This window comes from Micromonospora sp. DT44 (assembly GCF_049841635.1).
In the GTDB taxonomy this organism is placed as follows: domain Bacteria; phylum Actinomycetota; class Actinomycetes; order Mycobacteriales; family Micromonosporaceae; genus Micromonospora.
The window spans coordinates 1-56,472 of record NZ_JBNCKS010000034.1; the positions used below are offsets into that span (position 1 = coordinate 1).

Annotated in this window: 52 protein-coding genes, 1 tRNA gene and 3 pseudogenes; 33 read left to right on the plus strand and 23 right to left on the minus strand. The window is 69.9% G+C overall.

The window, feature by feature from the left end; genetic code table 11:
• Positions 1-491 precede the first annotated feature (491 nt).
• Genes gntF through ACLQ25_RS19905 form a run of 3 tightly spaced genes read right to left on the minus strand, consistent with a single transcriptional unit; the run spans position 492 to position 4,294 of the window.
• Positions 492-1,310: a guanitoxin biosynthesis pre-guanitoxin forming N-methyltransferase GntF gene (gene gntF, locus ACLQ25_RS19895; protein ID WP_425732316.1), complete on the minus strand. Its 819-nt coding sequence runs from the start codon at positions 1,308-1,310 to the stop codon at positions 492-494.
• On the minus strand, positions 1,300-2,979 hold the full coding sequence (locus tag ACLQ25_RS19900) for a pyridoxal phosphate-dependent decarboxylase family protein (RefSeq protein WP_425732368.1): 1,680 nt from the start codon (positions 2,977-2,979) through the stop codon (positions 1,300-1,302). Before ACLQ25_RS19900 ends, gntF begins: the two co-directional genes overlap by 11 nt.
• Positions 2,897-4,294 carry a flavin monoamine oxidase family protein gene (locus ACLQ25_RS19905; protein WP_425732317.1) on the minus strand — a complete coding sequence of 466 codons (1,398 nt, stop codon included), beginning with the start codon at positions 4,292-4,294 and terminating at the stop codon, positions 2,897-2,899. Before ACLQ25_RS19905 ends, ACLQ25_RS19900 begins: the two co-directional genes overlap by 83 nt.
• Before the next feature lie 926 nt (positions 4,295-5,220).
• Between ACLQ25_RS19905 and ACLQ25_RS19910 the strand changes: the two are divergent.
• Positions 5,221-5,784: pseudogene (locus ACLQ25_RS19910) on the plus strand (IS1380 family transposase); the annotation flags it as partial.
• Between the two features lie 88 nt (positions 5,785-5,872).
• Here ACLQ25_RS19910 and ACLQ25_RS19915 read toward each other — a convergent pair.
• From ACLQ25_RS19915 to ACLQ25_RS19935, 5 genes and pseudogenes are all read right to left on the minus strand, one after another.
• Positions 5,873-6,031 (minus strand): annotated as a pseudogene (locus ACLQ25_RS19915) (hypothetical protein); the annotation flags it as partial.
• Between the two features lie 5 nt (positions 6,032-6,036).
• Positions 6,037-6,960, minus strand: a complete 924-nt coding sequence (locus ACLQ25_RS19920; RefSeq protein ID WP_425732318.1) for an IS256 family transposase — start codon at positions 6,958-6,960, stop codon at positions 6,037-6,039.
• A 79-nt stretch (positions 6,961-7,039) separates the two neighbouring features.
• A complete protein-coding gene (locus tag ACLQ25_RS19925; RefSeq protein WP_425732319.1) occupies positions 7,040-7,528 on the minus strand; it encodes a lytic polysaccharide monooxygenase in 489 nt (162 codons plus the stop codon).
• Positions 7,529-7,673: 145 nt separating this feature from the next.
• The gene (locus tag ACLQ25_RS19930) at positions 7,674-8,252 is read right to left on the minus strand and encodes a hypothetical protein (protein WP_425732320.1); all 579 of its coding nucleotides are present in this window, start codon (positions 8,250-8,252) and stop codon (positions 7,674-7,676) included.
• 316 nt (positions 8,253-8,568) lie between these two features.
• On the minus strand, positions 8,569-8,703 hold the full coding sequence (locus tag ACLQ25_RS19935; protein WP_425732321.1) for a hypothetical protein: 135 nt from the start codon (positions 8,701-8,703) through the stop codon (positions 8,569-8,571).
• A 184-nt stretch (positions 8,704-8,887) separates the two neighbouring features.
• Between ACLQ25_RS19935 and ACLQ25_RS19940 the strand changes: the two genes are divergently transcribed.
• Positions 8,888-9,901, plus strand: coding sequence for a hypothetical protein (locus ACLQ25_RS19940; protein WP_425732322.1), 1,014 nt, complete (start codon positions 8,888-8,890; stop codon positions 9,899-9,901).
• Between the two features lie 52 nt (positions 9,902-9,953).
• On the opposite strand, the gene ACLQ25_RS19945 is transcribed toward ACLQ25_RS19940, so the two are convergent.
• Positions 9,954-10,802 (minus strand): DUF4352 domain-containing protein, encoded by an 849-nt coding sequence (locus ACLQ25_RS19945; protein WP_425732323.1) that lies wholly within the window; start codon positions 10,800-10,802, stop codon positions 9,954-9,956.
• A gap of 137 nt (positions 10,803-10,939) precedes the next feature.
• The gene (locus tag ACLQ25_RS19950; protein ID WP_425732324.1) at positions 10,940-11,605 is read right to left on the minus strand and encodes a 4'-phosphopantetheinyl transferase family protein; all 666 of its coding nucleotides are present in this window, start codon (positions 11,603-11,605) and stop codon (positions 10,940-10,942) included.
• A 183-nt stretch (positions 11,606-11,788) separates the two neighbouring features.
• Here ACLQ25_RS19950 and ACLQ25_RS19955 point away from each other — a divergent pair, with 183 nt between their 5' ends.
• On the plus strand, positions 11,789-12,058 hold the full coding sequence (locus tag ACLQ25_RS19955) for a hypothetical protein (protein ID WP_396801046.1): 270 nt from the start codon (positions 11,789-11,791) through the stop codon (positions 12,056-12,058).
• Between the two features lie 52 nt (positions 12,059-12,110).
• On the opposite strand, the gene ACLQ25_RS19960 is transcribed toward ACLQ25_RS19955, so the two are convergent.
• The 3 genes from ACLQ25_RS19960 to ACLQ25_RS19970 all read right to left on the minus strand — a co-directional run bounded on the left by ACLQ25_RS19960 (position 12,111) and on the right by ACLQ25_RS19970 (position 16,132).
• Positions 12,111-12,893 carry a peptidase gene (locus ACLQ25_RS19960; RefSeq protein WP_425732325.1) on the minus strand — a complete coding sequence of 261 codons (783 nt, stop codon included), beginning with the start codon at positions 12,891-12,893 and terminating at the stop codon, positions 12,111-12,113.
• Positions 12,893-14,206: a VWA domain-containing protein gene (locus ACLQ25_RS19965; RefSeq protein ID WP_425732326.1), complete on the minus strand. Its 1,314-nt coding sequence runs from the start codon at positions 14,204-14,206 to the stop codon at positions 12,893-12,895. Before ACLQ25_RS19965 ends, ACLQ25_RS19960 begins: the two co-directional genes overlap by 1 nt.
• Positions 14,207-14,578: 372 nt before the next feature.
• Positions 14,579-16,132 (minus strand): dolichyl-phosphate-mannose--protein mannosyltransferase, encoded by a 1,554-nt coding sequence (locus tag ACLQ25_RS19970; protein ID WP_425732369.1) that lies wholly within the window; start codon positions 16,130-16,132, stop codon positions 14,579-14,581.
• Positions 16,133-16,387: 255 nt separating this feature from the next.
• On the opposite strand from ACLQ25_RS19970, the gene rsmI reads away from it, so the two are divergent.
• Entirely contained in the window at positions 16,388-17,227 is an 840-nt protein-coding gene (rsmI, locus tag ACLQ25_RS19975; protein WP_425732370.1) for a 16S rRNA (cytidine(1402)-2'-O)-methyltransferase, read from the plus strand.
• 14 nt (positions 17,228-17,241) lie between these two features.
• Here rsmI and ACLQ25_RS19980 read toward each other — a convergent pair whose 3' ends face one another.
• A complete protein-coding gene (locus ACLQ25_RS19980) occupies positions 17,242-18,453 on the minus strand; it encodes a hypothetical protein (protein WP_425732327.1) in 1,212 nt (403 codons plus the stop codon).
• A gap of 158 nt (positions 18,454-18,611) precedes the next feature.
• Between ACLQ25_RS19980 and metG the strand changes: the two genes are divergently transcribed.
• The gene (gene metG, locus ACLQ25_RS19985; RefSeq protein ID WP_425732328.1) at positions 18,612-20,414 is read left to right on the plus strand and encodes a methionine--tRNA ligase; all 1,803 of its coding nucleotides are present in this window, start codon (positions 18,612-18,614) and stop codon (positions 20,412-20,414) included.
• Positions 20,415-20,457: 43 nt separating this feature from the next.
• Here the strand turns inward: metG and ACLQ25_RS19990 are convergent, their stop codons facing one another.
• Positions 20,458-21,705: a hypothetical protein gene (locus ACLQ25_RS19990; protein ID WP_425732329.1), complete on the minus strand. Its 1,248-nt coding sequence runs from the start codon at positions 21,703-21,705 to the stop codon at positions 20,458-20,460.
• 76 nt (positions 21,706-21,781) lie between these two features.
• Here ACLQ25_RS19990 and ACLQ25_RS19995 point away from each other — a divergent pair, with 76 nt between their 5' ends.
• From ACLQ25_RS19995 to ACLQ25_RS20025, 7 genes are all read left to right on the plus strand, one after another.
• Positions 21,782-22,681 (plus strand): TatD family hydrolase, encoded by a 900-nt coding sequence (locus ACLQ25_RS19995; RefSeq protein WP_425732330.1) that lies wholly within the window; start codon positions 21,782-21,784, stop codon positions 22,679-22,681.
• Positions 22,675-23,544, plus strand: a complete 870-nt coding sequence (gene rsmA, locus ACLQ25_RS20000) for a 16S rRNA (adenine(1518)-N(6)/adenine(1519)-N(6))-dimethyltransferase RsmA (protein WP_425732331.1) — start codon at positions 22,675-22,677, stop codon at positions 23,542-23,544. Before ACLQ25_RS19995 ends, rsmA begins: the two co-directional genes overlap by 7 nt.
• A gap of 32 nt (positions 23,545-23,576) precedes the next feature.
• Positions 23,577-24,161, plus strand: a complete 585-nt coding sequence (locus ACLQ25_RS20005; protein WP_425732332.1) for a Uma2 family endonuclease — start codon at positions 23,577-23,579, stop codon at positions 24,159-24,161.
• Positions 24,158-25,108 carry a 4-(cytidine 5'-diphospho)-2-C-methyl-D-erythritol kinase gene (locus ACLQ25_RS20010; RefSeq protein ID WP_425732333.1) on the plus strand — a complete coding sequence of 317 codons (951 nt, stop codon included), beginning with the start codon at positions 24,158-24,160 and terminating at the stop codon, positions 25,106-25,108. Before ACLQ25_RS20005 ends, ACLQ25_RS20010 begins: the two co-directional genes overlap by 4 nt.
• A gap of 107 nt (positions 25,109-25,215) precedes the next feature.
• Complete coding sequence (locus ACLQ25_RS20015; RefSeq protein WP_425732334.1) at positions 25,216-27,021, plus strand: ABC-F family ATP-binding cassette domain-containing protein; 1,806 nt, start codon at positions 25,216-25,218, stop codon at positions 27,019-27,021.
• Positions 27,022-27,123: 102 nt separating this feature from the next.
• Positions 27,124-27,579 carry a DUF4383 domain-containing protein gene (locus ACLQ25_RS20020; protein ID WP_425732335.1) on the plus strand — a complete coding sequence of 152 codons (456 nt, stop codon included), beginning with the start codon at positions 27,124-27,126 and terminating at the stop codon, positions 27,577-27,579.
• Between the two features lie 217 nt (positions 27,580-27,796).
• Positions 27,797-28,273, plus strand: coding sequence for a DUF4383 domain-containing protein (locus ACLQ25_RS20025; RefSeq protein ID WP_396801032.1), 477 nt, complete (start codon positions 27,797-27,799; stop codon positions 28,271-28,273).
• An 8-nt stretch (positions 28,274-28,281) separates the two neighbouring features.
• Here ACLQ25_RS20025 and ACLQ25_RS20030 read toward each other — a convergent pair whose 3' ends face one another.
• Both ACLQ25_RS20030 and ACLQ25_RS20035 read right to left on the minus strand, forming a co-directional pair.
• Complete coding sequence (locus ACLQ25_RS20030) at positions 28,282-28,968, minus strand: TetR family transcriptional regulator (RefSeq protein WP_425732336.1); 687 nt, start codon at positions 28,966-28,968, stop codon at positions 28,282-28,284.
• A 223-nt stretch (positions 28,969-29,191) separates the two neighbouring features.
• On the minus strand, positions 29,192-30,157 hold the full coding sequence (locus ACLQ25_RS20035) for an acyl-CoA desaturase (protein WP_425732337.1): 966 nt from the start codon (positions 30,155-30,157) through the stop codon (positions 29,192-29,194).
• A gap of 422 nt (positions 30,158-30,579) precedes the next feature.
• Here ACLQ25_RS20035 and ACLQ25_RS20040 point away from each other — a divergent pair.
• From ACLQ25_RS20040 to ACLQ25_RS20075, 8 genes are all read left to right on the plus strand, one after another.
• Positions 30,580-30,651 (plus strand) — tRNA-Gln (locus ACLQ25_RS20040).
• A 110-nt stretch (positions 30,652-30,761) separates the two neighbouring features.
• A complete protein-coding gene (gene glmU, locus ACLQ25_RS20045) occupies positions 30,762-32,348 on the plus strand; it encodes a bifunctional UDP-N-acetylglucosamine diphosphorylase/glucosamine-1-phosphate N-acetyltransferase GlmU (RefSeq protein ID WP_425732338.1) in 1,587 nt (528 codons plus the stop codon).
• 57 nt (positions 32,349-32,405) lie between these two features.
• Positions 32,406-33,386: a ribose-phosphate diphosphokinase gene (locus ACLQ25_RS20050; RefSeq protein WP_007455396.1), complete on the plus strand. Its 981-nt coding sequence runs from the start codon at positions 32,406-32,408 to the stop codon at positions 33,384-33,386.
• Positions 33,387-33,697: 311 nt separating this feature from the next.
• The gene (locus ACLQ25_RS20055; protein WP_396801028.1) at positions 33,698-34,396 is read left to right on the plus strand and encodes a 50S ribosomal protein L25/general stress protein Ctc; all 699 of its coding nucleotides are present in this window, start codon (positions 33,698-33,700) and stop codon (positions 34,394-34,396) included.
• Between the two features lie 90 nt (positions 34,397-34,486).
• Positions 34,487-35,077 carry an aminoacyl-tRNA hydrolase gene (gene pth, locus ACLQ25_RS20060; protein WP_425732339.1) on the plus strand — a complete coding sequence of 197 codons (591 nt, stop codon included), beginning with the start codon at positions 34,487-34,489 and terminating at the stop codon, positions 35,075-35,077.
• 135 nt (positions 35,078-35,212) lie between these two features.
• On the plus strand, positions 35,213-36,043 hold the full coding sequence (locus ACLQ25_RS20065; protein ID WP_355048961.1) for an inositol monophosphatase family protein: 831 nt from the start codon (positions 35,213-35,215) through the stop codon (positions 36,041-36,043).
• A 65-nt stretch (positions 36,044-36,108) separates the two neighbouring features.
• A complete protein-coding gene (cysD, locus tag ACLQ25_RS20070; RefSeq protein ID WP_425732340.1) occupies positions 36,109-37,020 on the plus strand; it encodes a sulfate adenylyltransferase subunit CysD in 912 nt (303 codons plus the stop codon).
• A complete protein-coding gene (locus ACLQ25_RS20075) occupies positions 37,020-38,333 on the plus strand; it encodes a sulfate adenylyltransferase subunit 1 (RefSeq protein WP_425732341.1) in 1,314 nt (437 codons plus the stop codon). Before cysD ends, ACLQ25_RS20075 begins: the two co-directional genes overlap by 1 nt.
• Before the next feature lie 259 nt (positions 38,334-38,592).
• Here ACLQ25_RS20075 and galK read toward each other — a convergent pair whose 3' ends face one another.
• Both galK and galE read right to left on the minus strand, forming a co-directional pair.
• Complete coding sequence (gene galK / locus ACLQ25_RS20080; RefSeq protein WP_425732342.1) at positions 38,593-39,762, minus strand: galactokinase; 1,170 nt, start codon at positions 39,760-39,762, stop codon at positions 38,593-38,595.
• Positions 39,763-39,816: 54 nt separating this feature from the next.
• Positions 39,817-40,746 (minus strand): UDP-glucose 4-epimerase GalE, encoded by a 930-nt coding sequence (gene galE, locus ACLQ25_RS20085; protein ID WP_425732371.1) that lies wholly within the window; start codon positions 40,744-40,746, stop codon positions 39,817-39,819.
• 224 nt (positions 40,747-40,970) lie between these two features.
• On the opposite strand from galE, the pseudogene ACLQ25_RS20090 reads away from it, so the two are divergent.
• From ACLQ25_RS20090 to ACLQ25_RS20115, 6 genes and pseudogenes are all read left to right on the plus strand, one after another.
• Positions 40,971-42,017 (plus strand): annotated as a pseudogene (locus ACLQ25_RS20090) (hemolysin family protein); the annotation flags it as partial.
• A gap of 117 nt (positions 42,018-42,134) precedes the next feature.
• On the plus strand, positions 42,135-43,160 hold the full coding sequence (gene trpS / locus ACLQ25_RS20095; protein ID WP_425732343.1) for a tryptophan--tRNA ligase: 1,026 nt from the start codon (positions 42,135-42,137) through the stop codon (positions 43,158-43,160).
• Between the two features lie 26 nt (positions 43,161-43,186).
• A complete protein-coding gene (locus tag ACLQ25_RS20100) occupies positions 43,187-43,756 on the plus strand; it encodes a 2'-5' RNA ligase family protein (RefSeq protein WP_425732372.1) in 570 nt (189 codons plus the stop codon).
• A gap of 79 nt (positions 43,757-43,835) precedes the next feature.
• On the plus strand, positions 43,836-44,759 hold the full coding sequence (locus ACLQ25_RS20105; RefSeq protein ID WP_425732344.1) for a YhjD/YihY/BrkB family envelope integrity protein: 924 nt from the start codon (positions 43,836-43,838) through the stop codon (positions 44,757-44,759).
• Between the two features lie 8 nt (positions 44,760-44,767).
• Positions 44,768-45,145 (plus strand): GntR family transcriptional regulator, encoded by a 378-nt coding sequence (locus ACLQ25_RS20110; RefSeq protein ID WP_425732345.1) that lies wholly within the window; start codon positions 44,768-44,770, stop codon positions 45,143-45,145.
• Positions 45,146-45,231: 86 nt separating this feature from the next.
• Entirely contained in the window at positions 45,232-45,669 is a 438-nt protein-coding gene (locus ACLQ25_RS20115; protein WP_425732346.1) for a hypothetical protein, read from the plus strand.
• 270 nt (positions 45,670-45,939) lie between these two features.
• On the opposite strand, the gene ACLQ25_RS20120 is transcribed toward ACLQ25_RS20115, so the two are convergent.
• Together ACLQ25_RS20120 and ACLQ25_RS20125 are read right to left on the minus strand one after the other, a co-directional pair.
• A complete protein-coding gene (locus ACLQ25_RS20120; RefSeq protein WP_425732378.1) occupies positions 45,940-46,110 on the minus strand; it encodes a hypothetical protein in 171 nt (56 codons plus the stop codon).
• Complete coding sequence (locus tag ACLQ25_RS20125) at positions 46,107-47,171, minus strand: LacI family DNA-binding transcriptional regulator (RefSeq protein ID WP_425732347.1); 1,065 nt, start codon at positions 47,169-47,171, stop codon at positions 46,107-46,109. The genes ACLQ25_RS20120 and ACLQ25_RS20125 overlap by 4 nt, the downstream gene beginning before the upstream one ends.
• 140 nt (positions 47,172-47,311) lie before the next feature.
• Between ACLQ25_RS20125 and ACLQ25_RS20130 the strand changes: the two genes are divergently transcribed.
• The 5 genes from ACLQ25_RS20130 to ACLQ25_RS20150 all read left to right on the plus strand — a co-directional run bounded on the left by ACLQ25_RS20130 (position 47,312) and on the right by ACLQ25_RS20150 (position 53,502).
• Positions 47,312-47,659: a hypothetical protein gene (locus ACLQ25_RS20130; protein WP_425732348.1), complete on the plus strand. Its 348-nt coding sequence runs from the start codon at positions 47,312-47,314 to the stop codon at positions 47,657-47,659.
• Positions 47,660-47,937: 278 nt separating this feature from the next.
• Positions 47,938-49,005 carry a BMP family lipoprotein gene (locus ACLQ25_RS20135; protein WP_425732373.1) on the plus strand — a complete coding sequence of 356 codons (1,068 nt, stop codon included), beginning with the start codon at positions 47,938-47,940 and terminating at the stop codon, positions 49,003-49,005.
• A 247-nt stretch (positions 49,006-49,252) separates the two neighbouring features.
• A complete protein-coding gene (locus tag ACLQ25_RS20140) occupies positions 49,253-50,872 on the plus strand; it encodes an ABC transporter ATP-binding protein (RefSeq protein WP_425732374.1) in 1,620 nt (539 codons plus the stop codon).
• Complete coding sequence (locus ACLQ25_RS20145; RefSeq protein WP_425732349.1) at positions 50,869-52,221, plus strand: ABC transporter permease; 1,353 nt, start codon at positions 50,869-50,871, stop codon at positions 52,219-52,221. The genes ACLQ25_RS20140 and ACLQ25_RS20145 overlap by 4 nt, the downstream gene beginning before the upstream one ends.
• Before the next feature lie 3 nt (positions 52,222-52,224).
• Positions 52,225-53,502, plus strand: a complete 1,278-nt coding sequence (locus tag ACLQ25_RS20150) for an ABC transporter permease (protein WP_425732350.1) — start codon at positions 52,225-52,227, stop codon at positions 53,500-53,502.
• 200 nt (positions 53,503-53,702) lie between these two features.
• Here the strand turns inward: ACLQ25_RS20150 and ACLQ25_RS20155 are convergent, their stop codons facing one another.
• Both ACLQ25_RS20155 and ACLQ25_RS20160 read right to left on the minus strand, forming a co-directional pair.
• Positions 53,703-53,897, minus strand: a complete 195-nt coding sequence (locus ACLQ25_RS20155; protein WP_425732375.1) for a DUF397 domain-containing protein — start codon at positions 53,895-53,897, stop codon at positions 53,703-53,705.
• The gene (locus tag ACLQ25_RS20160; protein ID WP_425732351.1) at positions 53,894-54,703 is read right to left on the minus strand and encodes a helix-turn-helix domain-containing protein; all 810 of its coding nucleotides are present in this window, start codon (positions 54,701-54,703) and stop codon (positions 53,894-53,896) included. Before ACLQ25_RS20160 ends, ACLQ25_RS20155 begins: the two co-directional genes overlap by 4 nt.
• Before the next feature lie 247 nt (positions 54,704-54,950).
• Here ACLQ25_RS20160 and ACLQ25_RS20165 point away from each other — a divergent pair, with 247 nt between their 5' ends.
• Together ACLQ25_RS20165 and ACLQ25_RS20170 are read left to right on the plus strand one after the other, a co-directional pair.
• Positions 54,951-55,286: a hypothetical protein gene (locus ACLQ25_RS20165; RefSeq protein ID WP_425732352.1), complete on the plus strand. Its 336-nt coding sequence runs from the start codon at positions 54,951-54,953 to the stop codon at positions 55,284-55,286.
• 376 nt (positions 55,287-55,662) lie between these two features.
• Positions 55,663-56,367 carry a cytidine deaminase gene (locus tag ACLQ25_RS20170; RefSeq protein WP_425732353.1) on the plus strand — a complete coding sequence of 235 codons (705 nt, stop codon included), beginning with the start codon at positions 55,663-55,665 and terminating at the stop codon, positions 56,365-56,367.
• Positions 56,368-56,472 lie beyond the last annotated feature (105 nt).

Genomic DNA, 56,472 nt, shown 5'->3' on the forward strand with positions numbered 1-56,472 from the left:
GTGTCCCTATCAGCGGTCCGCCGACGCCACCCGACCCGGCGACAACACCCCCCGGATCATCCGAACGACAGGGGCAGCAAGTCATACCGGGCCGGGCGACCGAGGGTCCCCGACTGGGGACGATCAAAAAGGTAACGGGGGAAACCGGCGGCCTTGAGGATCCCGCGGATCCTCGACCTCCGCCAGCGCGGCGAACAACCCCTGTTTGGCTGCATTGGAGATGGTGGTCAGGCACGGCAAGGGCCGGGCGCGCGCCGCGGCAGCACGATATCGGTCAGTTCTGTTGACATCAACGGGCGCGGTCCTGCCTCGGTCACGATTGTCTCCCGCAACACCAAAACCACCAATAGGCCGCGAGCGTCCTACATGGACTCACCTCCGGAGCAGGACCACCCAAAACCCCACCTCAGGAACCCCTCAACTGACTGCGTAAAGCTCTGCCTGCCGACTGTGAGAATCGAAGCCTGCGGCACCTCCAGCCAGCGCGCAAATTAGATTCCGTCCCGCGCGGCGGAGACCATGATTATCGCGTCGTAGCCGTGCGCTTTCATGTCGGTGTTGCCTGCCACTTCGACGACCGTGTCAGCGCGGTCAAAGCCCATTGCTTCCAGCGCTCTGCGCACGTCTACATCAGTCAGCCGAACCTGATACAGGTCTTCGCCTCCATCGAGGGTGCCGTTGATCGTGTAGTGGTCCGTGTCGTACAAGAACGACGCGAAGAAGTTTCCACGTGGGGAGAGTAAGCTGACGGCCCGTGCCATCACCTTCTCCCACGTCTCCATGCTGTCCGAAGCCGAGTCGAGGCAGAAGAATGCGGTGACCACACCGTACTTCCGATCGTTTGGCGGTGGCGACGCGTCCAAGAGGTCGAGATGTTGCACCGAGACAATCTTCTCGCGAAGTGCTTCCTCTCGCGCCGTCACGCTCTCGTTGCTGGCGTCCCGCCCCTCCACTTCCAGTGCGAGACGAGTGAAATCGCTCCAGTTATGCGCAGCGGGGTGCTTATTTTGCCAACGCAGAACCGCTTCTCGGTTGTCGGGCAAAAAGTCAGAAAGAACTATTTCCGACACGTGCGGCACGGCTTGCAACGCTCTCGATACACATGGGCCGCATCCGAGCTCCAGCATAGCTGGCATTCCCTGAACTTTGAGGTACTCTCGCGCCAAGAACTCTGCGAGCTGGACTTCGTCCTGCACGATCTCGGTGTAGAACGTGCTCAGGTAGCGGTCGGAGAATCCTGCATCAACAAGCTTCCCGTAATCCGTGCCGGTTGTTCCGTGTTCGGGGTGATGTATCATCTCAGATCCCATCGGTGTCGCTCGCAACAGTGAGGGAGGCTTCGACTCTGGCTCCCATTTCGTTAATTTCGTCGATCACTGACCACAGATCTTCTTCCCGTAAGAGCGGGTTGAGTAGAGTTAGTTTCATACAAACCCTTCCCCGGATGCGTGTGGTCGCGATCATCGCCCGACCATCGCGCATCAGTCGCTGGTGTATCTGCCGGTTCACGTCGTCGCTGAGCTGCTCAGCGGCTGTCCTGTACCTGAAGACAAGGCACCCCAGCTCAGGCTTGTGGAGCAGCTCCAGTCGGTTATTAGCATCGATCATGACTCGGCCCCGCTGCGCGAGATGAAGAACGCGCCCGATCATCTCATCGATGCGTTGCCTACCTAAGGTTCTCAATGTCAGCCAGACCTTCAGGGCATCGAATCTCCTGGTGGTCAGCAGGGATTTGTCAACAAGATCCGGGATGCCGGTGGCTTTGTTCTCCAGGGGATTGAGATAATCCGCGCGATGTGTCGTCAAGCCGAATCGCGATGAATCCGCCAGTAGCAAGAGGCCGCAACTTGCCGGTTGCCAGAGCATCTTATGAAAGTCGATACTGACAGAATCGGCGAGATCGACGCCTTCGAGCCGGCTGCGAAACCTCTCCGAAAATGCCAGACCGCCACCGTAAGCGGCGTCTACGTGTAGCCAGATTCCCTCTTGCGCGGCAATTTGAGCGCATTCCATCAAATCATCGATCGCTCCGAAGTCTGTCGTTCCAGCCGTCGCTACCAGTGCAATCGGGATATCCCCTTCGCGCCTTAATCTATTGAGTGTCTTTCTGAGTGCAGCCGTCACGATACGATGATCGTCATCGACATCCACTCGGACGACAGCGTTGGTGCCCAAGCCCAGTTGGGCCGCCGCTTTTTCGATCGAAAAATGGGCGGCCTCTGAGCACACGATCCGAAATCTGTGAGCATCTGGCGGCAGTCCGAGGCGCTTGGCCGGCCAGTCAAGGTTCAGGTCGAGCCAGTGGTCGCGTGCGAGAAGCAGTGCGGCGTAGTTGGAATGAGTGCCACCAGGCGTGAAAGTGCCGTCGGCGGATTCAGGTAGGCCAAACTCTCGACAAATCTGGTCGATGAGCGCCTGTTCGATAATGGTCGCGGCTGGCGATGTTTCGAATACGTCCAGAGATTGATTTAATGCGCTGATAAGAATTTCTGCAAGTAGTGCAGGAATTGCCGGTGGAGCGAGGAGGTGTCCAATAGTTCTGGGATGCGAGAGTGATACTGAGTTACGGATCAGAATTTCGAGATCCTCTGTGATCCGCTCAGCGTCGGTGCCGGCGGAAGGGAACGCATCGATGGTAGCGAAGACGGCAGCGAGTTGCTCCGGTGACAAGCCACTGTAGGGATCCTTCGGTGCGTGCTGCGTCACCACTCTCAGTACGGTCGCCGCCGCGGTAAGGTGCCCATCCAAAGTCGACCCGTTCAAGAAGAATTTGTCGAAATCGTTAGCTTCCTTGCTGTCGGTGAAATGGCTTTTCCGCTGATCCCGGGAGCCGCCAACGTCAGTCGCGCCGTCAGCGGCGTCATCTGCGGATTCGCTTATTGCGCGTTGAGTCATGCTAGCGATCGCCTCCGGAATGCGGGGCCGCTTGGCGGGCCAATATTCGGCGAGCGACCGAAAGGCCGCTCTCAATTGCTCCATCGATGAAGCCGTTCCAACCGTTGGCAACGTCCGATCCGGCGAGGAAAAGGCCACCGTCTGGCTGCTGTAGTCCATGCAGGTACCTAGACATCAGCTCCGGACCGGGCATCGACCAGGTACCCATACTTCTGGAGTCCCTGACCCAATCGTGGGCCCGATGGTCGATGACCTCGGCATCCGGCATAAGGCGACGAACGCCGTCAGAAACACTTTCTGCACTCGCCAGGTCTACGGAGTCGGAATCTGATCCGAATGCAAAGAAGATCGTATCTTCCCCGAGCAGATACTCCGACTGCAGCCACGTGAACGGCAGTGAAGTGGCTCCAGCGCCGAAGTACTCATGGCGCCCTTTGATCTTAACCCAGGCCTTCACGCCGTGTGATGGCTGTCCCGCCTGTATCGCGGCGGACTTCAATGAGGAGAGTTCAGGAAGAAACTTGATACCCGACATGGTGTTCAACGGGATGGCGCATATTACGTTGCCCGCCACAAAGGACTCGCCATCAAGCGTCGATACCTCGATCGATTTGCCTGCCTGCGATACCGACGATACCGCCTTGCCGAGGCGAATGTCCGCTCCAGTCATTTGCGCGTCAAGAGCGAGCGCATCGATGAGGCTTTTCGTCCCAGATTTGATCTTGTACCTATCGACGCAATCCCAGAGGAGTTCGGGCGTGCCACCGGACAAGGCGTACCACCGAAGTACAGCAAGTAGTCCGACCTCCTCAAGGTGCGCGCTGCAACAGGTGGCGAGCGCCGCTTCGGTCAGAACCGCGGTATCAGGGTCGAGGTCAAGGCTGTCGAGCCGATCACGAACTGTCATCGACTCGACTCCCGACACATCTATTCGGAGCGGGTCGTGCGGTCGGGCGAGTAGACCGTAAGCGTCAGCGCAGACCCTCCGCACGCCATCATTGATGCGATCGACGGCGTCGTCGACGGCACCGGTTCTGAACTCGTCGCCAACCACCCAGCCCACCTGTGGAACGATGTCCGAGGCGTGTCGCTGATCCGTTAGGTCGATGCCGGCAAACACGCGCGAACGTGGGCCCTCGTCGGCGGCGACTCCGCTCTCCGCCAAGGTCAGTCCGTACCGGGTGATCTCGGTCCACACATGAGGCTGGTGCCAGTGGACCCACGCGCCGCCCAGTTCAACCTGCTTGCCTGAGAACTCCTTCGTCCACGTTCGGCCGCCCAGTCGGTCGCGCGCCTCCAAGACCAATGTCTGAAGCCCAGAGTTTTGCAGCTCACGCGCAGCGGTCAAACCGGCGAACCCGCCACCAATCACGATGACGTCAGTTGCAGAAGAGGACATTACTCTCCCTTCCAATAGTCCTGGATCGAGCCAAATGATCGATACGACCTGCCGTCATCCCCGCTTGGCGCGAATTGCGCCCGGCCGGTCGGGTGCCCTGATGCGCGCATCCGCGGCATCTGGTCTGTCCGTTACGGAACTCGAAACGGGTGGTCACCCGTGTAGATGCGAGTGGGTCTACACGGATTCGTGCCACTGTGGAGAACGGTTTGTGGCACCGTGCTCATTGGCGGGCGGCTACCAACGGGGCCTTGGACTGTCATCCGTGCTCCTTCAGCCAGTGGCAGCATCGAATTCACTAAATGCAGTTTAAGGGCGCGGTCGGTGACCTTGAATTTGACGACGTCGGTGTCATGTGGGCGGAGATGTTCCAGCCTGCGTGCGGACCCGTGGGTCCGCTGCGGACTTCTTGGGTGATGTCACGGGATCGGCCTCGTTCAGTTACTCAACGGGTTTTCGTCGCCCGACGCCCTCTTGTCTGGCGTCTGTCGGGCCATGTCGGTTCGCGTCGTGTCTTCTGATGTACATCGTGGTTCCGACGTCAGTGCAAAGTGGCACTCCAGACCGGGCCGAGCAGCTACGTCTGCGGCTGATCGAGGTCGGCGAGCGGTTGTTGGTAGGTATAGTCCGGCGTTTGGATCATTGGGTCAAGGGCGAGTTTTGTGAGCGCTGCCCGCTCATCGACGGGGCCATTGACCTTGCCCCTTCAGTAAGGGCTGTCCTCGGACCGGGCTGACAGCTAAGAAGTGCCTTCTGATCTCGGGGTATAGGGCTGTGGAGAGTCCCAAGCTCCTGTCCTGGAAGGCACTTGCTGGGTGAAGGTTGCCGCAACGGGTCCGAAGATCGTTGTGATCGGCGGCGGGCGGGGCGTAGTGGAGCACGTCGGTGCCTGGCTGCTCGCTGATCTGGCCGACGGCACCCAGTGGACCGGCGAAGCCCTGGCCGGCCTGCTGCACGAAGGCCGAGCCGGGTCGAGCACTACCGCCAACCACATCACCGTCCTGGACCGGGCCTCGCGCTGATCCCCGACGTCGTTCGGCAGGGCTTCCCGATCCTTCTGCGTGCCGGTTCGGCCGGCAGTAGCCACGGCTTCGTCGCCCACATTCGGACTCTGCGCCAGCAGCAGCACCTGGACATCCGGTTCTGCGTCGGCGCTTCGATCACCGAACCGGTCCGGACCGCGATCCAGGCCCGCCACCGGCTGGCTCCCCGCCGTCGACCCCCGGGGTGACCGACGCCAAAACGCCGAGGTCCGCGAAATCACTGCCCTGTGCGACGCCGCCTGCTGGCCCGAGGAGAACGGCTTCCTGGTCCGCAGCGAACGCTCGCACCCCCGGCGCTCAACTGACCATGTTTGACATCGTCGGGGGTGGCGGCACCAGGTCGTCCCCACCGACAGCCCACCGGGCGACGGCAGCATTCAACACCTTGAGGTCCGCCACCGCGCTCACGTCCACGTCGAGGACCGCATCCGCTGTGGCGAGGGCACGGTCGGTGTCGTTTTGGTTGGTGTCGACGGTGACCAGGCGGGCTTTGGCCAGGAGTTCCAGGCCCGTGTAGCGGCGTTCCTCGGTCCATTCATCGGTCTGCTCGGGCAGGACCGCGCCGACGAGGCGGATGATCGCCGCCGGTTCGGGAAGAGCCCGAAGACGTCGGTGCGGCGGATCTCCCATTGTTCAGGCGTTCGTGCGGGTTGTTCGACCAGATCTGACGCCAGATCTCGCGCGGGAAGCCGGTGAAGGCTAGGAGGTCGTCGTGGGCGGTGTCGAGGTGCTCAGCCGCGGTCGGAACTTCGCCTCGATCGTTGCGACGACCCGCCGGAACAGAGCGGCGTCGGCGTCGGCGTCGGCGTCGGGCCGGTCGAAGATCGTGCGGACCAGGGTGGCGATCCACGGCTGCGCCGACTTCGGCACTTTCGTGAGCAGGCTGGGCAGGTAGTGAGTGCGGCATCGTTGCCAGGTGGTGCCGGGCAGGGCGGCGACGAGGCCGCTGTGGGCGTCGGAGATGACGAGCTGGACGCCGGACAGTCCGCGGGCGGTCAGCGACCGCAGGAACACCAGCCATCCAGCGCCGCCCCCGTCCGAGGCGACGTCGACGCCGCGGACTTCACGCTGGCCGTCGGCGTTGACCCCGACCACGATCAGGGCGTGGACGTTGACGGTCCGTCCGGCCTCGCGGACCTTCATCGTCGACGCGTCCATCACACGAACGTGTAGTGGGCGGCGTCCAGGGGCCGGTTGCGGAAGGCCATCGACCTGGGTGTCGAGGTGGGCGGCCATCTCCGATACCTGGGACTTAGACGGCTGCCGGATGCCGAGGGTCTCGACCAGCCTCTCCACCCGCCGCGTCGATACCCCGAGCAGATAGGACGTGGCCACCACCGAGAACAGGGCCTGCTCGGCCCGCCGCCGGTGGGTGAGCAGCCAGTCCGAAAAGTAGCTGCCGTGGCTGAGTTTCGGGATCGCCAGGTCGATCGTCCCGGCGCGGGTGTCCCACTCCCGAGGCCGGTAACCGTTGCGGGGGTTGACCCGCTCGTCGCTGCGCTGCCCGTAGCCCGCACCGCAGATGGCATCCGCCTCGGCGGATATCACCGCCTCCGCGAACGTTTGCAACACGTCCGGCGACGCGCCTGCGATCTGCTCGCGCAGCAGGTCAACAGGGTCCACCGCTCTCTGAAGCGGCCATCGCGTCCTCTCTTCCTTCTCTGACTTGGTCGTTTTGAGGGATCGACGCGATGACCCTCTCTCATCTACGCAACATGCCCATCACGCGCAAGTCGTACACCACTCCCGTGGACGCAACTGGTGTAGGGGTTCGAAGTCCCCTCAGCCCCACCAGCAGGGCAAGGGCGGTTCTCGGGTGGTTGAGCGAGTCGTTCCGGGAGAGGGCATTGCTGCACAGTTGCCCGTCCGGGGTGCGGGCCTGGAACTGGCCGCCGAGACCGTCGCGCAGCTGGCTCATCCAGTTCCACATGGTGTCGGGATTGGCCTGGAACGCCCGGTAGCACATCGGGTCCTGCTGCTGCATGGCCGGGTTCGTGTGCTGGTTGCCCCAGGTCTTCCAGCACTGGTAGGCGCGAGTCGCCGGGTTGATGACGGTGCCGTGTGCCTGGGCCGCGCCGACCGAGGGCAGTGCGCCCGCCACCATGGCGAACAGCAGGATCAGCGCCTGGAGGGACCGACGGACGGTTGACCGGGGTCGTCCGCCGGATTGATCGGAATTGGTTGAACGCACGGTTCATCCTCCGTTCTCGGGGGTGATCGGGATGGGAACGCTCCCAAACCCACTGTTACATCCATGTGTCTAAATATCAATGCTAATCTATATAAAATGGGATATGAGGTGGTCAGGGTGGACGCCGCCGATCGGAGGAACCTGGTCAGAGGCCGGCTGCGGCGTCGTACCGGCGACGCTGGTCGGCCATCTCCGACTGGGTCAACGCCTCCTTGAGCGCCAATTCCTCGTACTTGTCCGGGAACATCTGCCGAAGTCGGTCGACGAACATGACATCGGCGGTCGCCTCGACCACCTGGATGCCCGGAGGATTGGTCGACATGTCCATGATCACGGGACCGGCCAGCTTGACCGCCACGTCCCAGGGGCGCTTCTTCTCGGCGACGCCGCACAGGTGGAAGCCGTAGACCGTCCGCACGTCGGTCAGCGCGGCGGCGTCGGTCGGCTCGTACCCGTAGACGCGGACCCCGCAGATCACCGGCGGCTTACCCTCGGTGGCCGCCTGCTGGGCGCCGTGGCCGGCATGGTTGTGCTGCCCCGGGTCGGCCTGTTCGAGCGTCGTCCGCATCCGGGCGGTGATCTGGGCCTGCAGGTCCGCCGGCTTCGCGTCCTGGTCCGCCTGCCTGACCAGTACGACCGCGCCGGCCGACACCGCCAGCAGGATCACCGCCACCCACACCAGGCGGTTGCGATACCACCTGGCGGCATTCTCTGGGGAACTCATCATTGCCTCTCACCTCGTCGCCGGTCTCGGCGTCCTCGCGGACCGGACCGGACGCCCCGGCGGGCACGTCGGCCATCGGGGGCATCTGTCGGGGGCGCGTACGACGGGAACAGCGAGCGGTCCGTCGTCACGGAAATGACCCGGTTGTGCGACAGGCGAGCGTCTGCCCAATCGGCGCGCTGCCGGCACTGCGCTGCTCCCGCGCTGGCCAATTCCAGCGCGGTTGCCCCCGCGCTGTGGCGATACGAGCCATTCCAACACGTCTGGCACCACTCTGGCAACATCGACGTACGTCATTGCAAAATCGGCGCGGCGGTTAGGCGAACCGTTCGGTCGTCACGGTGATCAGCCCCTGCTGTCGCAGCAGGTTCGTGAGGTTCATCAGGGTCTCGCGTGCGGGCAGGACCAGGTGGTAGTCCAGCGCGCGGCCCGAACGTGGGTCGATGATCACGCGTCCGATCCTGAGGCCCCCGCGGATCCGGGGCAAGGGCCCTCCACCCGTCCATAGCAGACCGCGAGCCGGCAGGACCGATCACGTCGCTCATCGGACAGGCCGCAACCCCGGGGCGGCTTCAGGGGTGCATCTGGCATAGGTCGATGCCCGGAAACGCCGGGCTCCACACGGGGAGAAGAAGATGACGTACACCGCTCGACGCAGGTTGCTCGCCGGCACCGCCGCTGGACTGTTGACCGCCTCCCTCGGGGTCGCCCTGTCCTCGACGGCGACCGCCGCACCCGCGAGGACCACCGCCGGCGCCTGCACGATCAGCACGCTGCCCTACCCGACGGACACCTACCGGGCCGAGGCGGACGCCATCGACCCGTCGGGTCGCTTCGTCGTCGGGTCCGCCCTGCGGGTCCTCGACACCGGCAACCAGAACGTGCTGCTGTTCTGGGACGGGCAGCAGCTCACCGAGACCGAGATGCCCGGCCGCAACGGGGTCAACCCGGTCGACGTCAACGAAAGCGGCATCGTGATCGGCAACGGTTGGGCGGACGGCGGCATCAGCCAGCCGTGGACGTACCGCGACGGGAAGTTCGAGCAGTTGCCGCTGCTGCCGTCCACCGCCATCGTCGTCAGCGCCATCAACGCCGCCGGTGACATCGTCGGTTACGGCTCGGACATCGTGCCCGGCGAGTACGTCGGGCTGCGTTGGCCGGCCGCCCGTCCGGGCACGGTCGAGGTGCTCGACGCGCCGGTCAATGCCCAGCCGGTCGGGATCACGCGGAACGGGACCATCGTTGGTCAGGCGGGACCCTTCGGCGACTGGACCGGATGGGTCCGCCGCCCGAACGGCAAGGTCAAGCCGCTCGCGGTTGCCGGTGGTGGGTCGACGGTGGTCAACGCCGCCGGGGGCCGTTGGGCGATCGGCCAGGTTTGGCTCGGCGGTAACAACCCGGCGAAGGTCCGGTGGGACCTGCGCAACGGATCGCACACGATCCTCGACCCGGAGGCGGGGCTCGACGACGTGAACGCCAAGGGCGTCGTGGTGGGCGGTGCCCTGGTCACCCGTGGCGCCACCTCCCGGGTCCTGCCGGGCGGCGGTACCCGGATCAACATCGGCGCCCGGTCCATCGCCGACACCGGTGCCATCGTCGGCTTCCGGAACGCCGACCGGGTGACCCCGGTCCGGTGGACCGGCTGCTGACCTGTCAAACGCGTGGGGCCGGTCCGATCATCGGGCCGGCCCCACCAGCACGTCAGGGCCGCCAGGAACCCGTGGTCGCGAACTGGTGCTGGTACTCCAGCACCCCCGACATGTCGTGCACGTCGAACACCACGCTGCCGGTACGTCTGCTGCCCGCGGCCAGGTCGTTGCCGGCCGGGATCGGCTTGCCGCAGCCGGAGAAGGCGCCCGTCACCGCGTTGGTCTCGGTGCCGTCGGCGGCGACCCACTGGAAGAAGAGCGGGTTCGCCGAGCCGGTGCCCTTGGTCACGGTCACCGTCACGTCCGCGATCACGAACATGCCCTCGTCGGGCTTCAGGCCGTACGTCTTGCAGGGCTTCGTGGCGGTGTGGAACTTCGTCACGGTGATCTCGACGGTGCCGCCGTTGTCGTCGATGACGAGAGTGTCGCCGACGGACATGTTCCGGGCCCTGCCGGCGGCGACTGATGGTACGGGCGAGGGCATGACCCCGGCCGCCGGCTGCCCGGCGTCGCTGGTGACGTCGGGGGTGGGCAGCGCCTCGGTCACGTTGTTGGCGGCGTTCTTCGCGCCGATGACGACGGCCACGATGCCGCCGGCGCAGAACAGCAGGGCGAGCACGGCCGTCGTCACCGCGACGGCGACCACGGTCCGCTGCGACGTTGTCGTCGGCGGGACGGGCGGTGGCATCGTGAGCGGGTGGCCCGGCCCGTCGCCCTGCGGGTACGCGGCGCCGGAGTACGGCGGCGGTACCGGCCCGGTGCCCGCAGCCGACCAGGGGCTGGGCGTCACCGGCGGAACCGTCGGGTCTGCGGCGGACTGCTGCGGTGTGGCCGGGAGCTGCGGCTCCGGACTCGGCTGCTGAAGGTCCTGCGGTCCGACGGGGGGCTGGGGGTGGGTCACCGTACTCCTTGACGCCTCGTACGTGCGGTTCGGGAACGCGCCGACGCTACCTCGCGGCGCCGGGCGGCCGGTCGGCACGCCGGCCCGCGTCCCACGGCCCCGCAGCCCGCCGCGGTGGCCAGCGTGGACGGTGCCGGTCAGCGCGGTGCGAGGACGGCAGCGGTGCGGACCAGGCCGTCGGCGACCACGAACCGGCCGTGGATCGTGCTCGGCGGGTCCGCGACCTCCGCGACCTCCGCCGCGTCCACCCGCGCCGGCGCGATCCGAGCGGTGAACGTGCCGGCGTCCGGGTCGATCTCCAGTCGGGCGTCGTGGAAGTCCAACCAGGACCCGACGACCGGGTGCCAGACCTTGTAGACGGTCTCCTTGGCGCTGAAGAACACGATCGGCCACCGGATGCCGAAGGGAAGTCGCGCGTAGTGCTCCTCCTCCTCGGGCAGCAGCACGAGTCGGCGTACCCCCGCGTCTATCTCGCGGTGCTGCTCGGCGTCCATGCCGACGGACCGCACGTCGGTGGCGCGCGCCGCGGCGGCGGCGCAGTAGCCGGCGGTGTGGGTGATGGCGCCCACCACGCCCGCCGGCCAGACCGGCGCCCGGTTGGCGGCGCTGGGCACGGCCACCACCGGCAGGCCGAGGTCGGCCATGGCCCGGCGGGCACAGACCCGGCCGGCGGTGAAGTCCCGTCGACGGGTCTGCACCGCCTGGTCGCCGAGACACGCCTGCTCCGCGTCGAGGAGGTCGCCGGTCCAGTCGTCGGGCGCGGCGACCGCCACGGCGACCGTTGGCGGCAGGAGATCACGCACGGCGGGGCCCTACCGCCGAGTAGCGAGCAGGCGTTCTCTGGACCGTCAAATTTCTGACTCCCACGACCGGAGAACGTACCGCAAAGATGTAACACCGGAGGGACGCGTCGCGCTCTCCATGATGGCTCCGGGGGGACCACCATCAAGAGCTGCCGAGTCCCGTGAGCATCTGAAGGAGCTGCGATGAGCGATGGCGCCGAACGGCCAGGGGGTCGGGCCGACGACCACGCACCGACGACCCCGGGCTGGAACTGCGGCTCCTGCGGCGACGAGTGGCCGTGCGCGACGAAGCGCGACCGGCTGCTGGCGGAGTACGGGGGTGACCGCGCGATGCTCAGCGTCTACCTGGGCTCCTGTCTCGCCGCCGCCGCCGAGGACCTGCGGGCAGCGCCGGTGATGTCGTTGCAGGGCCGCTTCATCGGTTGGCTGCCGCGGGGGACTCGACGAAGCTGAACCGCCGGTGGCCCCGCCCGACCGGGCGGGGCCACCGACGGACACGGCCGACTCAGGCTCGCCGGGGCCGCCGGGTCAGAGCGAAGCCGACCACCCCGGCCACCGCGGCGAGCACGCCGCCGATGCCGGTCCAGATCCAGCGCGAGCCGAGATCCGGCAGCCAGTCCGTCAGCGAGCCGTCCTCGTCGTCGGCCGCCGGCTCCGGCGTCGGTACGGCGTTGAGCACCGTGCCCGCCTTCGTGTTCGGCACCAGCGGTGCGGCCAGCTCGCCGTCATCGGCTGAGGCGCCCCGGTCGGTGACGACGCCGACCAGCAGGTCCACGTCGACGGGTGCGCCCAGGTCCGGCTCGGGCAGGTCGGTGACCGAGAGCCGGACCACGTACGTGCCGGGCAGCGGGTCGGCCGACCACGGTTCCGCCCAGGGACGGACCTCGCGCAGGGTGCAGCCCAACGCCACGCTGGACGCTTTGCCGTCCACCGTCGGCGTCTGCGCCCCGGCGGTGCACGCCTGCCGCCGGCGCAGCCCGTCGAACACGTCGATCGTCCACGTGGAGGCGCCGCTGCGTGCCTTCGGGAAGGTGACGGTGGCGTTGATCTCGTGGACCTGCCCGGCCGTCGCCGTGAACGACCAGTACAGGTGGTCTCCGACCGAGGCGTCCACGCGTACCGGCTGACCGGCGGTGATCGGCGTGGCGGTGAGGAACGAGGTGCCGGCCCGGGTCACCGGAGTGGCGCCCGGCGACGGGGTGGGGGCGGCCACGGCCGCCGCGGGCAGTAACGCGACCCCGCCGGCGGCGAGCAGCGCCGCCAGCGACCGGAACAGTGCGGTACGCATCAGTTCTCCCTCCAGGTGGCGACCCACCAGCGGGTGAGCAGGCCGGCGATCAGGCCGGTGAGCAGACCCGCCACGGTGAGCAGGGCGAGCAGTACCCAGCCACGGCCGAGATCGGGGCCGTCCGGAGCGCCGGCGGCGGCGACCACGTCGATGGTCAGCTCCACCGGCATGCCGGGCGTCGCCGCGGTGCCCGGGCGTGCGGCGAACGAGTTGCTGACCACCAGGCAGACGGTGGTGGGCTCGACGGCGGGAGTCGGACTCGTCCCGGTGGCGTCCCTGTCGTCGGCGGTGGTCCCGTCGTCGGTGCTGGCCTCGTCGTCGGCGGTGGCCGACCAGCGCAGACCGGCGGAGAGCACGTCGGCACGGCCGCTGCCGGCGTCCGCGCCCCGGACCAGTTCCCGTCCGTCCGCCGCGGTGGCCCGCAGCAGCACGCCGTAGTCCCGGTTCACCGGCCGGTCCAGCGCCATGCTCACCGACGCGCGCAGCTCCTGACCGGGGCGTACGGGCACCCGGTAGTAGCGGTGCTCGGAGAACGACTCCCGGTCGGCGTACACCCCGGGGGCGAGCAGCGGCGCGGACCCGCAGGCGTCCGTGCCGCCGACCACGGTCGGCGCCCGGGTGTGGGTGTCGCCGGCCCGCTCGACGAGCTGTTTGATCCGGCCCGTCAGCTCGTCGGCGCTCTGCGCCGCGGTGTACGTGCCGCCGGTCGCCCCGGCGATGCACAGCAACTGCCGGCGTACCTTCTCGTCGGGTGCGAGGCCGAGCGTGTCGACGACCAGGCTGGTGCCCTGCGCGGCCAGTTCCCGGGCCACCTGGCACGGGTCCGGCGGGGCGCAGGTGTCCTCCCCGTCGGTGATCAGCACGATCCGCCGGGTGGTGGTCCCGGTGCCCAGGTCCTGTGCGGCGGAGCGCAGTGCCAGCCCGACCGGGGTGAATCCGGTCGGCCGGAGTGTCGCCACCGCTGCCTTGGCCGCGGTCCGGTCGACCGGACCGACCGGCACGATCTGTTGGGTGTCCTGGCAGCCGACCTTCTTGTCCCTGCCCTTGTAGGTCGCGCCGAGCACCCGGATGCCGAGCTGGGTCTCCTCCGGCAGCGCGTCCACCACGTCGTTGAAGGCCTGCTGGGCCACCGAGATCCGGCTGCGTCCGTCGATGTCCGCTGCCCGCATCGAGCCGCTGACGTCGAGCACCAGCTCGACCCGGGGTGGCTCGGCCACCTGCTCCTCGTCGGCCGCCGCCGGGACCGGCCCGGTCAGCGCGGTGGTCGCCAACAGTCCGAGAAGGACGGCCGCCGATCGTCTGATGTTGATCACGGCCCGCAGTGTAGTGAGATCCACTTTGGAGGGCCGTCGGGGTGGTTGGTCGTTCCGGACAGCCGGAGCCCCCTCAGGGGGCGCTGGGCCCACGTCAGGTCACCCTCGGTCAACGGCCGGAGGATAGTCCACGGCCCGGCCAGAATCGGTCGGAAATCCGACCCAAGTTGACCCGTTGTGCCGGTGGCGCGCGGTGGTTAAGCTCTTCATGCGCGCCCCAATCGCCCGCTTCCCCCGTGGCAGGCGATCGGGGCGCGCGTCTTTGTCTGGAACTTCTTTGTCTCGAACTTCGCAAGCGCGCATCGGGCCCGCACGCATCACGCGTGCGGGCCCGATGTCCTTCGCGCTGTGCGGCGCGTCGCCTGCCGGTGCTTATATCCAGCGACCGTCGAGCCACATCCGGGCCAGCCAGTCCGAGTACGGGATCAGTTTGCCCACGAAGATCGGGTAGAAGTAGGCGAAGCACAGCCCCACCAGCAGCACGTACGCCCCGGCCGCGATGCTGCCCACCAACCGTCGTTCGTAGCCGGCGTCACCGGGCACCAGGGCTTTCGTCTCACCCACGTCACCGCCGGCCGGGGCGATCAACGCGCCCAGCACGTACACCACGGCGAGCACCAGGAAAGGCAGCGCCGGGGCCGCGTAGAACGAGAACATCGTCCGGCCGTCGAGGGCGAACCAGAACCAGGGCAGCAGACCCGCGGCCACGGTGAGCAGGATCGCGCCGGCCCGCCAGTCCCGACGGGCGATGCCCAACCAGACGAGCGCCACCAGAGCGGGCAGGAACGACCACCACAGCAGCGGAGTGCCCAGCAGCAGGATCTCCGAGGCGCAGGTCGGTGCGCCGCAGGCGCCGTCCCCCGACCAGTGGAAGGCGACCGGGCGGCCGAGCAGCAGCCACTGCCACGGCCACGACTGGTACTTGTGCGGGTCGTCGAGTTGCGCGTGGAAGCCGTACGCGGCGCGGTGGTACTCGAAGAGGTTGACCAGCGCGCCGATCACAGGTGTGTCGCTGAGGGACCCCGTCGGGTACGCCGTCGACGACGCCAGCCGGTAGTAGCCGTCGTCGCTCAGCAACCACCCCGACCAGGTCGCCAGGTAGGTGCCGACCATCAGCACCCCCGCCAGCACCAGCCAGGGCACCTCGTCGAGCAGGGTGTCCCGCCAGGGCCTGCGGACACCGGCCGACCGGCGGAGCCCGACCTCCCAGAGGACGACGAAGAGGGCGAACACCGGCACGAAGTAGAGCGCGCTCCACTTGACCGCGCAGGCGCAGCCGATCAGCACCCCGGCGGTCAGCCGCCACCACGGCCACGTCCGCCAACCGGTCGACGGTCGGCCCGCACGGCCGGGCAGGCTGGGGTCGAGGCCGTCGTCCAGCGCGCGTGCCCAGCGCCGACGCCGGGCGTCCCGGTCGAGCACCAGCGCGCCGAAGGCCGCCAGCACGAAGAACAGCAGGAAGATGTCGAGCAGCGCGGCGCGGGACAGCACCAGGTGGAAACCGTCCAACGCGAGCAGCAGGCCGGCCGCGCAGCCGAGCACCGTCGAGCGGAACATCCGCCGGCCGATGCGGACCAGCAGCAGCACCGACAGCGTGCCGATCAGGGCCGCCGAGAACCGCCAGCCGAACTCCGGCGCGGTGGTGAACAGGTGCCCGCCGACGGAGACCTTCGAATCCGCGTCCTGGTAGCCGAAGGCCCACTCGCCGATGCCGATCAGCCACTTGCCCAGTGGTGGGTGCACCACGTACGACGGGACGTTGTCCTTGTAGTTCCACTCGACGCCCCGGCTGATCAGCCCGTACGCGTCCTTGGCGTAGTACGTCTCGTCGAAGATCTTGCCCTTGGGGCTGGACAGGCCGACGAAGCGCAGGATCGCCGCGATGGCCACCACCACGGCGGTGGCGAGCCACGAGTACGGGTCCATCCGGCTGTCGACGGTGGCGAACCGGCGACGGACCGCAGCGGACACACCCCCGCTGTCGGCAGGCGGCGTCGCCGCTTCCTGATGGGGGCTGGGCTCGCCGGAAACCTCGACCGTTCCTGCCGGCTCGACGCTCGGGCTCTGCGCTGTCGACGCACTCGTCACCCGGCGATCGTAGGCTGCCAGGGTGTCCTGTGGCGCCCGTCGTCCCTGATACCGGTATCCGCTGTCGATGAAGGAGACGATGTCGTGGGTGAAATGTCCGAAGCTGGACGCCTGATCCTGCTCGGCGCCCCGCTCGGCAACCCCGCCGACGCCTCGGTCCGGTTCCGCGAGGTGCTGGCCAGCGCCGACGTGGTGGCCGCCGAGGACACCCGCCGCCTCACCCGGCTGGCTCGCGACCTCGACATCACCGTCGGAGGCCGCATCGTCTCCTACTTCGAGGGCAACGAGGAACGGCGTACGCCCGAACTCGTCGAGGTCATCCTCGGCGGGTACGCGGTGGCGCTGGTGACCGACGGCGGCATGCCGAGCGTCTCCGACCCGGGATATCGGCTGGTCCGGGCCGCGCTGGAGGTTGGCGCCTTGGTCACCGTCGCCCCCGGGCCCAGCGCGGTGACCACCGCTCTCGCCGTCTCCGGGCTGCCCTGCGACCGGTTCTGCTTCGAGGGATTCTTACCCCGGGCCGGAGGCGCCCGCCGGTCCCGCCTGCGCGCGCTCGCCGCCGAGGAGCGCACCCTCGTCTTCTTCGAGGCGCCGCACCGGATCGGCGCGGCGCTCACCGACCTGGCGGGCACGTTCGGTGCGGACCGGCCGGCCGCGCTCTGCCGGGAGCTGACCAAGACGTACGAGGAGGTTCTCCGTCGTCCTCTCGGTGAGCTGGCCCGCTGGGCCTCGGAGACCGAGCCGCGCGGGGAGATCACCCTGGTGGTGGCCGGCGCGCCGGTGACCGCCGCGGAACGCCCCGACGACGAGACCCTGCGCGCCGCGGTCGCCGAGCGGGAGGCCGCCGGACGGTCCCGCCGGGACGCCATCACCGATGTCGCGACCGAGTACGCCCTCCGCCGCCGCGAGGTCTACACGATCGTGCACAGCTGACCCCTCCGCCGCGCTCACCAGGCGGCGGCCAGGAAGCCGAGGGTGATCAGCGTCGGGCCGGCGAGCGCGGCGGTCACCGCCCACCGGCGGTGTCGCCGGCCGGGCAGCCGGGCCGACCCGGTCCACCGCACGATGCCGGCGGCGCAGCCGAGCACCACCACCAACCCGGGCAGCCAGCGCAGGTGCCGGCTCGCGCCGGTGTCGGCGTACGCGGCGCTGCCGTCCGGTCCGGTCATCCGTGCCCGGTGCGCGGTCCCGGGTGCGCCGCCCCCGGCGGGCACGCCACTGACGCGTACGCCGAATGCCAGGAACCGTCCCTCGTCCGCCGTGAAGATCCCCCGGCAACGCTGGGTGAGGCCACCGCCGGCGCAGGAGTCGATGACCACGGTGCCGTCGCGCGCATGCCCGACGGCGAGCCAGAACGGTCCCGCGCTGACCCAGGCGAAGAACGCGGTGACCAGGCTCAACAGCACCAGCACGGCCAATCCGACCAGTGGGTCGGGCGGTACGGCCGTCCGTGCGGTGGCGCGACGACCCGTCGCCGGGGTGCGGGGCCGGGGAGCGGGGTCCTCCCGGACCGGGGTGCCGTCCCAGTGCACCTCCTCGATCGGCGCCCAGAAGGCACCGCCGTCGTCCGGCGGCTCCGTCCCGTCGGAGCGGTACGCGTCCCGGCCGCGGCTCTGCTGACGGACCGGCACCCGGCGCGGCAGCGCGTCCACCGGCGCCCCGGTGGTCGGCTCCACCTCGGCCGTCGCCGCCTGACCCGGTTCGACAGCGGCGGGCGTCGTGCTCCTGGCCGCCGCCGTCCCGGCGTACGAGCCGGCCGGTGGCCTCTCGGCGGCCGGGCCGGCCGGTGGCCCTTCGGCGTACGAGCCGGCCGGTGGCCTCTCGGCGGCCGGGCCTGGCGGGTGCGGCCGGGCCGGGCTGGGCGTGGGCGCAGTCGGGCTGGGGCGCGCCGGGGTTGGCGTCGGTGGCCGGGGGGTGGGGCTCGGCCGCGACCCGGCACCGGCGCGTGGCGCGGGGTCCGGCGCGGCGCCCGGCCGTGGCGTCGGGCTCGGCGCGGGGTCCGGGCGGGTGGCGGCGGTCGGGTCGGCGGCGGGCACCGGGCGGGGTTGGGGCGCGACCGCGCCGCCCCGGGACGCCTCGGACGCCCTGCCGGGCTCGTCGTCGACCGCCGGCCCGGTGGGACGTTCGTCATGGTCCCGAGCCGCTCGTCTGCCAGTCACGAGGTTCATTGCACACCGGCAGCGGGGGCCGAACGGGCAGCTGGACCGCGTGTCGGCGACAAATCGGACCAAAGGCCGAGGGGCTCGGCCCGGTCCGTCGACCCGTCACCCCCTATTGGTTCGCGGGCCCGCCGGACGGGTCACTAGGCTTGCTGCTCATGAGTCACGTTCTCGCGGCAGTGGCCTGGCCGTACGCCAACGGCCCCCGCCACATCGGCCACGTCTCCGGTTTCGGCGTTCCCTCCGACGTCTTCGCCCGGTACATGCGGATGGCCGGCCACGACGTGCTCATGGTCTCCGGCACCGACGAGCACGGCACCCCCATCCAGGTGCAGGCCGACGCCGACGGGGTCACCCCGCGCGAGCTGGCCGACCGGTACAACAGGGTGATCGTGGAGGACCTGCACGGCCTCGGCCTCTCCTACGACCTGTTCACCCGCACCACCACCCGCAACCACTACGCCGTGGTGCAGGAGTTGTTCGAGGGGATGTACCGCAACGGCTACATCGTGCCCAAGACCACCATGGGCGCGATCTCGCCGTCCACCGGGCGCACCCTGCCCGACCGGTACATCGAGGGCACCTGCCCGATCTGCGGCTACGACAGCGCCCGCGGCGACCAGTGCGACAACTGCGGCAACCAGCTCGACCCGATCGACCTGATCGACCCGAAGTCGCGGATCAACGGTGAGACCCCGAAGTTCGTCGAGACCGAGCACTTCTTCCTGGACCTGCCCGCCCTGGCCGAGGTGCTGCGGCAGTGGCTGGACACCCGCGAGGGGTGGCGGCCCAACGTGCTGCGGTTCTCCCGCAACCTGCTCGACGACCTCCAGCCCCGGGCGATCACCCGCGACCTGGAGTGGGGTGTGCCGATCCCGCTCGACGACTGGCGCGACCGCCCCGACAAGCGGATCTACGTCTGGTTCGACGCGGTGATCGGTTACCTGTCGGCCTCGATCGAGTGGGCCCGCCGCTCCGGCGACCCGGACGCGTGGCGGAAGTACTGGTCCGCCGACGGCGCGGGCAAGGACGCCCAGTCCTACTACTTCATGGGCAAGGACAACATCGTCTTCCACTCGGTGATCTGGCCGGCGCTGCTCTCCGGCTACTCCGGTGAGGGCTCCCGCGACGGTGAGCCGGGCGAGCTGGGCCGGCTGAACCTGCCCACCGAGGTTGTCTCCAGCGAGTACCTGACCATGGAGGGGCGCAAGTTCTCCTCGTCCCGCAAGGTGGTCATCTACGTCCGGGACTTTCTGGAGCGCTACGACGCCGACGCGCTGCGCTACTTCATCGCCGCCGCCGGGCCGGAGAGCAACGACACCGACTTCACCTGGGCGGAGTTCCTGCGCCGCAACAACGACGAGCTGGTCGCCGGCTGGGGCAACCTGGTCAACCGGTGCGTCTCGATGGCGGCGAAGAACTTCGGGGCGATCCCGCCGGTCGACCCGGCCGGGCTCACGGAGGCCGACGAGGCGCTGCTCGCCGTCGCCCGGGCCGGCTTCGACACGGTCGGTGACCTGATCGGCCGGCACCGGCAGAAGCAGGCCATCGGTGAGGCCATGCGGGTGGTCGCCGAGGCGAACAAGTACCTCTCCGAGCAGGCGCCGTGGAAGCTCAAGGCCGAGGCCGACAAGCCCCGCCAGGGCACCATCCTGCACGTCGCCCTCCAGGTGGTCAGCGACGCCAACACGCTGCTCACCCCGTTCCTGCCGCACTCCGCGCAGAAGGTGTACGAGCTGCTCGGCGGCACCGGCGTACACGCGCCGATGCCCGTCATCGAGCAGGTCGACGACCTGGACGGGGGTCCGTCGTACCCGGTGCTCACCGGGGACTACACGGTGGGCGCGCGCTGGGAGTCGGTGCCGATCGAGACCGGCCGTCCGCTGACCGCGCCGACGCCGGTGTTCCGCAAGCTCGACCCGTCGATCGTCGACGAGGAGCTGGCCCGCCTGACCAGCTGAGTGTTGGACGGCACGCGGCGGCACGTCCTGCCGCCGCGTGCCGTCAGAGCGCGTACCGGGTGTCCATGACCTGGTCTTCGGTGACCTCGACGCCCGGCGCCCAGGTCTCGTAGACGCCCCGGTCGTGGCACTGCGCGCCGGTGTTGACCACTGCCTCCGGGTCGGGGTGGCGCAGCCGTAACCGCAGCCAGCCGGCCTCCTCGCGCAACACCAGGCACGACACGCCCCGCCAGGTGGCGAACCGGAGCCGGCGGGCCACCGCCTCCACCGGGTAGCGGGCCGCCCGGGTCATCGCCAGCACCCGGAAACCTCCGGGCAGGTCGGCCACCGCCTCGTACTCCGTGTCGCCGTAGAGGCCGACGAGCTGGGTGGAGCGCGGGGCGTCGCCGGTCGGCACGAACTCCTGGTCGGGGGAGAGGCCGGGGACCGCGGCCAGCAGGTGCCGCCACTGCGGGCCGACCATCCGCAGCCACGCGCGCTGCTCGGCCTGGTAGCTGTAGAGCACCACCTCCACCCCCTCGGCGGGGTACGCCAGCAGCGTCGCGTTCGCCGGCATCGGCAGGTCGGCGAAGTCCCGGGTCACGAACTCCGGGATGAGCTGGCCGTTGCTCGGCGCGAAACCGGTGCCAAGCACCGAGGGGCCCACGCGGTCCCGGGAGCTGAGCGCGGTCAGGCCCCGGTGCGCCTCGCCCACCGGCACGTCGTAGTCGCCCGGGTCGGCCGCCCGCCAGCGCAGCGCGTACGCCACGTCCGATCCGTCCCGCCCGACGTCCCCGTCGGTGCGCAGCACGGCGGTCGTCGCCGGCGTGCGCAGGTGCGCCACGTCGTGCTCCCGGTAGCAGAAGCCGTGCGGCAGCCAGCCCCGCACGTACCCGGCGAGCTGCCGCGCGGAGAGCATCTTCACCATCCGGGTTCCGCGCCGCACCACCGCCGAGGCGCGCACCGCGGCCAACACCGGGTCACCCGCCGCGGACGGCTGCTGGCTGAGCTGGTGTACGTGCGACCAACCGTGCTCCCGGTGCGCCGGCAGCATCAGCGGCGTCTCCGGCTCCTCGGCCGCCTCGACTGCCCCGTGCACCGCGTTCACCTCGGTGACGTGCACGAACCGATGCCACGGCAGGGCGCTGCCCGGGCGGGGCGCCCGTTCGAAGCCGGCCACCTCCTCGGCGCTGAACAGCTCGTACGCGGCGCCCCGGGCGATCTCCTCGGCGGGGTACACGTCCCCGCCGAACGCCACCCGCAGGCCGATCCGCTCGCCGGCCGCGTCGCTCGCGTGAGGTGTGACCGTCATTGCCGCGACGGTAGAGTCGCGCGGCGTAGTCGAGGTGAACGCCGGGTGGCGGGCGGGTGGACGACGCCGGTGTGTGATGCTGTCGCTGATGAGCGAGCCGACTGAAACCCGCCGCGAGCGTGCCGCCCGGCGGGCCGGAGAGTTCCCGCCCGCCCCCGAGCCGCTGCCCCGGCCGGTGCTGGACAGCCACACCCACCTGGACATCACGGTGAGTGAAGCCGGCGTACCGGGTGGCGGACCGGCCGACGACCCGGTCGCCGTGGCGGTCGACCTGGCCACGACGGTCGGGGTGAACCGGCTGGTCCAGGTGGGCGTGGACGTCGCCTCCTCGCGCTGGGGCGCCGACATCGCCGACCGGCATCGGGCCGTGCTGGCCACCGTGGCGCTGCACCCCAACGAGGCGCCCCGGCTGGCCGATCTCGACGAGGCGTTGCGGGAGATCGAGTCGTTGGCCGCCCGCGACCGGGTCCGGGGGATCGGCGAGACCGGCATGGACTTCTTCCGCACCGGCGACGAGGGGCGGGCCGCGCAGGAGGAGAGCTTCCGGGCCCACATCGCCATCGCCAAGCGTTACGGCAAGGCGTTGGTCATCCACGACCGGGACGCCCACGCGGACGTGCTGCGGATTCTCGACGACGCGGGCGCACCGGACACGGTGGTGCTGCACTGCTTCTCCGGCGACGCCGAGTTCGCCCGCGAGTGTGTGCGCCGTGGCTACCTGCTCAGCTTCGCCGGCACCGTCACCTTCGGCAGCGCCACCGCCCTGCGCGAGGCCGCCGCGCTCACACCGCTGGACCAGATCCTGGTGGAGACCGACGCCCCCTACCTCACCCCGACGCCGCACCGGGGCCGGCCGAACGCGTCGTACCTGATCCCGCTGACCGTCCGCGCCCTCGCCGCGACCACCGGCAGCGACCTGGACGCGCTGTGCACGGCCATCTCCGCCAACGGCGAACGGGCCTTCGGCCCGTGGTGAGCCTCCTCGGCCCGGCGGAGATCCGGGAACTCGCCAACCGGCTCGGCGTCGCGCCCACCAAGAAGCTGGGCCAGAACTTCGTGCACGACCCGAACACCGTCCGGCGGATCGTGACCGCCGCCGGCCTGACGCCCGACGACGTGGCGCTGGAGGTCGGCCCCGGCCTCGGCTCGCTCACCCTGGGACTGCTGCCGGCCGCCGGGCACGTGCACGCCGTGGAGATCGATCCCACGCTCGCGGCCGCGCTACCGGAGACCGCCGCGCGGCACGCCGGAGCGGACGCCGACCGGCTCACCGTGCACCGCGCCGACGCGCTGCGCGTCACCGCCGCCGAGCTGGCCGACCCGCCGCCGACCGCGCTGGTCGCGAACCTGCCGTACAACGTCGCCGTGCCCGTGGTGCTGCACCTGCTCGCCGAGCTCCCCAGCCTGCGGCACGGTCTGGTGATGGTGCAGAAGGAGGTCGCCGACCGGCTCGTCGCCGGTCCCGGCTCCAAGGTGTACGGCATCCCGTCGGTCAAGCTCGCCTGGTACGCCGACGCCCGCAGCGCCGGGCGGGTACCGCCGAACGTGTTCTGGCCGGTCCCCAACGTCGACTCCGGTCTGGTCGCCTTCACCTGTCACGAGCCGCCCCGACCCGACGTACCCCGCAAGCGGGTCTTCGCCGTGGTGGACGCGGCGTTCGCGCAACGCCGCAAGACCCTGCGCGCGGCGCTCGCCGGCTGGGCCGGCGGCCCGGACCGGGCCGAGGCCGCCCTCACCGCCGCCGGCGTCGACCCCGGCGCCCGCGGCGAGTCGCTGACCGTGGAGCAGTTCGCGGCCATCGCCGCGTCGGCTCCGGCCGGTACGCCGGCCGCGAAGTAGGCTGACGCCGTGCCCGCCGAGGAGGTGTACGAGTGACCGCGCAGCCGATCGAGCCCGCCGCCCACGGCATGTGGAGCCCTGATCCCGTCCGGCAGCGGTTGGCCAACCACACCATCGAGGATGTGCTGACCCTGCCCGACGACGCCCCCCGCGTCGAGCTACGTGACGGAGTCCTCGTCGTGGTCCCCTCCCCGACCTTTGGTCACCAGAACATCGGCAACCTGTTGTGGATGTGGCTGCGGCAGCACGCGCCGGAAGACCTGACGCCTGCCACCGCCGTCGGCGTGGCGATCAACTATCGGAACACTCTCGAACCCGACGTCGTCCTGTTGAAGCGTCCGGTCGCGGCCGACCACCACTATTTCGAGGCTGAGCAGGTCGTGCTCGCCGTCGAGGTCGTCTCGCCGGGCACCCGTCGCCGGGACCGGCTGGAGAAGCCGGCCGACTATGCCGACGCCGGTATCCGGCACTACTGGCGGATCGAGCAGAATCCGCTGCACGTGTACGCGTACAACCTGGTTGACGGCCGGTACGAGCTGGCCGCCGACTCCGTCGAGGAGCTGATCGTGGCCAAGCCGTTCGACATCCGCCTGCGCGTGCGGGACATCGCCCCGTGACTGAGGCCTGGCGACCGGACGACGAGGACGAGCGGCGCGGGGCCATCGGCCCGGTACGGGTGCGGGTGCCCGCGAAGGTCAACCTGCACCTCGGGGTGGGGCCGCTGCGCCGCGACGGTTACCACGAGCTGAACACCGTCTACCACGCGATCTCCATCTACGACGAGCTGACCGCCCGCCGGGGCGACACCCTCGCCCTCACGATGGAGGGCGAGGGCACCGGTGAGCTTGCCCTGGACGACTCCAACCTGGTGATCCGGGCGGCACACGCCCTGGCCGGGTACGCCGGTGTCCTGCCGCACGCCCGGCTGCACCTGCGCAAGCAGATTCCCCTCGCCGGTGGGCTGGCCGGCGGCAGCGCCGACGCGGCCGCCGCGCTGGTGGCCTGCGACACGCTCTGGGGCACCGGGTTGTCCCGTGACGAGCTGGCCGGGATCGCCGCCGACCTCGGCTCGGACGTGCCGTTCCTCGTCTACGGGGGCACCGCGCTGGGCACCGGACGCGGCGAGGCGGTCAGCCCGGTGCTGGTCCGGCCGATGTCCTGGCACTGGGTGGTGGCGATCGCCGACGGCGGTCTGTCCACGCCGGCCGCGTACCGCGAGCTGGACCGGCTGCGCGATTCCGGCACCGCCAGCACACCGCTGGGCAGCACTGACGCCCTGCTCGGTGCGCTGCGCCAGCGCGACCCCCGGGTCCTCGCCCGTACGCTCGGCAACGACCTCCAGGACGCGGCGCTCGCGATGCGCCCCGCGCTGGCCGACACCCTGAAGGCCGGCGAGGCTGCCGGCGCGCTCACCGGCATCGTCTCCGGCTCCGGCCCCACCTGCGTCTTCCTCGCCACCGACGCCGCCGACGCCGAACGGATCGCCGCCGAGCTGACCAGCGCCGACGTGTGTCGGGAGGCGCGGGTCGCACACGGCCCGGTGGCGGGCGCGCGCGTCGTCTGACGGCGCTCCCCGGCCGGCGCGGACGGCCGGGACGTCCGCGTACCCTTGGGTCAGGCGTCCCGAGGTGCCCGCCGGCACCCGGACGCCTTGATCTTGAAGGGTGGAACGTGGCCAACATCGTCAATCTGGACCGGGTGTCCAAGGGGTACGGCGCCGCCGGGCGGCTGCTCACGGACGTCTCGCTCGGCCTGGACGACGCCGACCGGATCGGTGTGGTCGGCCTGAACGGCGCCGGCAAGTCCACCCTGCTGCGGCTGCTCACCAAGCAGGAGGACCCCGACGACGGTCGGGTCACCCACCGTCGTGACCTGCGCGTGCTCTGGCTGCCGCAGCAGCTCACCCTCGCCCCCGACGCGACCGTCCGGGACGTGGTGCTCGGCACCGCCTGGCTGGGCGAGGGCATGGGCGCCGAGCACGAGTGGGCCGGCGACGCCGGTGTCCGCAACATCCTCGACGGCCTCGGCATGCCGCACCTCGGCCTCGACCAGCCGGTCGGCCCGATGTCCGGCGGGGAACGGCGGCGGGTGGCGCTCGCCGCGCTGCTCGTGCGCGACTCGGACCTGCTGATCCTCGACGAGCCCACCAACCACCTCGACGTCGGCGGTGTCGACTGGCTGGCCCGCCACCTGGTCGGCCGCAAGGGCGCCCTCGTCGTGGTCACCCACGACCGGTGGTTCCTGGACGCCGTCTGCACCACCACCTGGGAGGTCGCCGACCAGACCGTCCGCGCGTACGAGGGTGGCTTCGCCGCCTGGACCCTCGCCCGCGTCGAGCGGGAACGGGTCGCCGCCGCCACCGAGGCCCGCCGGCAGAACCTGCTCCGCAAGGAGATCGCCTGGCTGCGGCGCGGCCCGCCCGCCCGCACCTCCAAGCCGCAGTTCCGCATCGACGCGGCCAACGCGCTGATCGCCGACGTGCCGCCGGCCCGCGACACCATGTCGTTGCAGCGCATGGCCGTCTCCCGCCTCGGAAAACAGGTGTACGAGCTCACGGACGTCGAGCTGCACGCCGGCCCGAAGGAGATCCTGCGCGACGCCACCTGGCTGATCGGTCCCGGTGACCGGATCGCCATCCTCGGCGCCAACGGCGCCGGCAAGACCACGCTGCTGCGAATGCTCGCCGGCATCACCCGGCCGGACGGTGGCCGCCTCACCACCGGCTCCACGGTCCGCCCGGCGTTCCTGTCCCAGGAACTCGCCGAGTTGCCCGGACACCTGCGGGTGCTCGAAGCCGTCGAGGAGGTCGCCCGCCGCGTGCAACTCGGCGACCGTGAGGTCTCCGCCGCGCAGCTCGCCGAGGTCTTCGGCTTCGACGACCGGCGGCTCTGGACGCCCGTCAGCGACCTCTCCGGCGGTGAGCGCCGCCGTCTGCAGATGCTGCGGCTGCTCGCCGCCGAGCCCAACGTGCTGCTCTTCGACGAGCCGACCAACGACCTGGACACCGACACCCTGGCCGCGCTCGAAGACCTGCTCGACTCGTGGCCGGGCACGATCATCGTGGCCAGCCACGACCGCTACCTGATCGAACGCGTCACCGACACCGCGTACGGGATGTTCGGCGACGGCCGGCTGGTGCACCTGCCCGGTGGCGTCGACGAGTACCTCGCCCGGACCGCCGAGCGGGCCGGCTCCACCCGGGCGGGCGGCACCCCGACCGCCGCGCCCACCGGCCCGGCCGCGAGCGGCATGTCCGCCGCCGAGGTACGCCAGGGCCGCAAGGAGCTGACCCGCCTCGAACGGCAACTCGGCAAGCTCGACCAGCGCGAGTCGACCCTGCTCGACCAACTCGCCGCCGACGCCACCGACTACGCCCGGGTCGCCGAGCTGGACACCCAGCTCAAGGACCTGCGCGCCGAGCGGGAACGGATCGAGGAGAGCTGGATGACCCTGGCCGAGGAGTTGCCCGAGGGCTGACCTGCCCGGGCACGCCGGCGCGGGGGCCGTGTGCGGCGTCACACCGGCACATGCGGGACAATCATCGGCGACACCTCACCCCACGGCGTTGGAGACCCAGACATGGCCCACACCCCCATCAACCACCCCGCGCGGCCGATCTACCGGGCGATCGGCGGGCTGACCGGTCTGTACCTGGTGGTCTTCGGCGTGCTCGGCATCATCGCGAGCGCCGGCAACGAGGTCCTCGCGCAGGACGACACCCGCGTCCTCGGTCAGGGCACCAACCTCGGCTTCTCGCTGCTCAGCGTGCTGCTCGGGCTCGTCGTCCTGGTCGGCGCCGCGCTCGGCCGCAACATCGACGTGGCGGTCAACCAGTGGATGGCGTACGCCCTGATGGTGATCGGCCTCGGCGGTCTCGCGTTCATCCGTACCGACGCCAACGTCTTCAACTTCAGCGTCGTCACGGTGATGGTGCTGCTGGCGGCCTCCCTGGTCCTGCTCATGGCCGGCATGTACGGCAAGGTCGGCACGGACGAGGAGGCGGAGGCGTTCCAGAAGGCTCGGTTGGTGCTCTGAGTTCTTTTTGGTTGCTTCGTGGTTGCGGTCGTGGGTTTTCGCCGGAGCCCGAGCTGCTCCGGGCGGTCAGGCTTGATCCCCGCGCAGCTCGGGCTCCGGCGAAAACCTGACCTGGTCCAGCCCTTCCGGGCGGACCCAACCGTCGGTGGTTCGCCTGACATGCCCGTTTTCTTGGGCGACAATTCCCCTGAATCAGTCACGTCAGGGGGTCTCGGGTATGCCGCACTTTCCGGTCAACCATCCGGCACGGCCGCTCTACCGGGTGCTCTCCGGGCTGATCGGCGTGTACATCCTGGTCTTCGGCGTCTGGGGGGTGGCCGAGACGATCGGTGACCCGCTCTTCGCCCGCACCAGCACCTGGGCCCTCGGGCTACGGACCAACCTGGCCTTCTCGCTCGCTTCCGTGGTCTTCGGAGTCGTCCTGATCATCGGGGCGTCCCGGCGCACCAACCTCGGCCACTACATGAACCTCACCGCCGGGGTGGTGTTCCTGGTGACCAGCATCCTGATGATGTCCGTGCTGCAGACCGACGCGAACTTCCTCAACTTCTCGATGTCGACCGTGATCGTGTCGATGCTGTTCGGCCTGATCCTGCTCGGGACCGGCCTCTACGACAAGGTCGGCCCGTCGGAGCACGCCGAGGCGGAGTTGGAACGCCGCAAACACCCGGTGGCGGACGCGCACCGGAGCTGAGACCGGGGTCAGTGCCGGCGGGCGGTGATCAGCGTGGGTTTCGCCTCCAGGTGCGACAACCCGTTCCACGCCATGTTGACCAGGTGCGCCGCCACCGTCTCCTTGCGCGGCTTGCGCACCTCCAGCCACCAGCGGCCGGTCAACGCGACCATGCCCACCAGCGCCTGCGAGTAGAGCTCGGCCAGCTTCGGGTCGTACCCCCGGCTCTTGAACTCGGCGCCGAGGATGTGCTCGACCTGGTGTGCGACGTCGTTCATCACGCTGCTGAAAGTGGCCGTGCCGGACATCAGCGGCGACTCGCGGACCAGCACCCGGAACCCGCTCGTCTCCTCCTCGATGTAGCCCAGCAGGGCCAGCGCCGCCTGCTCCAACAACTCCCGCGGATGCCCCGCCGTCAGCGCTGTGGTGATCCGGTCCAGCAGGGCCCGGACCTCCCGGTCGACCACGACCGCGTAGAGCCCTTCCTTGCCGCCGAAGTGCTCGTAGATCACCGGCTTGGAGACCTTGGCGCGGGCCGCCACCTCCTCGATCGAGGTGGCGTCGAAACCGCGCTCGGCGAACAGTTGCCGGCCGATCGCGATCAACTGCTCCCGACGCTGCGCCGCCGACATCCGTACCCGGGAGGTGGGCTTGGGTTTCGCCGCCGCGGCCGGCGCCGGCCGCCGGCCGGCCGGCTCGTCAGTCACCTCGGGCATGTCGCCGCCTCGCTGGCGCTCGGTCACGCCCTGCCGTGGAATGGTGTTTCCGCTGTGCCCGCTCACGTCGTCGCCTCACTGGCGGGCGGCCCCGACCGCCCTGCCGTGCCGTGCGACCGTACCCGGGTCGGGCGCGGCCCCCGTCCGCCGAGCCGTCCGGTCCCCCCGCGTCGCTCGGTCATCCGGCCATCCTGCCAGGCGACCCGCCGTGGCACCGCCCGGTTTACCGGGGTGCGACCGGCTTCACGAGCTTGGCCGCGATGCGTTCGGGCTTCGGCCAGCGGACCTGCGACGCCGCGCCGATCTTCTCGAAGAACCAGATCACCCGCGCCGAGATGTCCACCTGACCCCGCAGCACACCGTGCCGCGCGCTGGTCGGGTCGGCGTGGTGCAGGTTGTGCCAGCTCTCACCGAACGACAGGATCGCCAGCGGCCAGAAGTTCGACGCGCGGTCGCCCTGGCGCATCGCGAACGGACGCTCGCCGTACACGTGGCAGACCGAGTTGATCGCCCAGGTGACGTGGTGCAGAAGGCCCACCCGGACCAGCCCGGCCCAGAAGAACGCGGTGAGCGCGCCCTGCCACGACCAGGTCACCAGGCCCCCGATCAGCGCCGGGCCGAGCAGTGAGACGGCCACCAGCGCGGGGAAGAGCCGGTCCACCCGGCTGATGTCCCGGTCGGCGATCAGGTCCGGCGCGAAACGCTCCCGGTTGGACAACTCGCGGCGGAACAGCCATCCCACGTGGGCGTGGAACAGGCCCCGGGTCAGCGCCCAGACGCTCGTGCCGAAACGCCACGGCGAGTGCGGGTCACCCTCCAGATCGGAGAACGCGTGGTGCCGCCGGTGGTCGGCCACCCACTGGATGATCTCGCCCTGCACCGCCAGCGAACCCGCGACCGCCAGGGTCACCCGCAGCCACCGCTTGGCCTTGAACGAGCCGTGCGTGAAGTAGCGGTGGAAACCCACCGTGATGCCGAGCCCGGAGACCACGTACCAGACCAGGCCGATGATCACGTCCGTCCAGCCCAGCCAGCCGCCCCAGGCGACGGGCACGGCGACCAGCAGCGCGACGAAGGGGATCACGACGAACGCCCACAGAGCAGCCAGGATCCCGGAGGACTGGGTGCCGTCGGTGAGCGGTTTCGGGCCGGGGCCGGTGGTGTTGGGTTCGAGCACGGTGGTGGACATGAGACCTCGCAGGGGGAAGGGGAAAAGATCACTAACCTACGCCTACGTCACCGTAACTTACGCTCCGGTAGATCGCACGAGGAACTTTCGAAGAACCGTCGTACGCCCGTATCAACCTGCTGGTCATGACCGATTTGCTCGCCGTCGAAGTGCCTCGCGTGCGCGCCGTGGAACAGCTTCCCTCCGTGTGAATTTTTGACCGCCGCGGCATCGGGCGCAACCGTCTCCAGCGTCTCCGGAGCGGGGTGCCGCCACCGCCTCGGACGCGGCGCCCGAACGCCACGGACGAGGGCGCGGCACCCGCATGTCGTGGGCGATCGAGGGGATCATGAGGGATATGAGTGCTGGCGTCGACGAGGTCGGGCGTTAAGGTGTAGCGGCGGGATTCGCATCCTGCTGCGTCGTCCTTCTTGACGATGTGATCGGCCGTGGTGTAATTGGCAACACCCGGGTCTTTGGTACCCGTATTTCAGGTTCGAACCCTGGCGGCCGAGCTGTCCCTAGAAGTCCGCTTTGGGTTCTCCTGGGGGTAAGAGGGAACCGTGCCGGGCCTCGTGGTTAGCATGGCCGCGAGAGTGTCCGCCGTCCCGACGGGAGCCACGTCGTGCCCCAGCCCCACCTTCGTACCGTCGTCGTACTTGCCGCCGGTGAGGGCAAGCGGATGAAGTCGACACTGCCCAAGGTGCTGCACCCCCTGCTCGGTCGTACCCTGCTGGGCCACGTGTTGAGCGCGGCCGCGCCGCTGGCCGCTGACCGGACCGTCGTCGTGGTCGGCCACGGCGCCGACCAGGTTCGTGCGCACCTCACCGAGATCGCCCCCGACGCCACCCCCGTGCTGCAGGCCGAGCAGCTCGGCACCGGGCACGCCGTGCGGATCGCGTTGGACGCCGTGCCGGAGGGCACCGGCACGGTGGTGGTGATCAACGGAGATGTGCCGTTGCTGCGCCCGGAGACGGTGGGCGCGCTGGTGACCGCGCACGAGGAGGCCGCCGCGGCGGCCACCGTGCTGGCCGCCGAGGTGCCGGACCCGACCGGGCTGGGGCGGATCGTCCGGGACTCCGACGGCCGGCTGGAGCAGATCGTCGAGGAGCGCGACGCCGACGCGGCGCAGCGCGCGATCCGCGAGATCAACGCTGGCATCTACGCCTTCGACGCGGTCCGGCTGCGCGACGCCCTGGGCAAGCTCTCCACGGACAACGACCAGGGCGAGGAGTACCTGACCGACGTGTTCGGCCTGCTCCGCTCGGCCGGCGAGCCGGTCGCGGTGCACGTGGCCGTCGACCATGTCGAGACGCTGGGCTGCAACGACCGGGTGGAGCTGGCGTCGCTGCGCCGGCTGCTGCGCGACCGGGTCAACGAGGCGTGGATGCGCACCGGGGTGAGCCTGCTCGACCCGGTGACCACCTGGATCGACGTGACGGTGGCTCTGGACCGTGACGCGGTGGTCGACCAGAACACCCAGCTGCGCGGTGCCACCGTCGTCGGCGCGGGCGCGCTGGTCGGGCCGGACGTCACGCTGGTGGACACCATCGTCGGCGAGGGCGCGTCGGTGGTGCGCAGCCACGCGGTCGGCGCCGAGGTGGGCGCGGGCGCGAGCGTGGGGCCGTACGCGTACCTGCGGCCTGCCGCGCGCCTCGCCGACAAGGCGAAGGTCGGCACGTTCGTCGAGGTGAAGAACTCCGAGATCGGGGCGGGCTCGAAGGTGCCGCACCTGACCTACGTGGGTGACGCGACGATCGGCGAGCAGAGCAACATCGGTGCCGCGTCGGTCTTCGTGAACTACGACGGCGTCAACAAGCACCGTACGGTGATCGGCAGCCATGCCCGGACCGGCGCGGACAACATGTTCGTGGCGCCGGTCGAGGTGGGCGACGGCGCGTACACGGCGGCCGGTTCGGTGATCGTGGACGACGTGCCGCCGGGCGCGATGGGCGTCGCCCGGGCGCGGCAGCGCAACATCGAGGGCTGGGTCGTGATGCGGCGGGCCGGTACGGCGGCGGCCGAGGCCGCCCAGCGTGCCCGCGACGCGAAGGGTGCGCAGCGAGCCGGCGACGCGAAGGGTGCGCAGCGAGCCGGCGACGCGAAGGGTGCGTCGGAGGCGGCCGGGACCGCAAGTGACAGTGAGGCAATGCACGGGCGGGCCGAGACGGTGGGCGGTGCGTCCGGCGCGGGAGATACTGCAACCGAATAGTCCCCGACCCACCACCACCGGGCCGGGAACCGCCGACAAACGGGAGCAGACGGGCCCATGGGCAGCATCGTCGCCGAAAACCGCAAGAGCCTGATGCTCTTCTCCGGACGGGGTTTCCCGGAGTTGGCCAAGGAGATCGGCGAGGTGCTCGGCGTGGCACCGACGCCGGCTGACGCGTACGAGTTCGCCAATGGCGAGATCTTCGTACGGTTCAAGGATTCGGTGCGTGGTTCGGACGCCTTCGTGGTGCAGTCCGTGACGCACGGAGTGAACACCTGGGTCATGGAGACCCTGATCATGGTTGACGCGTTGAAGCGCGGTTCGGCGAAGCGGATCACCGTGGTGCTGCCGTTCTACCCGTACGCGCGACAGGACAAGAAGCACCGTGGTCGGGAGCCGATCTCGGCCCGCCTGGTGGCGGACCTGCTGAAGACCGCCGGTGCGAACCGGATCCTCACGGTCGATCTGCACACCGCCCAGATCCAGGGCTTCTTCGACGGCCCGGTGGATCATCTCTTCGCGATGGACATCCTGGCCGAGTACGTCGAGCACAGGTACGCCGGCCGGCCGATGACCGTGGTGGCACCGGATTCGGGTCGGGTGCGGGTGGCCGAGCGGTGGACGGACCGGCTGGGCGGCTGCCCGTTGGCGTTCATCCACAAGACCCGCGATCCGATGAAGCCGAACCAGGTGGTGGCGAACCGGGTGGTCGGTGAGGTGGAGGGTCGGGTCTGCCTGATCGTCGACGACATGATCGACACCGGTGGGACGATCGCCAAGGCGGCGGACATCCTCAAGGAGTCGGGGGCGGCGGAGATCGTGGTGGCGTCCACCCACGCGCTGCTGTCCGACCCGGCCACCGAGCGGTTGAAGAACAGCCCGATCAGCGAGGTCGTGGTGACCAACACGCTGCCGTTGCCGCCCGAGAAGCAGCTCGACAAGTTGACCGTCCTGTCGATCGCGCCGCTGCTGGCGCGGGCGATCCGCGAGGTGTTCGACGACGGCTCGGTGACCACCCTCTTCGGTGGTCTGAGCTGAACATCGCCGGGTCCGGCGGGCAAGGCTGACAAACTGGTCGAAACGGGCTGATCCGCCGGCGGGAAGACTGCCGGCGGATCAGTCTGGCGCCGTGATCGGGGACTGCCGGAAAGCTGGGAATTGGCTCGGGTAGACTGGTGCGGTTGCCACGGCGAGGGTGCCCGGCGGGCCGCTGATAGAGCGCCGCACGGAGGCACCGTCATCGACGCGGTGCTCCGGGCAGTCGTTCATGACGCATGAGCCCCAGCGAGCCCCTCGCCCCAGCACCGCAAGACGACAAGCCGCCGCAGCGAAGCATCAGGAGTTTCCCCGTGTCCGAGGTAAAGATCAGCGCCGAGCCCCGCACCGAGTTCGGCAAGGGTGGTGCCCGTCGTACCCGCCGGGCCGGCAAGGTGCCCGCCGTGCTGTACGGCCACGGCGAGAAGCCCAAGCACATCGCGCTGCCGTCGCGGGAGTTCGCCGCCGCGATCCGCAAGGGTGGTGCCAACCAGCTCTTCGCGATCGACATCACCGACGGCACCCAGGTGCTGGCGCTGCCGAAGGCGATCCAGCGTGACCCGATCAAGGACACCTTCGAGCACGTGGACCTGCTGCTGGTCCGCCGCGGCGAGAAGGTCACCGTCGAGGTCCCGGTCCAGCTGACCGGCGAGGCCGCGAAGGACACCCTGATCGTGCACGACCACGACACCCTCTCGGTGACCGCCGACGCCACCAAGGTGCCGGACCACCTGGAGGCGTCGATCGAGGGCGCCGAGGCGGGCACCACGATCACCGCCGCCGACGTCGAGCTGCCCTCCGGCGTGGAGCTGGCCGCCGACTCGGAGCTGCCGGTCGCCTCGGTGACCGCCGCGCCGACGGCGGAGCAGCTCGAGGCGACGCTGCCCGAGGTCGAGACGGCTACCGACGAGGCCGAGGCCGAGGTCGGCGAGACCACCGAGGGCTCCGAGGGTGCGGACGCCGCCCCGGCCGCCGAGGGCGACGAGAACACCGAGGCGCGTACCGAGGCCTGATCGGTTCGTACTCTGCTGACAGGCGTCCCCGAGCTTCGGGGGCGCCTGTCGGTGTATCGGGAGTCGGCGCAGACGTTTAAGGGGCGGGTCGTGACGGACGAGGCGGGACCGTGGCTGGTGGTCGGCCTGGGCAACCCGGGACGGGAGTACGCCGGGAACCGGCACAATGTCGGTTTCATGGTGGCTGAGCTGCTGGCGGGGCGTGTCGGCGCGCGGTTCGGTCGGCATAAGCGGGCGGTGGCCGAGGTCGCGGAGGGGCGGCTGGGCTTCGGTGGTCCGAAGCTGGTGCTGGTGAGGCCACTGACGTACATGAACCTCTCCGGTGGGCCGGTGGCGGCGCTGTCGCAGTTCTACAAGGTGCCCCCGGCGCAGGTGGTCGCGGTGCACGACGAGCTGGACATCGAGTTCGGCCAGGTGCGGATCAAGTTCGGTGGCGGCGAGGGCGGGCACAACGGCCTGCGGTCGATGTCGAAATCGTTGGGCACGAAGGACTACGTCCGGGTGCGGTTCGGGGTGGGTCGCCCGCCGGGGCGGCAGGATCCGGCGGATTTCGTGCTGTCGGATTTCGGCGCGGCGGAACGCAAGGAGCTCGATTTCCTGGTGGACCGGGCTGCCGACGTGGTGGAGTCGGTGATCGTCAAGGGCGTGGAGCCGACCCAGAACCTGTATCACGGGGGTTGAGTCGGGCGGTGCGTACCGGATTGGAAACGCCGGGCCGGTAGTCTGCGCCTTTCGGCGTGCCGTGACCGGCGACGCGGGTCGCGGCCGATCGGTGCGTGCGGGCACGGGCCGCGGCGAGGCGACGGGAGCGGGCAGATGGGCAGTCCTCCGATGATCGACGGGGCGTTCGCCCGGTGGTTGGCCTCCCGGGCCGGTCAGGCGCTGCTGGACCTGCGGACGGAGATGGGCTTCTCGGACACCGGGGCGCTGAAGTCGGCCGGGGACAAGGTGTCGCACGACCTGATCCGCACGGAGTTGGCGCGGTGGCGGCCGGGGGACGCGGTGCTCTCCGAGGAGGACGAGGGCTCGCGGTTGGCCTGGGCGGCGGAGGTGAACGCGGGGGCGGTGTCCCGGCTGACCGCGGACCGGGTCTGGATCATCGATCCGTTGGACGGCACCCGGGAGTTCGCCGAGGAGGGCCGCTCGGACTGGGCGGTGCACGTGGCGCTCTGGGCCCGGAGCGCGCCGAGCCCGCACGGGCTGGTCGCCGGTGCGGTGGGGTTGCCGGCGCAGCACCGGGTGCTGGGCACCGACTATCCGCCGGCGTACCCGCCGATGACGGTCGAGGCGGCGACCGCTGGTGAGCGCAAGATCCGGCTGGCGGCGAGTCGGAGTCGACCGCCGGTGTTCCTCACCGATCTGGCCGAGGATGTGGGCGCGCACCTGGTGCCGATGGGTTCCGCCGGCGCGAAGATCGCTGCGGTGGTGACCGGCGAGGTGGACGCGTACATCCATGCCGGCGGGCAGTACGAGTGGGACTCGGCGGCGCCGGTGGCTGTGGCGACGGCCACCGGACTGCACGCTTCCCGGATCGACGGTTCTGCGCTTCGATACAACGAGGCGGATCCGCGCCTGCCGGACCTGCTGGTCTGTCGCAAGGATCTCGCCAGCCGGTTGCTTGCAGCGCTGCAGAGGCATTCCGGGTAGCCTGAGCGCACTTCTTGACATGTCCGACCGGAAAGGTCTGGAAATCGGATGAGCGAGCGAGTGTCATGACCTCCCCCGCGGCCTACCGGGTCTCCCACCTGGACGCCCTTGAGGCGGAGAGCATCTTCGTGATGCGTGAGGTTGTCGCCGAGATGGAACGTCCGGTGCTGCTCTTCTCCGGCGGCAAGGACTCGATCGTCATGCTGCGGTTGGCGCAGAAGGCGTTCGCCCCGGCCAACATCCCCTTCCCCGTGATGCACGTCGACACCGGGCACAACTTCCCCGAGGTGCTGGAATACCGCGATCAGCGGGTCGCCGAGCTGGGGTTGCAGCTCGTGGTGGCGAGCGTGCCGGAGGCCCTGACCCGCGGGCTGGTCCGGGAGTCGGGCGACGGCATGCGCAACCGGATCCAGACGCCCGTGCTGCTGGACGCGGTCGAGAAGCACCGCTTCGACGCGCTGTTCGGTGGTGCCCGCCGGGACGAGGAGAAAGCGCGGGCCAAGGAGCGGGTGTTCAGCTTCCGCGACGAGTTCGGCCAGTGGGACCCGAAGAACCAGCGTCCGGAGCTGTGGTCGCTCTACAACGGCCGGCACCACCCGGGCGAGTCGATCCGGGTCTTTCCGCTGTCCAACTGGACCGAGCTGGACGTCTGGCACTACATCGCCAGCGAGCGCATCCCGCTGCCGTCGATCTACTACGCGCACGAGCGTGAGGTGATCGAGCGCGAGGGCATGCTCTACGCGGTCAACGAGTTCTTCCGGCCACGCGCCGGCGAGGAGCGGTTCAAGGCCCAGGTGCGTTACCGCACCGTCGGCGACGCCTCCTGCACCGCGGCGGTCCGCTCGGACGCGGACACCGTGGAGAAGGTCATCGAGGAGGTGGCGGCCACCCGGATCACCGAGCGGGGCGCGACCCGTGGTGACGACCGGGTCAGCGAGGCCGCCATGGAGGACCGTAAGCGGGAGGGCTACTTCTGATGAGCACCGAGACACTGGCGTCCGCAGCCGTTACCGGAGCCGGTCCGGAGGCGCGGGCGATGGACCTGCTGCGGTTCGCGACCGCCGGCAGCGTGGACGACGGCAAGTCGACCCTGATCGGCCGGCTGCTGTACGACACCAAGTCGCTCTTCACCGACCAGTTGGCAGCGGTGGAGGCGGTCAGCGCGGCCCGGGGCGACGAGTACACCAACCTCGCGCTGCTCACCGACGGCCTACGCGCCGAGCGGGAGCAGGGCATCACGATCGACGTGGCGTACCGCTACTTCGCCACGCCCCGGCGCAAGTTCATCATCGCGGACACTCCCGGGCACATCCAGTACACCCGGAACATGGTCACCGGCGCTTCCACGGCCGACCTGGCGTTGATCCTGGTGGACGCGCGCAAGGGCCTGGTCGAGCAGTCCCGGCGGCACGCGTTCCTGTGCTCGCTGCTGCGGGTGCCGCACCTGGTCCTGTGCGTCAACAAGATGGACCTGGTCGACTGGTCGCAGGAGGTCTACGAGCGGATCGCCGACGAGTTCACCGCGTTCGCGGCGAAGCTCGACGTACCGGACCTGACCGTGGTGCCGGTCTCCGCGTTGCGCGGCGACAACATCGTCTCCCGGTCGGACAACATGCCCTGGTACGAGGGCCCGTCACTGCTGCACCACCTGGAGCGGGTGCACATCGCCAGTGACCGCAACCTGGTCGACGTCCGGTTCCCGGTGCAGTACGTGATCCGTCCGCAGTCGACCACGGTCACCGACTACCGCGGCTACGCCGGTCAGGTCGCCTCGGGCGTGCTCAAGCCGGGCGATGAGGTGATGGTGCTGCCGTCCGGCTTCACCAGCCGGATCGCCGCCGTCGAGACCGCCGACGGGCCGGTCGCGGAGGCGTTCCCGCCCATGTCGGTGACGGTACGGCTGGCCGACGAGATCGACATCTCCCGGGGCGACATGATCTGCCGGCCGAACAACGCGCCCGCCGTCGCCCAGGACATCGAGGCGATGGTCTGCTGGATGGACGAGACGGCCCCGCTGCGGGTCGGTGGCCGGTACGCCATCAAGCACACCACCCGTTCGGCACGGGCGATCGTGCGCGGGCTGCACTACCGGTTGGACATCAACTCGCTGCACCGTGACGAGTCGGCGGACGAGCTGCGGCTCAACGAGATCGGTCGGGTCCGGCTGCGCACGACGGTGCCGCTGCTGGCCGACGAGTACCGCCGCAACCGTACGACCGGCGGCTTCGTCATCATCGACGAGACCACCAACCGCACGGTAGGCGCCGCCATGATCGTCGAAGCCGCCTAACCGCACGCCCGCGCACCGCGCCCCCAAGATCGCGCCCGTTCCATGAAGTAGTGGTCTCCCCGAACAGGGAGGCCACTACTTCCATGAACAAGCACGATCATCCCGCCGCCCCCTCCGTCCCCGCCACCGACCCCGCCACCGACCTCGCCGGTGATCAAGAGGTTCGCGTCAGGAATCGCGCGGATTCTGACGCAAATCTCTTGATCACCGCGTCGACCGCCCGGAACGCCCGGAGTGGGGTGGGGTGGGGTGGGGTGGGTTAGCGCAGGCGGGTTGCTCCGGGGGAAGGCAGGACCGGGGTCGTGGTGGGGGCCGTGTAATTGCGCTCGGCGTAGGCGATCCTGACCGCATCGGCCACCGCTTCGATGCGGTCGGTCTCGACCAGGGCGAGGACGCAGCCACCGAATCCGCCGCCCGTCATGCGCGCGCCCAACGCGCCGGCCGACAGAGCCGCCTCGACCGCCGTGTCGATCTCCGGCACGGTGATCTCGAAGTCGTCGCGCATCGAGACGTGCGAGGCGGTGAGCAGCGGGCCGATGTCCCGGACCCGGCCGGCGCGCAACAGCGCGACGGTGTCGAGCACGCGCTGGTCCTCGGTGACCACGTGCCGGACCCGGCGGCGGGTCTCGGCGTCGTCGAGCCGGGCCAGGGCGGCGTCGAGGTCATCGACGGCCACGTCGCGCAGCGCCGGCACTCCGAGTGCCTTGGCGGCGGCCTCGCAGGAGCGGCGGCGGGCGGCGTACTCACCATCGGCGTGCCGGTGCGGCGCGCGGCTGTCGACGACCAGCACGGTCAGCCCGGCGGCGTCCAGGTCGAACGGGATCTGCTCGACGGACTCGTCCCGGCAGTCGAGGAAGAGCGCGTGCCCGGCGCGGCAGCGGATCACCGCGGACTGGTCCATGATGCCGGTCGGCGCGCCCACGTAGACGTTCTCCGCCCGCTGCGCCAGCCGGGGCTGCCGCTCGGCGGGGAACTCCAGCCCCGCGAGGTCGAGCAGGGCGGCGAGCACCGCGGACTCGAGCGCGGCCGACGAGGAGAGCCCGGAACCCAGCGGCACGTCGGAGGCGATGGCCAGCCGGGCGCCGGGCACCGCGTGGCCGGCGTCGCGCAGCGCCCAGACCACCCCGGCCACGTACGCGCCCCAGCCGGTCACCCGGCCGGGCTCGGCCACGTCGTCCGCGTCGAAGGTGATCGTCTCGCCGGAGAGCTCGGACCAGACCGTCCAGCGTTCGTCGTCCCGCCGGTCGGCGGCGACCACGGTACGCATGGGGAGCGCGAACGGCAGCACGAACCCGTCGTTGTAGTCGGTGTGCTCGCCGATCAGGTTGACCCGACCGGGCGCGGCCCAGAGGCCGGCGGCCGAGGTGTCGTACTGGTCGGTGAAGCCGGCGGCGGCCCGCTCGGCGACGTCACCGGTGGGGCTGGTCATGGTGCCTCCTCGTTCGCCACTGCGGGGCTCGCACACCCGGCGCACTCCTCGCGCTCACGACTGCTCCAGGACGTGTGCGCGGTAGAAGGCCCAGGCGTCGCTGACCATGTCGTGCAGGGTGGGCTTGCGCGGCACCCAACCCAGCTCGTCACGGGCCAGCGCGGAGGAGGCGACCAGTTCGGCCGGGTCACCCTCGCGGCGCGGCGCCACCTCGACCGGAAGCTGGTGGCCGGTGACCTCGCGGACCACGTCGACCACCTGGCGGTTGGTGAAGCCGTTTCCGTTGCCGAGGTTGTAGATGCGGTGCTGACCCGCGGTGGCGGTGTCCAGCGCGAGCAGGTGCGCGCGGGCGAGGTCGACGACGTGGATGTAGTCGCGTACGCAGGTGCCGTCCACGGTCGGGTAGTCGTCGCCGAAGAGTTGGAGCTTCTCCCGCCGGCCGGCGGCGACCTCCAGGGCGATCGGGATGAGGTGCGTCTCCGGGTCGTGTCGCTCGCCGAGCGCGACGTCGCCGTCGAGGTGCGCGCCGGCCACGTTGAAGTAGCGCAGGGACACGGCGGCCAGCCCGTGCGCGTCGGCCTCGGAGGTGAGCGCCATGTCGACCGCGAGCTTGGTGGCGCCGTACGTGTTGGTGGGCGCCTTGACCGCGGTTTCCGTGATCGGCAGCTCGGTGGGGTTGCCGTACACGGCGGCGGTGGAGGAGAAGACCATCCGGGGCACCCGGGCGGCCCGGACCGCGTTGATCAGGGCGAGCGTGCCGACCGTGTTGTTCTCCCAGTACAGCTCCGGTTTCACCATCGACTCGCCGGCGGCGATGAGGGCGGCGAAGTGCAGCACCCCGTCGAAGCCGGCGTCGGGGGTGAGGACCTGGGCGGCGTCGTGAATGGACGCCTCGACGTGCGTCGCGTCCGGAGCGAGCGCCTCGCGGTGACCGGTGCGCAGGTCGTCCAGGACGACGACCTGGTGGCCGGCGTCGAGCAGCATCCGGGTCACCACGCTCCCGATGAAGCCGGCACCCCCGGTGACGAGCAGTTTCACGTCGTTGCCTCCTGCCTGGCCCGCCGGGACGTGGCCCTTGGTGATCACCCTACGGCGGCGCTCGGGAGCGGTGTGGATCGCGCCGCACGCCATTCCATCATAATCTCTCACGTTTAAACAGAGCCGAACATCTCCGGTGCGGTGGGCACCCGGTGTCTACCATCTCTTTCATGCGGGAAGCAGCCCGTTCCGGGCTCCGGCGGCGGGTACGGCAACGGTCGCGCCGTGACCCCGGTCCGCTCGCGCGGGCCGTCGCCCGGGTGCTGGTGCGTACCGCCGACGGCGCGACCCGCCTCGTCACCGATCTGCTCGGTACCGGCCCGGCGGCCGGCCGGGAACGCATCTCCGAGGCCGAGCTGCGGGACCTCGTCGCGGTCAACACGGTGCTCGACCCGGACGAGCGGCGGATCATCGACGAGGTGCTGGTGGCCGGGGCGAGTCTCGTCCGCGAGGTGATGATGCCCCGCACCGAGGTGGTCTTCCTGCCGGCCCGGCTGACCATCGCCGAGGCCGCCCGGCTGGTGCGGGCCGAGACGCACTCCCGCTACCCGGTCACCGACGGCACCCAGGACGACGTGGTCGGGTTCGTGCACCTGCGGGACGTGCTGCTCCGTCCGGACGCCGACCCCTGCGCCACCGTGGGCGAGCTGACCCGCGAGGTCAAGCAGGTGCCGGGGAGCAAGCGGGTCCTGGCCGCGCTGACCGAGATGCGCCGGGAAGGGCACCACCTGGCGGTGGTGGTCGACGAGTACGGCGGAACCGCCGGCATCGTCACCCTGGAGGACCTGATCGAGGAACTCGTCGGAGAGATCCACGACGGGTACGGCAGGCCGTCCGACCCGAGCCACGCCGGCCTGCCGGCCGTGGTCGACGGCCGGCTCAACCTCGCCGACTTCGCCGAGCGGACCGGTGTGGCGCTCCCCGCCGGTCCGTACGAGACCGTCGGCGGGTACGTGATGGCCGCCCTGGGCCGCCTGCCGCTGACCGGCGACGAGGTGCCGGTGCCCGGCGAGCCGTCCGACGGCGGCGGGCCCGATCCGGCGGCACCGGCCGACGGTTGGCTCCTGCGCGTGCTGGCCCTGGACGGACGCCGGGTCGCCCGGCTCGCGGTGACGGCGGCCCGGATGCCGGAGCAGCGGCGCGATCCCGCCGTCGGCCATCAGCGCGAGGCGGACCGGGGCGCGGCGAGACAGCAGCGGGGCACCGCGGTCGGGCCGGGCCCACGGCCGGGGACGAGCGGGCCACGCGAGGTCAGCGCCCCGACACCGGCTGGCCGGGGCCGACGCGCCGGCCCGTCATGACGGCTCCGCATGCTTGCTGACAGAATTATCGTCATGCCCGACGTTACCGAGCGACCCCGCGTCTTCTCCGGCATCCAGCCGACGGCCGACTCGTTCCACCTCGGCAATTACCTGGGAGCCGTGCGGCACTGGGTGGCCCTGCAGGACACCCACGACGCGTTCTACTGCGTGGTGGACCTGCACGCGATCACCGCCGGTCACGATCCGGCGGTGCTGCGCCAGCGGACCAGGGTGGCGGCCGCCCAGCTCTTCGCCGTCGGTATCGATCCGGACCGCAGCACCCTGTTCGTACAGTCGCAGGTGCCCGAGCACCCGCAGTTGGCGTGGGTACTCGGCTGCATCACCGGTTTCGGCGAGGCCAGCCGGATGACGCAGTTCAAGGACAAGTCGCAGAAGCAGGGCAACGAGCGGGCCAGCGTCGGGCTGTTCACCTACCCGGTCCTGCAGGCCGCCGACATCCTGCTCTACCAGGCCAACGCGGTGCCGGTCGGCGAGGACCAGCGTCAGCACCTGGAACTCTCCCGCGACCTGGCCCAGCGGTTCAACTCGCTGTTCGGCGCGACGTTCACGATCCCCGCGCCGCACATCGTGAAGGACACCGCGAAGATCACCGACCTACAGGACCCGACGGCCAAGATGTCCAAGTCGTCGTCCTCGCCGGCCGGCATCATCGACCTGCTGGAAGACCCGGCCCGCTCGGCGAAGAAGATCCGCTCCGCGGTGACCGACACCGGCCGGGAGATCGTCTTCGACGCGGAGACCAAGCCGGGCGTGTCCAACCTGTTGACCATCTACTCGGCGCTCAGCGGACGGGGCATCGACGACCTGGTGTCCGCGTTCGCCGGCCGCGGCTACGGCGATCTCAAGAAGGAGTTGGCCGAGGTGGTGGCGGAGTTCGTCCGTCCCATCCAGGAGCGCACGCGCACGTACCTCGACGACCCCGCCCAACTGGACAAGCTGCTCGCCGCCGGGGCGGAGAAGGCCCGGTCCGTGGCCGGCGCGACGCTGCGGTCCGCGTACGAGCGGGTCGGTTTCTTCCCGCCGGTGCGCGGCGAATAGCGCTGCGGGGACGGGTGGGCGAATCGGTGGCCGACGTGGCGGCACGGAGCGTGGATCGCAGTGGTGGGGTGCCCCCGCCGGGCGACACCGTGCAGATCGGCATCGCGGTGGACATCCCGGAGCCGTGGGGAGCGCAGCTCACCCGGCGACGGGTCGAGGCGGGTGACCCCCTCGCGGTGCCCGCGCACGTGACGCTGCTCGGTCCGACCGAGATCCCGACCGACGTGCTGCCGGGCATCGAGCGGCACCTCGCCGCCGTGGCCGCCGCGCATCTGCCGTTCACGCTGCACCTGCGGGGGACCGGCACGTTCCGGCCGGTGACGCAGGTGGTGTTCGTCGCGGTGGCCGCCGGCATCAGCGAATGCGAGTTGCTGGCCGCGGCCATCGCGGCCGCGCCGGGTCTGCACCGCCAGACCCGCTTCCCGTACCATCCGCACGTCACCGTCGCGCATGACGTCGCTCCGGAGGCGTTGGACAAGGTGTACGAGGATCTGGCCGACTTCTCCGCGATGTTCGAGGTCGACGCGTTCACCCTGTTCTCGCACAGTGGGCCGGCCCGGTGGCAGCCCCGCCGGGACTTCCGCCTCGGCGACTGACGTTCGGCGGCGCGCCGGATGGCGAGCGGTCTTGTACTGGTTGCCGGGACGGCGGCGGGAGATCGGCGAGGATGATCGCGTGAACGTGATCGGCCGGATCGAGGCGGGCATCGACCGCTGGGTGGGTGCCGCGCGTGCCCGGTCCGGCCTGTTCGACCACGTGTGGCGTGCCGGGACGCTCTACGCCGACGTGTTGGCAGGAAGGCTCGCCGCGGCGATCGCGTACTACGGCTTTTTCGCCGTCTTCGCTCTCGCCCTGGTCGCGTACTCCGTCTTCGGCGCGATCCTGGAGGACAACGACGAGGTCAGCGAGGCGGCGACCGGGTTTCTGAAGGAGAACCTGCCGTTCCTGGACGCGCAGCAGATCGCGAACTCCAGCGGCACGGTCGGTGTGGTCGGCCTGGTCATCCTCGTGTTCACCGGCATCGGCTGGGTGGAGGCGATCCGCTCCTCGCAGCGGCTCATGTACGCGCTCAACCAACAGCCCGGCAACCTCGTGGTCCGGCGGCTGGTCGACCTCGGGGTGATGATCGGCATCTTCGTGCTGCTCGGTCTCTCCGTGGCGGCGGTGGACGCGCTGGAATCTCTGCTGCGCTTCCTGCTGCGCAGCACCGGGTCGGTCGGCCTGACCACCGTCAGCGCCGTCCTCAGCGTGCTGGTCAACGCGGTGCTCGCCACCGCGCTGCTGCTCGCGGTGCCCCGGCTGCGGATGAGCCGGTCCCGGCTGCGTCCGGTGGTGCTGCTGGTCGCGGTCGGCATCACGCTGCTCAACACGCTCGGGCGGTACTACGTGGTGCGCACCGAGCGGAACCCGGCGTACACCGTGGTGGCCGGCGCGGTCGGTCTGCTGCTCTACCTCTATTTGCTGAACCAACTGGTGCTGTTCGGCGCGGCGCTGCTCGCGACCAGCCGGAGTGGGCGCGTGGTAGACCTGGCGGAGGCCGCCCCCGCAGTGGATGTCGACGAGGACACCGATCCCGGCGCTCCGGGCGGTGCGGGGTGAGGGTGGAGATGTCCGACGTGCTGATCACCGTCGACCAGGACTCGCCGGTGCCGCCGTACGAGCAGGTGCGTGTGCAGCTCGCCGAGCTGATCGGCGACGGCCGGTTGCCGGTGGGCAGCCGCCTGCCCACCGTCCGGCAGCTCGCGGCCGACCTGCGACTGGCCGCGAACACGGTGGCGCGGGCCTACCGGGAGCTGGAGGCGGCCGGCCTGTTGCAGACCCGGGGACGCAACGGCACCTTCGTCGCGCCCGGGCGGGACGACGCCGTCGACCGGCTGCACCGGTTCGCCGTCAACTACGCCGCCGAGGCGCGGCGGCTCGGCGTGACCCCGGACCGTGCTGTCGCTCTCGTGCGGGCCGCCCTGGACGCCACCCGGCACGACTGAGCCGACCGGCCTCTCATCGACCGCCGGACGGGCGGTAACTGAACAGAACGGCACCGGCGCTCACGTTCGCGGACCATGATGAGCCCGTGGGCGCACTCATGACACTGGACCTGCCGGCCGACTCGCCGATGCTCGGCCTGCCGTGGATCATCACCTTCGGGCCGCTCGGTGACCTGGACGAGTGGGAGCCGGTGGTCTGCGGGCCGTACGAACGGCCGCACGCGTTGGCGTTGGCCGAGGCGGTGGTGGCCGAGGAGCAGTTGATGGCCGTGGTGGAACCGCTGCTGCCGGCGCTGTCGGCCGACGAGATCCGCAGCGAGATCGCCGCCGCGCAGGTGGCCGCCGAGGACGAGGCCCGGCAGGTCGAGGGGGCCGACCTGTACGGAGACTTCGAGGACGTGATCGACGAGGAGTTGGACGCCGCAGCCGACGAGGCGGGGCACGGCGAGCCCGCCGAGCCGCCGGACGAGGCCGAGGTGCGCGCCGGCTTCACCCGGATCGCGGCGCTGCTCGCCGCGAAGTGACGCGGCGGGTCAGCTCACCGCGAAGTAACGCGGCGGGTCAGCTCACCGCGAAGTAACGCGGCGGGTCAGCTCACCGCGAAGTGACGCGGCGGGTCAGCGCCTCACGATGGCGACGGGACGCGCCACGGGCGTCACACGGACACCGGCGCCGCGCGGAATCCGTTCCGCGTGGCGCCGGTGCACCTCACCCCCCACCACAAGGGGTCGGCAGCCCAGTCGCCCGTTGGCGCGGGGCACGACGGACGACCAGGTCGAGATTGGCTTACCCGCTCAGCGCCGTTCGAACCAGGCGGCCGCGTCGACGGGCAACAGTTGGTCGGTGAGCGGCGCGCTCGCCACGAGGGGCGTGCCGTACCCGTCGAGTGCCACGGGCGCTGCGCCGAGGTTGACGACGCAGGTCAGCACGGTGTCACCCGCGCTGCGCGCAGGTGCAAGAGTCAAGCAGACCTTGCGTAAGGAAGCCGCACGGTGGCGGGGGCCACAGCGGTGGAGCTGCGGACGACCAACTCGGGGCGGAACAGGTACTCGGAGTGCGGGGCGCCGTGCCCGTTGATCTCGTCCACCAGGGCTCGGACCGCGGCGACCGCCATCGCGATCACCGGTTGCCGCACGGTGGTCAGCGGCGGGTCGGTGAAGGCCATCAGCGGCGAGTCGTCGTAGCCGACCACCGAGAGGTCGCCCGGAACGGACAGACCGCGGTGCCGGGCCGCCCGCACCGCACCGAGCGCCATGAGGTCGGAGCCGCAGACCAGCCCGGTGACACCACGGTCGAGCAGCCGGCCGGCTGCCGCCTCGCCACCCTCCACACCGAACAGTGTCAGCTCGGCCAGGGGGGCGAGATCGGCCTCGGCGACGCCGGCCAGCCGGGTCATCGCCGCCCGCCAGCCGGCCACCCTGCGCCGCACCGGCACGAACCGGTCCGGGCCGGTGATCAGGCCGATCCGCCGGTGCCCCAGGGCGACGAGGTGGGCCACCGCTAGGTCGGCGGCCTCCCGGTCGTCGCAGGAGACGAAGGGCGCGGCGACGTCGGGGACGTACCCATTGATCATCACGACCGGCAGCGGCCGGGCGATCAGCGCCCGGTAGCGGTCGTGGTTGGCGGCAGTGTCCGCGTGCCGGCCGGAGACGAAGACGATCCCGGAGACCTGCCGGTCCAGCAGCATCTCCACGTATTCGTCCTCGGTCACGCCGCCGGCGGTCTGCGTACAGAGCACCGGGGTGAAACCACTCTGCGCCAGTGTGGACTCGATGACCTGCGCGAACGCCGGGAAGATCGGATTGTCCAGCTCCGGCACCACCAGGCCGACGAGGCCGGCGCTGCGCTTGCGCAGTCGCGCAGGGCGCTCGTAGCCGAGCACGTCGAGCGCGGTGAGAACGACCTGCCGGGTCTCCGGTGCCACACCTGGGCGGTCGTTGAGCACCCGCGACACCGTGGCCTCGCTGACGTCGGCCTGTTGGGCGATGTCAGACAGTCGAGCGCGCATGGCGGCACTGTAGCCCACCGGCAAGTTCTTGCGCGGCTCCCCGGATGCCCTTGCATCAGCAGCAACGATTGCCGTGTCCCGAACGTGCGAGGGCGGCGACGCGCCGACCGGCCGGCCCCACTACTACAAAGTGTCGTTGATAGGGGAGGATGGGCGGCGTGGAAGCACTGCGACTCATCCTCCTCTATGTCCATCTCATCGGCTTCGCCCTGCTGCTCGGCGGTTCGATCGCCCAGTACGTCAGCGGGAAGCTGCGGATCAACCCCGCCATGCTCTGGGGCGCCGTGATCCAGTTGCTGACCGGCCTCGGGCTCTCCGCGCCTCTGCGCGGCGGCGGTGACGACGAACCGTCGCCGGCGAAACTTGTGACGAAGTTGGTGATCGCGCTGCTGATCTTCGTCATGGTCTTCTTCTCCCGTAAGCGGGACGTGGTCAACCGCGGCCACTTCCTCGCGATCGTCGGCCTGACCCTGGTGAACGCGGCGGTGGCGGTCTTTTGGCGGTAGCGTCCGAGGGGGGAACCGCCCCCCGGAAACCGGACTTCGGCGACACCTTGGGGCTCGGTTAGCAGCACGAAGAGTGATGTGCCCCACGCAAGGGTTACACCCGGGTAACAGGCACTCAACAGTCGTGCACGATTGTCGGCCGGTGGGTGGGCGCGGGCGTACGCTCCCGTCCGTAACGTGGGACAGCCGGCGGCACACCCGCAGGTCGGCTGATGGGCTGCCACCGCACTAGGCGCGGTGTGCAATGGGAAGGAGACGTCTTGCGCTCGGTGCGTGGGATGCGGATCGCCTCGATCCTCGCGGCAGGTGGGCTCGTGCTCACCGCTGCCGCGTGTGGCCAGGCCCCGGATGATGACAAGAACGCCGGCAGTGGCGCCAAGAAGTTCAGCGCCTGCATGGTGACCGACGTCGGCGGCATCGACGACAAGTCGTTCAACACCTCGGCCTGGAAGGGCCTTCAGGAGGCCAAGGCCGCCAACGACAACATCGACATCAAGTACGTCGCGTCGAAGGCCGAGGCCGACTACGAGCCCAACCTGACGCAGTACGTCAACCAGAAGTGCGACTTCATCCTGGCCGTCGGCGGTCTGATGGCGAACGCCACCTCCAAGATCGCCAAGGCGAACCCGAACCAGCAGTTCGGCATCGTCGACGCCAAGCCGGGTGACGCCAACGTCTACCCGATGCAGTTCGACACCGCCCAGGCCGCGTTCCAGGCCGGTTACCTCGCCGCCGGGATGAGCAAGTCCGGCAAGGTGGGCACCTACGGTGGTCTGCCGATCCCGCCGGTGACGATCTTCATGGACGGCTTCGTCGACGGCGTGGCGTACTACAACACCACCAAGAAGAAGAACGTCCAGGCGCTGGGCTGGAACAAGGAGACCCAGAAGGGCTCCTTCACCAACGACTTCGCCAAGCAGGACGAGGGCAAGAAGGTCTCCGACGCGCTGGTCGCCCAGGGCGCGGACATCATCATGCCGGTCGCCGGCGGCTCCGGCCTCGGCACCACCGCGGCGGCCAAGGCCTCGGGCGGCAAGTACAACACCATCTGGGTGGACGTCGACGGCTGCGAGAGCACCCCGGACTGCGCCGCGATCATCACCACCGTGGTGAAGAACATCCCGGAGGCCGTCAAGGAGGCCGTGGTCAAGGCCGCCGGTGGCGAGAAGCTGCAGGCCAACCCGGGCTTCGTCGGCACCCTGGCCAACACCGGTGTCTCGATCGCCCCGTACCACGACTTCGACGGCAAGGTTCCGGCCGAGCTGAAGTCCGAGGTCGACAAGATCAAGGCGGACATCGCCGCCGGCACCATCACCGTCACCTCGAAGGCCCAGCCGACCAAGTGACGTCCAGCCGACCTCTCCGGTGAGATCATCGGAGAGGTCGGTGGGCACAGGTACGACCGATCGGCCGCTTCGGCCCCGCGGTGACCGTGGGGGTCGGAGCGGCCGATCGCGCACCGCGTCGGCCAGGCGTTCCGGCCCGTTCGACGGCAGCTAGGCTGCACCATCGCTCGCACTCCAGGAGGTTGCGCTGAGACTCGAACTGCGCGGCATCACCAAGCGGTTCGGTGATCTGGTCGCCAACGACCACATCGATCTGACGGTGGAGCCTGGAGAGATTCACGCCCTGCTCGGCGAGAACGGCGCGGGCAAGTCGACCCTGATGAACGTGCTCTACGGGCTGTACCAGCCCGACGAGGGCGAGATCCTGGTCGACGGTACGCCGCTGCGGCTGAAGGGGCCGTCCGACGCCATCGCGGCCGGGATCGGCATGGTGCACCAGCACTTCATGCTGGTGCCGGTGTTCACCGTCGCCGAGAACATCATGCTCGGTGCGGAGCAGGTCCGGGGCGGAATCGCCGGCTTCCTGGACCGGCGGCGGGCCCGGCGCGAGGTCACGGAGGTGTCCGAGCGCTACAACCTGCGGGTCGACCCCGACGCGGTGATCGAGGACCTGCCGGTCGGCATCCAGCAGCGTGTGGAGATCGTCAAGGCCCTCACCCGCGACGTCGACCTGCTCATCCTGGACGAGCCGACCGCGGTGCTCACCCCGCAGGAGACCGACGAACTGTTGACGGTCATGCGGTCGCTCAAGGCGGCCGGCAAGTCGATCGTCTTCATCACCCACAAGCTGGGCGAGGTCAAGGCGATCGCCGACCGGATCACGGTGATCCGACGCGGGAAGACGGTCGGCACGGCCTCGCCGGAGACCAGCCGCGACGAGTTGGCCGCGCTGATGGTGGGCCGCAGTGTGCGCCTCACGGTCGAGAAGTCGCCGGCCACGCCGGGCGAGCCGGTGCTGGAGGTGGCCGGGCTGGTCGTCGACGACGACCGGCAGATCCGGGCGGTCGACGGCGTGGACCTGACCGTACGGGCGGGCGAGGTGCTCGGCGTGGCGGGCGTGCAGGGCAACGGCCAGACGGAGCTGATCGAGGCGATCATGGGTCTGCGCCCGGTGCTCGCCGGCACGGTCAGCCTGGGCGGTGACCGGATCGACGGCTGGACGCCCAAGCGGGTGCTCCGGGCCGGCGTCGGCTATGTGCCCGAGGACCGCAGCGTGGACGGCCTGGTCAAGGAGTTCAGCGTCGCCGAGAACCTGGTTCTGGACATCTACGACCGGCCACCCTTCGGTAGCGGGCTCGCCCTGAAGCCCGACGCCATCGCGTCGTCGGCCCGGGAGCGGATCGAGCAGTTCGACGTTCGCACCTCATCGGCGGACGCGGCGGTGGGCACCCTCTCCGGTGGCAATCAGCAGAAGGTGATCGTGGCGCGGGAGCTGTCCCGGCCGCTGAAGCTCTTCATCGCCGCCCAACCCACCCGTGGCGTGGACGTCGGGTCGATCGAGTTCATCCACAGCCAGATCATCCACGAGCGGGACATCGGCACCGCCGTGATGGTGGTGTCCAGCGAGCTGGACGAGGTGGTCGGGCTGGCCGACCGGATCGCGGTGATGTACCGCGGACGGATCATCGGCATCGTCGGCCCGGACACCCCGCGTGAGGAGATCGGTCTGTTGATGGCCGGCATCCACCCGGACGCGGCGGGCGCGGGCACGCCGGCCGAGCCCCATGCGGCCCCCACCGGCACGCCGGCCGTGCCCGACGCGACCACCGCCGGCACCGCAGCCCAGCCCGGCACGGCTACCGCTGGTGGCGCGGCCGACGGGGGTCCGGCGCGCGCCGACGGCCCCGCGAGCGAGGACGAGGCATGACCACCAACCCCAATCCGCAGTCGGGCTCTCCGGACAAGGAGCCGGCGAGCGAGGCGCAGGCGGCGCAGAACGCCCTTGGCAACACCGAGCGGGCCGGCACGACCACGACGGAGAAGACGCCGGAGCCGAAGCCGTCCCTGGGCCGGCTCTTCCTGGACAACCTCTGGGCGGCCAACACCTTCACGGTGACCCTGCTGTCGCTGGTGCTGGCGATCGTCGTCGGCGCGGTGCTGATGGTCGTCTCCGACCCGGACGTGCTGCACACCTACACCTACATCACCGCCCGCCCCTCGGACGCGTTCAGTTCGAGCTGGACGCTGGTGAGCGAGGCGTACGCCAACCTGTTCAAGGGCTCGATCTTCGACCCCGAGGCGTTCTCCGGCTGGGTGAACGGCAGCAACGGCTGGCAGGCCGTGCTCGCGCCGATCTCCGAGACGCTGACGTACGCCGCGCCGCTGGTCTTCACCGGCCTGGCGGTGGCGCTGGCCTTCCGTGGCGGCCTGTTCAACATCGGCGCGCAGGGTCAGGCGACCATCGGCGTCATCCTGGCCGCACTGGCCGGCTTCCTGCTGCCACTGCCGCCCGGCCTGCACCTGCTGGTGGCGGTGCTCGCCGGCGCGCTGGGCGGGGCGATCTGGGGCTTCATCCCGGGCATCCTCAAGGCCCGCGCGGGCGCCCACGAGGTGATCAACACGATCATGCTCAACTACGTCGCCACGTACTTCCTGACCTGGCTCATCGTGCAGAACGGCGTGCAGGACCCGACCCGGACCGACGCGATCAGCAAGGCGGTGGACACCTCCGCGCAGCTACCCCGTCTGCTCGGTGACAACCTGCGGGTGCACGCCGGCATTCTGCTCGCCGTGCTGGCCACCTGGGCGGTCGCCTGGCTGCTCAACCGGTCCACCCTCGGCTTCGAGTTGCGGGCGGTCGGCGCCAACCCGGACGCCGCGCGGACGGCCGGCATCAGCGTGACCCGGACGTACATCCTGATCATGGTCTTCTCCGGGATCCTGGCCGGTCTCGGCGGCTCGAACATGGTGCTCGGCTCCACCGCCAGTGCGTTGACCCCGCTGGTGGTCGCGCAGATCGGCTTCGACGGCATCCTGGTGGCGCTGCTGGGCCGGGTGAAGCCGTGGGGAGTGCTGCTCGCCGCGCTGCTGTTCGGTGCGCTCCAGGCCGGCGGTAACCGGATGCAGTCGTACTCCGGCATCTCGCTGGAGCTGGTGACCGTGCTCCAGGCGCTGATCGTCATCTTCATCGCCGCACCCGCCCTGGTGAAGGCGATCTTCCAGCTCCGGGCCGCACGGGCCGCCCGGTTGCAGACGAGCCTGGCGAAGGGCTGGTAACGCATGTCCACCATGGCTGTCCCCGACGTCGCGGTCGGCGTCGACGAGGGTTTCTGGACCCGGACCCGCAAGGTCGGCCTCACGCTGCTGTCGCTCGGCCTGCTGGCGGCGGTGCTGTTCGGGGCGCTCGCCACCGACCAGCAGGCCCGTTTCACGCTCAGCGACGACGCGGCCGGCGCCGCCTTGGAGATCAACGGCACGATCGGCGCTATCCTGTTTGGGATCATCGCGATCGCCGCTGGCGCGGCCCTGCTCGCCGGGGTGCCGAAGCGCTGGTTCCTGCCGGTGCTCGGCGTCGGGCTGGTCGCCTTCGTGCTCTCCTTCCTCTGCTGGCAGGTCTCCGCCGCGCCGACCGGGCAGAACTTCATGCCGCTGGTCAACATCATCCGGGGCACGTTCATCCTGGCCCTGCCGTTGATCTTCGGCGCGCTCGCCGGGGTGCTCTGCGAGCGGTCCGGCGTGGTCAACGTGGCCATTGAGGGGCAGTTGCTGATGGGCGCGTTCAGCGGCGCCCTGTTCGGCAGCCTCTCCGGCAGCGTCTGGGTGGGCCTGGTCGCCGCCGCCATCGGTGGCGCGTTCATCTCGCTGCTGCTGGCCGTCTTCGCCATCCGCTACCTGGTGGACCAGGTCGTCATGGGCATCGTGCTGAACCTGCTCGCGGTCGGCGTCACCGGCTTCCTCTACGAGCGGCTGATGCAGACCGACGCGGAGAAGTACAACAGCGCGCCGCGCTTCAGCAACTGGGAGATCCCGCTGCTCAAGGACATCCCGGTGCTCGGTCCGGCGCTGTTCCGCGGCAACATCTTCCTCTACCTGGGCCTGCTGCTGGTGTTGGTGATCCACATCGGGCTGTTCCGTACCCGGTGGGGGCTGCGGACCCGGTCGGTGGGCGAGCACCCGATCGCCGCCGACACGCTGGGCGTCAAGGTGCTCCGGCTGCGTTACCGCAACGTGCTGCTGGCCGGTGTGGTGGCCGGTATCGGTGGAGCGTCGTACACGCTGGCGCTCTACTCGTTCACCAAGAACATGATCGGCGGCAAGGGCTTCATCGCGCTGGCCGCGCTCATCTTCGGTCGGTGGAACCCGACCGGGGCGCTGCTCGCCGCGCTCTTCTTCGGCTTCGCCGACCAGCTCGCCACCTACCTGAGCGCGATCAACAGCTCGATCCCCAGCCAGTTCCTGGCCATGCTGCCCTACCTGGCGACGATCCTGGCGGTCGCCGGGCTGGTCGGCCGGGTCCGGGCGCCCGCCGCCGACGGCAAGCCGTACATCAAGGGCTGACACCAGCAGGCGTGCCCGGCGGGACTCTCCCGCCGGGCGCGACGCGGTGGTCGCCGTCCGCGCCCACCAACACCATCCTTGGGTACGTCGTCGAAGTGGTGCGCAGCGCAGACGCTGCACCGTTCGTCTTGTGGAGGACGACCGAGTACGAAGATGGCCCCTCAGCATTTCGCTGAAGGGCCGCTCTGCGCTCTGACTCGTCAGTCAAGGGGGCCGATCTGCTTGGCCAGGCTGACGAACGATTGCCACGTCTGCGGGTCAAAGCTGAGGGTGCCACCATCGCGGTCTTTCGTGTCCCGCACCAGCACGACGCCGGGCAGGTTGTCGGCCACCTCTACGCACGACCCGCCGTTGGACCCAGAGCGAGTCGAGGTGTGCCACCGGGCACCGGTCATGTCCATTTCTGCGCCACTTCCTTGATCATTTCGAGTGACTGCCTGCGGGAGAGAGCTTCGCCTCTGATCGTCTCCCACGTTCCGTGGAGGGTAGCAAGGTCATCGGCGCCGTTGACTATCTGTGCTCGCGCCTGGTGGTCAAGATGGGCGATCACCGAGCCGTCGGCCTGGGTCGCCAGGATGAATCCGCCCTGCAAGCCAGGGTAGAGACCGGCATCCTCGGTCACCACGAGTACTTGTACGTGGGGCAGCTCGCCCATCTTCGCCAGGTGGGCCAGTTGTTCGGGCATGACGTCAGGACGACCGACTACTGGCCTCCGCAGCACCATTATGTCGATCACTGCGACGAACTGGACCAGGCGATCGCTGGCGAGGATCGCCTGGCGTCCGAGGCGCGACGCGACACGCTGCTCCATCTGGTCGGTGGTGAGCAGGTTGTGTGCCAACGTCGCTCGTGCGTACGCCTCGGTCTGGAGCAGGCCGGGCACCCAGGCCGGCTCGTACCACCGCAGCAGAGTGGCTTCTTGCTCCCACTCGATCCACTCGCGCAGCCACTCGGGATCGACTTTGGACAGCTCCCTGAGCATGCGTGTGAAGCGGCCGCCCTTCCCGCCGTCGCAGAGTGGATCGTGCGTCCGGTCCACGGCCAAGGCGTATTCAGTTGTGGGCGGGCGCCCGCCAGTTTCGACGGAGCTGACGTGGGACGCCGAGTAGCCGATCGTCCTACCGAAGTCTTCTTGGCTCAACGCGAGCTGAGTGCGCAGCAGGCGCAGCTCCGAAACCACGTATCCGATCACGCTGCTCATGGCCCCTCATTCCTGCTCAACCTCGTCGGCGCACTGCTCGCCGCTCTCACTTAGCGTGTCTGTCCAGCTCGATCAGCGTGAGCACGTATCGAAGGTAGTCCGGTCCTAACCAGACTGTGAAGGCGCGGTGCCGAGACGCCAGCCCCACCGCCGCTAACGAGCACGGCCGATGAATGGCTTCGGGTTACCGATCGCCGACTACGCACCCGATCGCGGAGATCGTGAACCACAGTCAGGAGTTGAAGCGATGGGCCTCAGCGCTCAGGCACCGCCACCCCTCGCCGGACCGAAGCCCGACCGCCCGAGGGAGTACGGCGCGCGGCCCCCGCACACTCCGCTGCGCCCGATCTGGTTCTGTCGAGCGGATGGCCAGCCGTGGCCCTGCGCCGAGGCCCGGCTGCGACTCAAGGCCGAGTTCGACGACAACATGCAGGGCCTGGCCATCTACCTGGCGGGCATGTACTACGAGGCGAGCCGGGACCTTTACCACCTGAACCCCCACGACGGTCCAAGCCCACGCGAGTTGTTCGATCGCTTCGTGGCCTGGGGTCCGTACCGCAGGCCGATCGTTGAAGATCGGTAATGCCCCGCCCTTCCGACCTCGATCACGTGCGTGGTGGTGGATAACAAGATCGCGACGATCTTGCGGTTTCTGTTGTCCACATGAGTGGAATGCACCTTATGTCGGGACAGAAACCGCAAGATCGCCGTGCAGGGGCAGTGTGGGGCGCGACGATCATGGGGTTGTGGTGCCCGGATTGGCAATTTATGGGCGTTTCGTTGCCCACCACAACTCCATGATCGGCGAGGCGGCGCCAGGTTGACGAACGGCCGCTCCGCCCAACGCAGTGGCAGCGCGGCAGTTTGATCACCGTGCACCCCTCCTGGCCGTGGGTAGCCGAGGTCGGGGAGGCGGCCCTGCCCGCTTCTGACCTGGGCTGCTTGGGCAGAATGGCGGCATGACCGACATTGACTGGGCGCGGTTGCGCGCTGCCGCCGTTGAGGCGATGCGGCACGCGTACGCCCCGTACTCGACCTTTCCCGTCGGCGCGGCCGCGCTGGTCGACGACGGTCGTGTGGTGGTCGGATGCAACGTGGAGAACGCCGCGTACGGGGTGACCCTCTGCGCCGAGTGCGGAGTCGTGTCCAGCCTGCACGCCACCGGTGGCGGTCGGCTCGTCGCGCTCTCCTGCGTCGACGCCACCGGCGAGCCGCTGATGCCGTGCGGCCGGTGCCGGCAACTGCTCTGGGAGAACGGCGGCCCGGAGTGCCTCATCGAGACGAAGACCCGCCCGCTGCGGATGGCCGAGCTGCTGCCGCACGCCTTTGGCGTGGAGGACCTGGAGGCGGTCACCGGTGAGACGCCGGTGCCGGTCGTCCCGGAGCGGCTGGCCGCCTGGCGCGGTCGCGGCACCGTCTTCGTGCATCCGGACATGTCCGCCGGGCAGCAGGTCTGGACGGCGTACTGGGAGCGGTCGGCCGGGGACGACGCGGACGCCGAGACCGGTGTGCTGGAGGAGGCGCCGAGCTGGGACGATCCCGCCGAGGCGATCACCTGGGGAATGGCCCGGACGCCCCGGGTCGTCGTGGTGGACGAGACCGGCACGATCTTCTGGGCCGGCGAGGGGGAGCCGCCGGCTGAGATTCCGGTTCGTTGGGGTTGAGGTTGGGGGGCGAGGGGCCACCGGGGCCCCCCCCCGCGGGGCCGGGGGTATAACCCACCCCGGCCCGGCGGGCCCCCCCCCCCCCCCCCGCCGCCCCGCCCCGCG

Bases quoted from the DNA above. Each gene is read 5' to 3' on its own strand.
- ACLQ25_RS20025 (WP_396801032.1), top strand. From the start codon at position 27,797: ATGCCGCACTTTCCGGTCAACCATCCGGCACGGCCGCTCTACCGGGTG.
- ACLQ25_RS20165 (WP_425732352.1), top strand. From the start codon at position 54,951: ATGGGCCTCAGCGCTCAGGCACCGCCACCCCTCGCCGGACCGAAGCCC.
- rsmI (WP_425732370.1), top strand. From the start codon at position 16,388: ATGTCCGAAGCTGGACGCCTGATCCTGCTCGGCGCCCCGCTCGGCAAC.
- trpS (WP_425732343.1), top strand. From the start codon at position 42,135: ATGCCCGACGTTACCGAGCGACCCCGCGTCTTCTCCGGCATCCAGCCG.
- ACLQ25_RS20155 (WP_425732375.1), bottom strand. From the start codon at position 53,897: ATGACCGGTGCCCGGTGGCACACCTCGACTCGCTCTGGGTCCAACGGC.
- ACLQ25_RS19905 (WP_425732317.1), bottom strand. From the start codon at position 4,294: ATGTCCTCTTCTGCAACTGACGTCATCGTGATTGGTGGCGGGTTCGCC.
- metG (WP_425732328.1), top strand. From the start codon at position 18,612: ATGAGTCACGTTCTCGCGGCAGTGGCCTGGCCGTACGCCAACGGCCCC.
- ACLQ25_RS20020 (WP_425732335.1), top strand. From the start codon at position 27,124: ATGGCCCACACCCCCATCAACCACCCCGCGCGGCCGATCTACCGGGCG.
- ACLQ25_RS19900 (WP_425732368.1), bottom strand. From the start codon at position 2,979: ATGGAGCAATTGAGAGCGGCCTTTCGGTCGCTCGCCGAATATTGGCCC.
- ACLQ25_RS20065 (WP_355048961.1), top strand. From the start codon at position 35,213: ATGGGCAGTCCTCCGATGATCGACGGGGCGTTCGCCCGGTGGTTGGCC.
- ACLQ25_RS19970 (WP_425732369.1), bottom strand. From the start codon at position 16,132: ATGGACCCGTACTCGTGGCTCGCCACCGCCGTGGTGGTGGCCATCGCG.
- ACLQ25_RS19990 (WP_425732329.1), bottom strand. From the start codon at position 21,705: ATGACGGTCACACCTCACGCGAGCGACGCGGCCGGCGAGCGGATCGGC.
- galE (WP_425732371.1), bottom strand. From the start codon at position 40,746: ATGCTGCTCGACGCCGGCCACCAGGTCGTCGTCCTGGACGACCTGCGC.
- ACLQ25_RS20075 (WP_425732341.1), top strand. From the start codon at position 37,020: ATGAGCACCGAGACACTGGCGTCCGCAGCCGTTACCGGAGCCGGTCCG.
- ACLQ25_RS19940 (WP_425732322.1), top strand. From the start codon at position 8,888: ATGACGTACACCGCTCGACGCAGGTTGCTCGCCGGCACCGCCGCTGGA.
- ACLQ25_RS20110 (WP_425732345.1), top strand. From the start codon at position 44,768: ATGTCCGACGTGCTGATCACCGTCGACCAGGACTCGCCGGTGCCGCCG.
- ACLQ25_RS20160 (WP_425732351.1), bottom strand. From the start codon at position 54,703: ATGAGCAGCGTGATCGGATACGTGGTTTCGGAGCTGCGCCTGCTGCGC.
- ACLQ25_RS20145 (WP_425732349.1), top strand. From the start codon at position 50,869: ATGACCACCAACCCCAATCCGCAGTCGGGCTCTCCGGACAAGGAGCCG.
- ACLQ25_RS19995 (WP_425732330.1), top strand. From the start codon at position 21,782: ATGCTGTCGCTGATGAGCGAGCCGACTGAAACCCGCCGCGAGCGTGCC.
- galK (WP_425732342.1), bottom strand. From the start codon at position 39,762: ATGACCAGCCCCACCGGTGACGTCGCCGAGCGGGCCGCCGCCGGCTTC.
- ACLQ25_RS20170 (WP_425732353.1), top strand. From the start codon at position 55,663: ATGACCGACATTGACTGGGCGCGGTTGCGCGCTGCCGCCGTTGAGGCG.
- gntF (WP_425732316.1), bottom strand. From the start codon at position 1,310: ATGGGATCTGAGATGATACATCACCCCGAACACGGAACAACCGGCACG.
- ACLQ25_RS20150 (WP_425732350.1), top strand. From the start codon at position 52,225: ATGTCCACCATGGCTGTCCCCGACGTCGCGGTCGGCGTCGACGAGGGT.
- ACLQ25_RS19930 (WP_425732320.1), bottom strand. From the start codon at position 8,252: ATGAGTTCCCCAGAGAATGCCGCCAGGTGGTATCGCAACCGCCTGGTG.
- ACLQ25_RS19960 (WP_425732325.1), bottom strand. From the start codon at position 12,893: ATGCGTACCGCACTGTTCCGGTCGCTGGCGGCGCTGCTCGCCGCCGGC.
- ACLQ25_RS19955 (WP_396801046.1), top strand. From the start codon at position 11,789: ATGAGCGATGGCGCCGAACGGCCAGGGGGTCGGGCCGACGACCACGCA.
- ACLQ25_RS20050 (WP_007455396.1), top strand. From the start codon at position 32,406: ATGGGCAGCATCGTCGCCGAAAACCGCAAGAGCCTGATGCTCTTCTCC.
- ACLQ25_RS20030 (WP_425732336.1), bottom strand. From the start codon at position 28,968: ATGCCCGAGGTGACTGACGAGCCGGCCGGCCGGCGGCCGGCGCCGGCC.
- ACLQ25_RS20035 (WP_425732337.1), bottom strand. From the start codon at position 30,157: ATGTCCACCACCGTGCTCGAACCCAACACCACCGGCCCCGGCCCGAAA.
- ACLQ25_RS20135 (WP_425732373.1), top strand. From the start codon at position 47,938: ATGCGGATCGCCTCGATCCTCGCGGCAGGTGGGCTCGTGCTCACCGCT.
- cysD (WP_425732340.1), top strand. From the start codon at position 36,109: ATGACCTCCCCCGCGGCCTACCGGGTCTCCCACCTGGACGCCCTTGAG.